We start from the raw sequence: 56283 nt of genomic DNA, 5'->3' as shown, positions 1-56283 counted from the left end.
CTCCGAACAGACCTGTCTGGCGACGGCGATCTATTTCGAAGCGCGCGGCGAAACCGAGAAGGGGCAGGCCGCCGTTGCGCAGGTTGTACTCAACCGGGTCCGCAATCCGGCCTATCCCAAGACGATCTGCGGCGTCGTGTATCAGAATCAGGACTGGTTCGGTCGCTGCCAGTTTTCCTTCGCCTGCGATGGGGTGAAGGACATCATCTGGAACAAGCCCGCCTACGCGCTGGCCGAGCGAATCGCTCGCCAGACGACGAACGGCGAAATCTGGCTCCCCGAAGTGGGCTCGGCCACGCATTACCACGCAACCTACGTCCACCCGCGCTGGGCAAAGACGATGGAGAAGGTCGACAAGATCGGCCTTCACATCTTCTACCGGACCTTCGGTGGGGGCTGGCGCTAGCCAGCCCTCTTCGTTTCAGCGTGAGAATGCTTATGTTCGAGAGACGCGCGCCGGGAAGCTCGGCGAACACGCAAACTTGAACCGCCTTCGTTTCGCCACTTCCGGGAGGAAACGATGCGCCCTGTGGAACCGATGTCGATGAGCGATCCCCATTCCCGAAGCGACGCGGAACTGGCCGCAGATCACCGCAAGCTGCAGGAGCGGATCGCCAAGCTAAAGGCGGCGACCGCTGAAGAGCCCGTGCCCGAACAGGGCCAGGCGAGCATGCAGGGCATGGCGAAAGGCCTGAAGATCGCCAGCGAATTCATTGCCGGCATCATGGTCGGCGGGGCGATCGGATACGGGATCGATCGATTTTTCGGCACCACGCCGTTTGGGCTCATCATCTTCCTGATGCTGGGCTTTGCGGCCGGTGTTCTCAACGTGGTTCGCTCGGCACAGGGCGAAACAGGGCCTCGTCCCGGAGCCTGAACGAGAGATCGTTCGGAAAGGACGGGTGCAATTCGACGTCAGGGAGTTGCGAAGCGCGGAACGGGACGCTATGGCAGTGGCGCTCTCAAAGGGCTCCGCATTAAGAGGACCAGACGTTTTGGCGAACGATCCGCTTCACCAGTTCCAGATTTCTCGGCTCGTTCCGATCGAGATCGGCGGCCTTGATCTGTCGTTCACCAACTCGTCGCTGTTCATGGTGGCGACCGTCGCCGTCGCGACCGGCTTCCTGTATTGGTCGACGCGTGGTCGCGGTCTCGTTCCGAACCGGGCCCAGTCGGTCTCCGAACTCTCCTACGAGTTCATCGCGAAGATGCTGCGCGACGCCACCGGCTCGCACGGAATGCAGTTCTTCCCCTTCGTGTTCTCGCTGTTCCTGTTCATCCTGACGGCCAACCTGATCGGGATGTTCCCCTATTTCTTCACCGTCACCAGCCATCTGATCGTGACCTTCGCCCTGGCGTTGCTCGTGATCGGAACTGTCGTCGTCTACGGCATTCGCCATAACGGCCTCGGCTGGTTCAAGGTCTTCGTGCCGTCGGGCGTTCCGGGCGCCGTTTTGCCCTTCGTGGTGCTGATCGAGGTCATCTCGTTCCTGTCGCGCCCGATCTCGCTCTCGGTTCGTCTCTTCGCCAACATGCTGGCGGGGCACATCACGCTCAAGGTCTTCGCCGGTTTCGTGGTTTCCATGGGAAGCCTCGGTGCGGTCGGCGTCGTCGGCGCACTTCTGCCGATGCTGATGACGGTCGGCATCACCGCGCTCGAATTCCTTGTCGCCTTCCTGCAGGCTTACGTCTTCGCGATCCTGACCTGCATGTACCTCAACGACGCGGTTCACGTTCACCACTGACCGCTCCGTCCTTTCGCGGTCGCTCAGGCCTGCGAATCCTACCCCCGCACGATCCAACCAAAGGAGTTCTCCATGGACGCGGAAGCTGCACGTTACATCGGCGCTGGTCTCGCTTGCTTCGGCATGGCCGGCACCGCTCTCGCGCTCGGCAACATCTTCTCGAGCTTCCTCTCGGGTGCCCTGCGCAACCCGTCGGCTGCTGATGGCCAGTTCGGCCGTCTCGTGTTCGGCTTCGCCGTGACGGAAGCTCTCGGCATTTTCTCGCTCCTGATCGCGCTCCTGCTGCTCTTCGTCTAAGCACGCGCTTCAAGGGATTGTGCAGCCGGCCGCCCCTGCTGGGGCGGCCGGACCCGTATCATCGGAGTCCGACATGTTCGTCACTCAGGCATTAGCCCAGGTCCAATCCCCAGATGCAGGTCCGACCCTGATGGAAACCCCCGTTCCGCCGACCGGCGAAGCGATCGCAGTCGATCCCGGCCACCACGAGGAAGCCGGCTTCCCGCCGATGAATCCCGAATTCTTCGCGTCCCAGATCCTCTGGCTCGCGATCACGTTCGGCGTGTTCTACTACGTCATCTCGAAGACGATCGTGCCGCGCATCTCCACCGTTCTGGAGAATCGCCGCGACCGGATCGCCCTGGATCTCCAGGCCGCCGAGCGTATGCAGGCCGACGCCGACGAGGCGCAGGCCGCCTATGAGCAGGAACTCGCGTCCGCTCGCAAGAATTCCACGCGCATTGCGACCGAGGCCCGCGACACGGCTCGCGCCGACGCCGATGCGCAGCGCAAGACGATCGAGGCCGATCTCGATTCCCGTTTGAGCGCGGCTCAGGCACGCATCGAAGAGGTGAAGGTCCGCGCTCTCGCCGAGGTCGATACGATCGCGGAAGACGCCGCCGAGGCGATCCTGACCGATCTGGCCGGCCTGAACGTGTCTCGCGAGGACGTCGCGCGCGCCGTCCGTTCCGTTCGTTCCTAAGAGGGCGTCGTCATGGCTTTCGACAATACGTTCTGGGCTCTTGTCGGCCTGATCCTGTTCCTCGCGCTCGTCATGTATCTGGGCGCGCCGGCGATGATGACGAAGGCGCTCGACAAGCGCGCCGCGCAGATCCGCAATGAGATCGACGAAGCACGCCAGCTCAAGGAAGAGGCCAAGCAGCAGCTTGCCGAATACCAGCGCCGCCGCCGCGAGGCCGAGGCCGAGGCGCAGGACATCCTCGCCATGGCGCAGCGCGAAGCCGACGCCATCGTCAACGAAGCCCGCGTCAAGAGCGAAGAGTATGTCGCTCGTCGCACGCAGGTCGCCGAGCAGAAGATCGCCCAGGCGGAAGCCGAAGCCGTTTCCGAGGTTCGTGCCCGCGCCGTCAACATCGCGATCGACGCCGCCACCCAGCTGATGGTGGAACGCAACGTCGCCGCCGACCCCCGCGTCATCGACCAGTCGATCGCGGAAGTCCGCCGCCGTCTCAACTGACGCTGTCCGCACAGATCGAAAGACTCCAAAGGTCGGCGCGAGCCGGCCTTTTTTATTGCGGTCACCTTGCGGCGCGGCTCGGATGGGCAAGCCGTTCCCTAAAGGCCGGATCGATATTGCAGGATGCCGCGAAGCGTTTCGTATTACAGAAGCGCTCGGACGGGGCCGAAGGTTCTACGATGATGCGGCCCTGGGCCGTGGACTTTGAGCGCTTCGACATGAGCGGCCGTGGGGTAGCCCATATGCTGGCGAAACCCGTAGCGCGGGTCGGCGGTGCAAAGCTCCGTCATGATCCGATCTCGCGTCACCTTGGCGACGATGGAGGCAGCCGCAATGGAAAGGCACAGCGCATCCCCACCGATCAGAGCTGTGGCGGGCACCGGGCAGCCCACGGGAATGTCCCGCCCGTCCACCAGAACATGGTTCGGCTTGTTGGCGAGCGCCGAGATTGCGCGGCGCATGGCGAGGAACGTCGCTTGCCGAATGTTCACGTGGTCGATCTCGGCGGCGCTGGCCGTCCCGATGCCGACTTCGGCATCCGCGAGAATGGCTTCGAACAGTTCTTCGCGCTGCCTGGCGCCGAGCTTCTTGGAATCGTCGAGACCAGCCGGGATGCGATCGGGCCTCAGAACCACGGCCGCCGCGACGACGGGGCCGGCCAGAGGGCCGCGACCGGCCTCGTCCACGCCGGCGATCCGGCCACCACCACCCTGATGCCACGCGGCTTCGCGCGAGAAGTCAGGGCCTGGCGGCTTGGTGCGCGCCGGGCGAGGGGAGGATAGGGAGGGAGAATCGGAGGAACGGCGAGCCATGGTGCGGCGAGACTCGCTCATTCTCCGATTCTCCTCAAGCTCGCGAACCAAGGTGCGGATGGTGCACGAGCGATCCGGCGTCGGGGACGTACGCCGGAAAATGGGCTCTGGCTTCAAGGCCGTTCCGGATGCACCGGCGCGCCGATGGGGATTGAAGCTCTGGCGCGGTCTGCTGTCGCCGAGCGGTTGGCGTAGGACGCCGGCCCCCGCGAATGCTCAGACGGGCCTAAGCCTTAAAGCAAGGACAGTTGAACACCGGCACCCTTCGGCGCCTTGAACAGATCGGTGCGTAGCTGGGTGCGTTCGAGATTGAGATGGAAGCGACGCGCGGCCATCTCGAACCGATGCTTGATCTGCGTGGCATAGGGACCGCCGCCGGTCATCCGCTTGCCCCATTCGGGATCGTAATCCTTACCGCCGCGCATGGAGCGCAACAGAGACAAGACGTGGCGATACCTGTCGGGATAGTGCTGAAGCAGCCAATCCTTGAAGAGGGGCGCGACCTCCAGCGGCAGGCGCAGAAGCACATAGCCGACTTCCCGCGCCCCGGCCTCCGAAGCGGCTTCCAGCAGCCGCTCGATCTCCGAATCCGTCAGGCCCGGAATAATGGGCGCGGTCATCACCATGGTGGGAATGCCGGCCTTGGTCAGCTCACGCACGGCTTCCAGCCGCTTTGTGGGTGTCGCCGCGCGAGGCTCCATGGTGCGGGCCAGACGCCGATCCAGCGTCGTGATCGATACGGCCACCTTGGCCAGTCCCTTTGCGGCCATGCGCGAGAGGATGTCGAGATCGCGCAGCACGAGCGCTGACTTGGTGACAATGCCGACCGGATGGTTGGCCGCCTCCAACACTTCCAGCATCTGCCGCATGATCCGGCGTTCGCGCTCGATCGGCTGATAAGGATCGGTGTTGGTGCCGATGGCGATCGGCCGGACCTCGTAGCCGGTCTTGGCGATCTCTTCTTCCAGAAGTTCCGCCGCGTTCGGCTTGGCGAAGAGCTTGGTCTCGAAATCAAGCCCCGGCGACAGGCCGACATAGCTGTGCGTCGGCCGCGCGAAGCAGTAGATGCAGCCGTGCTCGCAGCCGCGATAGGGGTTTACCGAGCGGTCGAAGGAGATGTCGGGCGAGGAATTGCGCGTGATGACGCTGCGCGCCATCTCGGTCTGCACTTCGGTCTTGAGGCTCGGCAACTCGTCCAGCGAGGACCAGCCGTCATCGAAGGCCGAGCGCGCGAAGGGCTCGAAACGTCCTGTCGGGTTCAGGCCCGCCGCGCGGCCGCGCCGACGCTCGAACCCGATGCGCAGACCGGACTGAGCCACCACATGCTGGGCCATGTCGATGCCGTCGCGCTGCGAGAAGGCGATGCGATCGGCGGTGTTGATCTCGTGCATGGGACAACCTTCCGTCCGGTTGTTCGCGTTGTGACCATAGTCCTATTCATCATTTGAGAACATTTCAAGAACAAACTTTGCGGCCTCTGAATCGCTGGTCACGCCCGCGCGTGTCGGCTATGGCGATGAGCCATGCTGAGCGTTCTGGTTTTCGATGCCGATGAGCCGATGGACCTGACCATCACCCTATCTTCCCTCGTGGCGGGTGTGGTGGAGGGCGTGCTGCGCGAGGTTGTCGTGGTGGAGCCGCAGGGCGAAGCCGCGCTGAAGGTGGCCGACCATGCGGGATGCTCGGTCCTCTCCCGCGCGGAGTTGGGCCATACTCCGCTGGCTCTGAAGGGGGATTGGCTGATCCTGATGCGCGCGGGCGACCGCCTGCCCGCCAACTGGCCCGAGCGGGCCGCCCGCCACGGCGAGGATCAGTCACGAGCCAAGGGGCCGCGGGGCGGACGCTTCGTTCTGCCCACGCGCGAGGCGAGGGGATGGCGTCGATGGCTAGCGCCGCGTCAAAGCGCTTATCTCGTGCCGAAAGCCCATGCGATGTCGCGCCTCTCGGCGGGCGCCCCTTGGCAGGGCGTTGCCAAAGGCATCGGCCTCGACCGTTTGGCCGATCGCGAGGGCTAAGCGGACGCGCCGCCCTTGCGCCGCAGGTGCTCGTCCAGACGCGGCATGATTTCCACGAAATTGCAGGGCTTGTGCCGATAGTCGAGCTGGGCTTTCAGAATATGGTCCCAGGCGTCGCGGCAGGCGCCGGGGGAGCCCGGCAGCACGAAGACGAACGTGGCGTTCACCACGCCGCCCGTCGCACGGGACTGGATGGTCGAGACGCCGATCTTCTCGAAGGAGACACGGTGGAACACGGCGGAGAACCCGTCCATCCGCTTTTCGAAAATAGGCTCCAGCGCCTCGGGCGTCACGTCGCGGCCGGTGAAGCCGGTTCCCCCGGTGGTGATCACCACATCCACCTGCGTGTCGCGCGACCAGCCGAGAACCGTGTCGCGGATGGCGTCGCGATCATCGGGTACGATGGCGCGGGCGGCGAGGCGATGGCCGGCCTCCTCCAGCCGGGCCACCAACGTGTCGCCCGACTTGTCGTCCGCGAGGGTTCGCGTGTCGGAGACGGTGAGAATGGCGATGCCGAGCGGAAGGAATTCTCGGTCCGGCGATGTCATCACGCCTCCCCCATCGGCTGGATTTCGGTGGCCGCGACCCACCAATGCGGCTGGCGCGTTCGCAGCCTCGTCGCCGCCGCATCCGCCTGGCTTGTATTTTCGAACAGAGCGAAGACCGTGGCCCCCGAGCCGGACATGCGCTGAAACGCCGCGCCTTCATCTGCCAGCGCGCGGGACACGGCGGCGATCTCGGGCACGATGCGCAGGGCCGGCGCTTCCAGATCGTTTCGCGTGTCTCGGAGGTAGGAGACGAGCTGCTCGAGATCGGCGAAGCCGCCCGCCGGCAGCGCGGGCAGGGGGGGATTGTCGCGCCTCTCCAAGCCGGAGAAAGCCGCCGGCGTCGAGACCGGCGCGCCGCAATTCACCAAGACCATGGCAAACCCGCCGAGGCGCGCGACCGGGGCCGAGACTTCGCCGATGCCGCGCACGCGGGCCGCACGGCCGGCCCAGCACATGGGCACATCGGCCCCGAGGCTGAGACACTCCGCCGACAGCCTGTCCGCCAGCACGGGATTGGCATCGGCGATCCAGCGCAGAAGCGCCGCCGCGTCTGCCGAGCCGCCACCGATGCCGGAGGAAAGCGGCAGGTTCTTCTGGAGATGGATGTGAACAGGGGGGAGATCGATCCCGTCGCGCGCGGCCAACGAGCGTGCCAGATCCAGCGCGCGCAGAACGAGATTGCCGCGATCGAGCGGCAGGCCGGCGGCAAAAGGGCCCTCGATCGTCAGCTGATCTTGATCGGCCGGGGTGATGGTCAGATGATCGCCGTCCCGTGCGAAGACCACGAGACTGTCGAGATCATGATAGCCGTTCTCGCGCCGCCCGGTGACATGCAGCGCGAGATTGACCTTGGCGGGGGCCGAGACCGCTCCGCCAAGAGCGGCGCGGTCAGCTGCGAGCGCGTCCACGCCCCCGCTCAGTTCGGCTGCGTGGCCGCCGGGGCCTCGTTGGCTGCGCGCTGGGCGGCGGGCGGTTCGTTGGCGGAGGCCGGCGACACGGCGTCGAGGCCCTCGGCGAGCTTGCGCTTGATCGTATCGACCTGCGCCTGCTCGGGCTTGGGCTCGCCCGTGAGGGCACGGTTCCATTGGAACTTGGCCTCGCGGGTGCGCCCGACGCGCCAATAGGCGTCGCCCAGATGGTCGTTGATGGTCGGATCGGCCGGGGTCAGGAGAATGGCCCGCTCCAGCTGCTCCACCGCGTCGGGATAGCGGCCGAGGCGGTAATAGGCCCAGCCGAGCGAGTCGATGATATAGCCGTCGTTGGGGCGCAGATCGACGGCGGTGCGGATCATGTTCAGCCCCTCGTCGAGGTTCTTGTTCATGTCCACCCAGCTATAGCCGAGATAGTTCAGCACCTGTGGCTGGTCGGGCGAAAGCTCCAGCGCCTTCTTGAAGTCCGGCTCGGCCTTGTCCCATTCCTTCAGACGCTCATAGGCGATGCCGCGCTGGTAATAGATGTTCCAGAGATTGGGTGCGTCCTTGGGGGCCAGTTCCAGCGCGCGGTCGAGAAGCTTCACCGCCTCGCCATAGGACTTGTCGGCGGCCAGCACGTCGGCAAAGGCCAGATGCGCCTGAAGGTCGTTGGGATAGTCCTTCACGGCCTTGCGCAGATGATCCTTGGCCTGATCCTTGCGGTCGGCCTGCCAGAGGTCGAGGCCCATCTGAAGCTCGGCCGTGCGGTGATAGGGCGAAGCCTTGGGGATCTGCGCGTAATAGGACAGCGCGAGGTCGATCTGCTGCGTGCGATCGGCGACGCCGGCCAGCGCCGTCAGAAGCTTGGGATTGGGCGTCGGCGACACGGCCTTGGCGAACTGGAAGTAGAGAAGCGCCACGTCCTGCCCGTCGCCCCGGTTGATGGCCTGACCGAGAATATAGAGCGTTTCAGCCGCGCCTTCCTGCGCGCTTTCGATGGGCGCGGCGATCTTCTTACCGGCCTCGACCTCGCTGCGCAGCTGCGTCAGCGGCTCGTAGCCAGGGGCGAGTTCCAAGCCCTTGTCGATGGCAGCCAGTGCGTCGGCCTTCTTGCCGGCGCGCGCTTCCAGGCGGCCGAGCGCCTCGGCGCTGGCAAGGAAGGCGTCCACCGAGGTCTGGGCGGAAGCCTGATCGGAGATGACGCTGTTCAGCGCCGTGCGCGCGGCCGGCAGGTTGCCGGCGAGGCCTGCGAGGAGACCGGCCTGATACTGGTTGAAAACGGAGAACCAGGAGGCACCCGAGAGCCCTTGAATGCGCGCCAGCGCCTCGCGCGAGCGACCGGCGCCAAGCTCGGCCCAGGCCGAGAGATGGCCGATCAGCAGCGTGTCGAGATCGCTCGTGTCTTCCAGCTTGAGCTGGCCGATGGCCGCATCGAAGCGGCTGGAGCGCAGCGCATCGAGCGCCAGCGCGATATGGGCGACCTTGCCGACATCTTCGTTGCCCGCCAGCTTGGTGGCGAGCTTTACGCCTTCTGCGAAGCGCCCGTCCGCGAGATAGGCGAACATCGCCTCCTGCTGGAGCGTTTCGGAATTGGGGTCGAGCGATAGCGCCTTGGCGTAGTAATCCGCCGCGATGTCGGGCTGGCGGTTCTCGCGCGCCTGCTTGGCGGCGAGATAGGCGCCCGAAAGGGTGTTCACCTCGATCGGCGGCTTGCCGCTGGCGGCGGCCGGAGCCGGCTCGACCTTCTTCGCCTGCGCTTCGGCCACGCCGATCGCCATCATCGAGGCCGCGAGGGCTGCCGCCAGAGCGATCCGCGAAATGCGCGATGTATCCACGTCGAATTCCTTTGCGAAGGACGAAAGCGGCCCGAAGCGGCCGTCGCAGGCGAGACCTCTAAAGATCGTCGCCGCTGAGCGGGCAGCAAGCGCCGACCCGTTCCCTTGTCAAGCCAGCTTGTTCATTTTACGGCCGGGCGCAAGTGCGGGCGCGAAACGCGCCTCACGAAATCCGGTCGATGCAGAATTCAACGACCGCCTCCAACGCGTCCCGCGCCGGGCCGGGCGGCATGGCCGACAGAGCGTCCGATGCCAGCCGGCCTTCTTCGCGGGCGCGCTGTTTGGTCGCTTCCAGCGCGCCATGGCGCTGCATGATCGCGCGCGCGCGCGCCAGCGCCGCGTCATCGTTGCGGCCTTCTTCCATGGCCTCACGCCAGAACTGGCGCTCGCTCTCGTCGCCCGCCGCATGGGCGAGGATGACGGGCAGGGTGATCTTGCCTTCTCGGAAGTCGTCGCCGACATTCTTGCCGAGATCGTCGGCCGACCCGCCATAGTCGAGAACATCGTCCACGAGCTGGAACGCCATGCCGAGATGCATGCCATAGGCGCGCATGGCGCGCTCGGCCGCATCGCCCGACTTGGCGATCACGGGGCCGACTTCGGCAGCGGCCGCGAAAAGCTCGGCCGTCTTGGCGGCGATCACGGCGCGATAATCGGCCTCGCTGGTGGTCATCTTCTTGGCGGCGGAGAGCTGCCAGACCTCGCCTTCGGCGATCACGGCCGAGGCGTTGGACAGGATCGCGAGGGCACGCATGGAGCCGACCTCGACCATCATCTTGAAGGCCTGGCCGAGCAGAAAGTCGCCGACCAGCACGCTCGCCTGATTGCCCCAGATGGTGCGCGCGGTCTTGCGCCCCCGGCGCAGGTCACTTTCGTCCACCACGTCATCATGCAGGAGTGTCGCGGTATGGAGAAACTCGACGCTGGCGGCGAGCTTCACATGACCTTCGCCCTCGTAGCCGAAGAGCAGCGCCGAGGCGATCGTCAGCATGGGGCGCAGCCGCTTGCCGCCGGACGAGATCAGATGGTCGGCGATCTCAGGGATCAGTTCGACATTCGACCCGGCCATGGCCAGGATCATGTCGTTGACGCGGTTCATATCGGCGCGCGTCAAACCGAGGATCGGATCGATCGAGGCGATGGGCCTGACGGTACCCACGGGGCTGGCTAGGCTCACGATATCCTCCATTCGGTTGCCGGGGCAATAGCGGGGCGGGCGGCGGGCGGCAAGAGCGAATGGCATGACAAGATCGGTCATGGAGGGTGAAAGGGCGCGAACGCGGCCCTTGCGGTGTAGCCGCGTTTCACGCCAAGTCAGCCCATGATCGAACTTGTGCGTTCCAACGACCCCGTTCTCCTGTCCTTTCTCTCCGTGCTCCTGAAGGATGCCGGGATCGCGCATTTCGTCGCGGACGGCCATATGAGCATTCTCGACGGCTCGATCGGCGCCATCCCGCGCCGGCTTCTGGTGGACGAAGGCGAAATCGACACGGCGCGCCGGCTGCTGCACGACGCGGAACTCGGCCATGAACTCTCCGACCCCTCCTGAGGTCGCTCCGCCAGCAGCGGAGGACATCTCGAAGGACGCCTTTCTCGGCGGGGCCTTCCACCTGCTCCAGCCTCGACGCGGCGGGTTTCGCGCCGGGCATGACGCGCTGCTTCTGGCGGCCACCGTGCCAAGAAACGCTACGGGCCACGCGCTCGACATGGGAAGCGGGGCGGGGGCCGTTGCGCTGGCGGCGGCTGTGCACGCGCCCGGTCTGTCGCTCGTGCTCGCCGAGCGCGAGCCGAGCATGGCGGCGCTGGCGCGCGCCTCCATCGCGTTGCCTGAGAACGCCGCGCTCGCCCCCCGCCTCGACGTGGTGGAACTCGACCTTCTGGCCCCGCGCCCGGTGCGGGAGGCGGCGGGACTGGCAGATGCCCGCTTCGATCTCGTCCTCTCCAATCCGCCCTTTCATCCCGCCGGTGGGCGCCTGTCGCCCGATGCACGGCGCGGTGCGGCGAAATCCCTGCCGGAGCCGGGATTCCTCGTGCGCTGGCTGGCGGTGGCGGGCGCGCTGTCGAGGCACGGGGCGCGGATCACCATGATCCTTCGGCCGGACAATTTGCCCGAACTTCTGGAGGGCATGGAGGGGCGCTTCGGCGCTTTGCATCTCTACGCGGTCCATTCCGCGCCGGGCGATCCGGCGATCCGGCTTCTCGCCTCGGCGGTGCGAGGCTCGCGCGCGCCGCTTCTCATCCGCCCGCCGCTCGTTCTGGACGAAGCGCTTCGGCGCGCTGTGTCATCGGGCGAGGCGGAGATTTCGGTTTCGTAACGGGGGCGCTTTCTTCCGCGCCCGGCTCTTCCTACATGAAGGCCACGATTCGCGACCCCGAGGTTTTGCCCGTGCCCAACCGCCTGAAGAAGCTCCTGCCCAAGCGCTTTCGCTCCGAGGCGACCGTCATTCCGGTCGTGCGGCTTCAGGGTGTCATCATGGCCGGCGCGTCGGGGCCGTTCCGCCAGTCCATCTCGCTGGCTTCGGTCGCCCCGCTTTTGGAGCGCGCCTTCGCGATGAAGGACGCGCCGGCTGTCGCGATCTCGATCAACTCGCCGGGTGGCTCGCCCGTCCAGTCCCGGCTGGTGTTTCAGCGCATTCGTGATCTCGCCGAGGAAAAGCGCAAGCATGTGATCGTTGCCTGCGAGGATGTCGCGGCGTCGGGCGGTTACATGATCGCCTGCGCGGGCGACGAGATCGTGGCCGATCCCTCCAGCGTCGTCGGCTCGATCGGCGTCGTGTCGGGCGGCTTCGGCTTCGTGGAGCTGATCCGCAAGATCGGCGTCGAGCGTCGCGTGCACACGGCCGGTCAGAACAAGGCGACGCTCGATCCGTTCCGCCCCGAGCGGGCCGAAGATGTCGAGCATCTGAAATCGCTCCAGCTCGACGTCCACAAGACCTTCATCGACCTCGTGCAGTCCCGGCGAGGAGCGAAGCTCGCCGATCATCCCGATCTCTTCACGGGCCTTTTCTGGTCGGGCGTGCGCGGGCTGGAACTTGGCCTCGTGGATCGCCTGGGCGATCTGCGCACCGTCCTGCGCGGCCATTACGGCGACAAGGTCAAGCTGCAGGTGATCGGCCCCAAGCGCGGCTTGTTTTCGCTTCGCGGCTCGGGCGGCGGGGCGAGCCGGCTGGCGGGCAGCCTCGACCTGTCGCAGGCCGGCGCGGGCTTGGGCGGCGCTCTGGTGGAGGCAGCCGAGGAGCGCGCGCTCTGGGCGCGCTACGGCTTGTGATCGGCGGCTTATGCCTTGCCTTTGCCGGGTTTGACGACGAAACTTGAGGCGGACGAACCATGGCGGATCTGATGCCCATCTTTCTCTTCGGCCTCGTCGGTGCGGCGGCCTATTTCGGATACCAGCAGATGCAGCGGGACGCCGCGCGCGTCTCGGAGCGCAACCGCCGCTCGGAAGCGGAAATGCGCACCGGCGCGCAAGGCACGCTCGTGCGCGGCGAGGACGGGGTCTTCCGTCTTCAGGAGGACTGAGGGCGGGCGAGACGCGGCAAGGCTTGACCCTTCCCGCGCCGGCGTGGCAACTCCCGCGCCAAAGAGCGGCTTCGCCTTCGGGCGGGCCGCGACGCTGCTTGGCCGGAAAGGCACGACATGTCCGAACTCGCCCCCCATATGCGGCCCGAACGCTCGTTTCAGGGCCTGATCCTGGCGCTGCATCGCTACTGGGCCGATTATGGCTGCGTCGTGCTCCAGCCCTATGACATGGAAGTCGGCGCGGGCACGTTCCACCCCGCCACCACGCTGCGCGCGCTCGGCCCCAAGCCTTGGAACGCGGCCTATGTTCAGCCCTCGCGCCGTCCCAAGGACGGGCGCTATGGCGAGAACCCGAACCGGCTCCAGCACTATTACCAGTATCAGGTCATCCTGAAGCCGAACCCGCCCAACCTCCAGGAACTCTATCTCGGCTCCCTGAAGGCGATCGGCATCGACACGGGCCTGCACGACATCCGCTTTGTGGAGGACGACTGGGAGTCGCCGACGCTGGGCGCCTGGGGCCTCGGCTGGGAATGCTGGTGCGATGGGATGGAAGTCTCGCAGTTCACCTATTTCCAGCAGGTCTGCGGCATCGAATGCGCGCCGGTGGCGGGCGAGCTGACCTATGGTCTCGAACGCCTTGCCATGTATGTCCAGAACGTCGACAATGTCTACGACCTGAACTTCAACGGCCGCGAGGGCGACGAGAAGGTCACCTATGGCGACGTCTTCCTGCAAGCCGAGCAGGAATATTCGAGGCATAATTTCGAGTTCGCCAACACGGCGATGCTGCTGAAGCATTTCGAGGATGCGGAAGCGGAGTGCCGGGCGCTGCTCCAGGCCGGCGCGCCGGTGTCGGGCGGCAATCAGACCCTGCACAAATGCGTGCTGCCGGCCTACGATCAGGCGATCAAGGCCAGCCATGTCTTCAACCTGCTCGACGCGCGCGGCGTGATCTCCGTGACGGAGCGCCAGAGCTATATCCTGCGCGTGCGCACGCTCGCCAAGGCCTGCGGCGAGGCTTTCCTGCAGACGGACGCGGGCGGGCTGAACTGGAAGGCCGTCGCCTGAGGCTGCGGAACTGAAATTCTGATCGACATGAAAAGGGCGGCTCCGAGGCCGCCCTTTTTTCGTATCAGCCGAGCTTCGCGAGAAGCTCGGTCGTGGGCCAGCCGTCCGGCGCCATGCCGTGCTTCTGCTGCTCGGTCGCGACGGCCGCGCGCGTGTTGGCGCCCAGAATCCCGTCCACCTTGCCGACATCGTAGCCGAGCGAGACGAGGCGCTGCTGAAGGCGCTTCATCTGCTCGCCGTCGAGGCCCGGCTGCGGATTGCCGACCGCGACTTCCGGCCCGCCCGCCAGCCGCGTGCCGAAATAGCCGGCGGTCAGCGAATAGGTCAGCGAATTGTTCCACTTGAGATAGACGTCGAAATTCGGGAAGGCGAGGAAGGCCGGGCCGCCCTTGCCCTGCGGCAGGATGATCGAGGCCATCATGCCGTCGCGCTCCAACGGCGAGCCGTCCGACTTGGTGACGCCGAGCTTGGCGAATTCCGAGCGCGGCTCCTTGTTGACGAGCGCGGCGCGATCATAGGGGAAATCGGCTGGCATACGGATGGCTTCCAGCCAGGGCTCGCCCTTGCGCCAGCCCATGGACTGGATGAACTTGCCGGTCGTCATCAGAACGTCGGGCACGTCGGTCAGGAGATTGATCGTGCCGTTGCCGTCCTGGTCCGTGCCGAAGGCGATATAGTCCTCGGGCAGGATCTGCGTCTGGCCAAGTTCGCCGGCCCAGGCGCCCTTCATCTGCTCGGGCGTCAGGTAGCCGCGATCCACCAGCTCGATCGCGCCGATGAGATGGGGGCGGAAGATTTCCGGGCGGCGGCAGTCATGAGCGAGCGTCGCCAGCGCCGACAGCGTGTCGAAATCGCCGAGCACCGCGCCGTAATCGGTCTCAAGGCCCCAGAAGCTTGCGATCACCGGGCCGGGAACGCCGGTCTTGGCCTCCACCTCGCGGAAGGTCGAGGCGTATTTCTGAAGGTTCGCCTTGCCGCGCGCGAGCCGGTCCTTGTTGACCATGCGGCCCTGGAAGCGCAGCCATTCCTGCTGGAACACGGCCTGGCCGCGATCGCGCGCCAGCACCTTCTCATCCTGCCGGACATGGGCCAGCGCCCGGTCCACGCCGTTCTGCGACAGGCCCTTGGCCAGAGCCTCCGCGCGAACGCCTTTCAGGAAGCTGTTCCAGTCGCCGCCGCACTGCGCGCCCTGCGCGGCGGCCGCGCCGACGCCCACTAGCAGCAGCGTGGAAGCAAGAAGCAGAGGTTTCAGCGAAAGGGTCATGGCCGGTCCGTCATAGAAAAGGAATACGCCGCCCTAACAGGCAAAGTGCGGCGCTTTGAAGAAGAGGTGGTCAAGAAGCCGGTCGATGCGCCTTCAGCCAGGCGTCCCAATCGGCTTTCGTGCCGGAAAAGGCATTGCGATCGACCCCGCCCGGGACGCCCGGCACGGTGCCCGTGGCCGTCCATTGCCAGAAGCGCCAGTCGCGGCCGGGATAGTTCTCGCTCGGATGATCCTTCACGCCGCGCAGCCAGAACTGGTGCTTGGGGAAGGTGCCGATCAGCCGGTCGCGGTGAATGTCGATCGGCGCGTAGATGATCGGGCGCACGCCGTAATAGCGCTCCACCGCGTTCAGGAAGGCGCTCATCTCGCGCACCATCTCCTCGCGCGGCGGGCGGCGGGTGCAGGTCGGCGAATCCGGCGTCCATTCGACGTCGAGCACCGGGGGGAGGGCGTCGGGGTCGCGCGGCACGTTCTCGATGAACCAGCGCGCCTGCTCGAGGCCCGGCCGGCACCAGTAGAAGAAATGATAGGCCCCGCGCGGCACGCCGGCGGCCTTGGCGTATTTCCAGTTGCGCGCGAAGGCGCTGTCGATCCGGTCTCCGCCCTCGGTGGACTTGATGTAGGCGAAGGCGACCCCGCCCGCGCGCGCCGCCTCCCAATCCACCTCGCCCTGGTATTTGGAGACGTCGATACCGTGGACCGGGTAATGCTCGGGCTTCGATCCCTTGATGCCGACAAGGCCCAGCTCGGTCGCATCCAGCGAAACGGACCGGCAGCTGGTGAGAGCGAGGCAGGCGAACAGCGCGAGGGCCAGCGCCCGGCCGGCCGAGGCGAGCGGCGCGCGATCCGTGTTCGGTGATGATCGCATCGGTTCCGTATCCCTGCCATGGCGTCCCATGCGGCGGCAAAGTGCGCACGGGACCTTACGCCGGGCTGGCGTTGCCCTTCGCATCGCCGGAGCGTGATCTGGCGCAGATGTGACCGATGAAATGCAGCGTGAACAGGAAATAGGCGAACCGAACCCCATTTGGCTCGTTGTAGGGGCAGCAGACCAACAACAGGACCGTATCTCATGAAGACGATCTCTCTTGCTCTTAGCGCCGTCGCCCTCCTGGCGCTGACGGCCTGCTCGGACAACAAAAGCAATTCGAACACGACCACGCCGGCCGCCAGCACCACGACCGCTCCGGCGACGGGAACCACCACGACCACGCCGGCCACCGGCACCACGGGAACGACTGGCATGACCGCGACGCCGGGTGCCACGGGTACGACGGGCACGACGACCACCACGCCGTAAAGGCAGGGGCGGCCCACAGCGCCACTGACCGGGCCCGCGCCACCAGCGCGGGCCTTTTTCGTCGAGAGAGGGGCTGGCGGCCGCCTGCTTTCGCTGTCGCGGCAGAGCGCGCTGCGATAAAGTGCCGAGTCGGGCGCCCTTGGCGGCGCGGCGGAAACGAAAGAAACCATGTCGATCTTTTCGAGCCTCGCGCAACTCGTGCGGGATCTCGCGGCCAGTGGCGCGGCCACCGTCGAAGCTCTGGTAGAGCGCATTCGCTCGGCCTTCGAGGCCGATCGCGAAACGCGAAAGCGCGTCGCATTCTCCGTGGCGATGATCGCGCTCTCGGCCAAGATGGCAAAGGCCGATGGCGTGGTGAGTCAGAACGAAATCAACGCGTTCCGCCGTATCTTCGACATTCCGCCCGAGGAAGTGCGCAACGTCTTTCGGCTCTATGACCTCGCCAAGCAGGACACGGCCGGCTTCGAAGCCTATGCGCTGCGGATGCGCGGATTGTGTGGCAGCGGCGAGCGCGACTGCGCGCTCCTGACCGACGTTCTCGACGGCCTGTTCTTCATCGCAGGGGCGGACGGGTTCGTTCATGACCGCGAACTCGCCTTTCTCGAGCGCGTGGCCGAACTCTTCGAGATCAGCGAGGCGCAGTTCGAGCGCCTGAAGGCGCGCCACATCATCGGCGGCGAGGCTGGGGCCTATGCGGTTCTGGGCGTCGAGCCGAGCGACAGTCCCGAGACGATCCGGCGGCGCTATCTCGAACTCGTCAAGGAAAACCACCCGGACCGGCTCGTGGCGCGCGGCGTGCCGCAGGAGTTTCTGGCGATCGCGACCGAGCGCATGAAGGCGATCAACGCCGCCTGGGCGACGCTCGGCAAGATGGCCCCCGCCGAGTGAGTCCCGACAGTTCGCTCGTGTCGCGCTGCGTGCCATCGCCCAGCCATAACGAGCGGCGGGGGCAGGCGGGGCCGGACATGCTTCTCCTGCATTACACGGGGATGCGTACGGGCGCGGCCGCGCTTGCGCGCCTGACCGACCCGGTGAGCGAAGTCTCGGCTCATTATGTCGTCGAGGAAGACGGCGAGATTATTCAGCTTGTGTCCGAAGCGCGCCGCGCCTGGCACGCAGGGCGGGGCTCTTGGCAGGGGAGGGAGGACGTGAACTCCCGCGCCATCGGCATCGAGATCGTCAATCCCGGCCATGAGCATGGCTACCGACCATTTCCGCAACGGCAGATCGATGCGGTCATCGAATTGTGCAAAGATTGTGGCAATCGCTGGTCGATCTTGCCACAATTGGTCTTGGCGCATTCCGATATAGCGCCTGCGAGGAAGGAAGATCCGGGCGAGTTGTTTCCTTGGGATCAACTTTTTTCAGCCGGTGTCGGCCTTTGGTTTGCCAGCAAACATAAGCAAAACAAAGCTTTGCTAGCCGAGGGGGATCGAGGCGGGGCGGTCGCCGCCTATCAGAGTCAGCTCGCGGCCTATGGTTATGGCATCCGAAACGACGGAATCTTCGGGCCTGAGACGGCCTCAGTGACCCGCGCCTTCCAGCGTCATTTTCGGCCTGTTCGCGTCGATGGACGTGTCGATCAGGAAACGGGTGAGGTGCTGACGCAACTCCTCCAAACGGTGCAAACTGGAGGCTGAAAACGCGCGGACCAGAGGTTTGTTCAAGCGCGTTTTGTTTCAGTCATTAATATTCCGTTACTGAAGTGCCGCTTTCCGGTTCGATTTTTCGGGCAAAAGGAGGGGGTACCGCCGCTGCGCATCTGCGGCCGAGAGGGGACGACGGAACCGGATTGTTAGGCCGGGAGCGTCGAAGACCACAGGACCGAAATGAGACGACTGCCTGCCATGGCCACCGCCGTGACGCTTCTGCTTGCGCCTATGACCGCCGCCGACGCCGACACCGCCTCTTCGACTTCCACTGCGCCTATCGAGAAGACCTCGACCGATCAGGATTTGACAGACCCCGCCGCCAGCCAGATCGATGCGGTCGATGACGAGGCGGCCCGCCTCGCCCAGAAACCCTTCGCCGACATCATCGAGCGGGAAGCCAAGGCCAATGGCGTGCCGGTGGAACTCGCCCATGCCATCGTCTCCGTCGAAAGCCACTACCGCGTCGACGTCACCGGCCGGGCCGGTGAGATCGGCCTGATGCAGATCAAGCCCGCCACGGCCCGCGACATGGGCTTCACCGGCGATGCGACCGATCTCTACAATCCGATCGTCAACATCAAATACGGCATGAAATATCTCGCCGGCGCCGAGCGCCGGGGCGGCGGCACGCTGTGCGGCACGATTCTCAAATACAATGCCGGCCATTATTCCAAACGCATGAACCCGACTTCGGCCCGCTATTGCGAGAAGGTGAAGCTGGTTCTGGCTTCGCTCTGAGCCGACCGACGCTTGACAGCGGACCCCCGGCGCGCGAGACCACGCACGCCAGCCGGCCGGGCGGCCGCTCCCGTCCTATGTCGAAAGGCGGCGGGGGAGGAAAGTCCGGGCTCCACGGAGAAACGGTGCCGGGTAACGCCCGGCGGGGGCGACCCCAGGGAAAGTGCCACAGAAAACAAACCGCCTTCGGCTTCGGCCGAAGGTAAGGGTGAAACGGTGGGGTAAGAGCCCACCGCGTTTCCAGCAATGGCGACGGCAGGGCAAACCCCACCGGGAGCAAGACCGAATAGGAACGACGCGGCGGGAAACCGCCAGGCCTCTCCGGCCCTGTCGTTCGGGTGGGTTGCTTGAGGCGTCGCGCGAGCGGCGTCCCAGAGGAATGGTCGCCGGGCGGCGAAAGCCGCCGCACAGAACCCGGCTTATAGGCCGGCTGGCCTTCGACCGTCACACGCCCCATCATGATCGGCGCCCGCCGAGGCGTTCGGCACTCAAGCCGAGACTGTCCCCCGACATCGGACGCGGGATGGGATGAAGCTCCACCACGCACTCCCCGATTCTCCGTCGATCCACTCGCCTGCCTTCGGGTGCAGCACGACTCGAGCCGGTCGCCCTTAAATTTCCTGTTTTACCAAAAGTTCAAGAGCGGATTTCGCGCATTTTACGCCGGCCTTGGGCAGGTCTAAGAAAATGGAGACCCTTAGCAGTTTGGGTCGGTCGTCTGCCGTTTACCCTTTGTAAATGCTGGATTCAAAGACCCGCGCGCCGGGCTGCGATGGCCCTTCGAGCCACGTTGAGCGCGTTCAACCGAGCGCAGAACCGATCGTCTTAATATACTGTTAAATCATATTAAAATCATGTCGTGCTGCAAGCCTGCAACAGGCTGCCCGCTCCCGCTCGGCCGGGCCGTTCCCATTGACCCCCATGGGAGCCCATGATATCCCAAATCTCATCCTGAAGGCCCGGTTTTGGGTCGAATTCGAACATTGGCGAGCATCCGTTTCAGCGTGTTTTGGCTGGGGCGACGTCGGCTGTTGTGCTGCCGGCGGGTGAGTTTGTGTGCTGAAATTCGGCGTTGAGCATGGGCGAGGGTGTCGTGGCAAAGCGAGGGATCAGAGGGGCGGTCGGCGGCGACGATGGACCGGTTTCTCTCCAACTCGGTCAACAATATCGACGCCAAAGGCCGGGTGTCGGTGCCGGCCCTGTTTCGTCAGGTCTTGGCGGCGCGCGGGTTTCGCGAGCTTTATGCCCTTCAGGCGATCGGGCAGCCGGCCATCGATGTCGGCGGCATGGATCTTCTGGAGCGCTACGAGGCCCGCATGGCGGATGCGGACCCTTTCAGCGAGGACTATTCGGACATGTCGCTCTTTGCCTATGGCGATGGCGCCTTTCTGAAATTCGATGCCGAGGGGCGCATCATGGTGTCGGACTTCATTCGCTCTCACACGGGCATCACCGATCGCGTAACCTTCGTGGGGCGCAATCATTTCTTCCAACTCTGGGAGCCATCCCGGTTCGAGGCCTATCGAGCGGAGGCGCGCGCGCGTTTGACGGCGCGTCGATCCAGCCGAGGCATGTCCGAGGGTGCGCCGGAATGATGACGGATCACGGCATGGTTGAGGAACCTGCCGATGGCGGACCGGTTCGTCACATTCCGGTGCTCCTCCGGCCTGTGCTGGAGGCGCTCGACCCTGGCTCCGGCGATGTGATCGTCGATGGGACGTTCGGGGCGGGCGGCTATTCGGCCGCCCTTCTCATGTCGGGCGCCAGCGTTCTGGGTATCGACCGCGACCCGACCGCCATCGCCGCCGCCGCGCCCATGTTGGCGGCGCAGCCGAACCTGCGTCTCGTCCACGGTCGCTTCGGCGATCTGGAGGAGATCGTCGCGCGTGAGGCGGGTGGCTCGGTCGATGGCGTGGTGCTCGATATCGGCGTCTCCTCCATGCAGATCGACGAGGCGGAGCGGGGCTTCTCCTTCCAGAAGGACGGCCCGCTCGACATGCGCATGAGCCGCTCGGGGCCGAGCGCGGCCGATGTGGTCAACCGACTGAAGATCGGCGATCTCGCGCGCGTCCTGAATTTCCTGGGCGAGGAGCGACAGGCCGGGCGCATCGCGCGCGCCATCGAGGCGCGCCGGGCCGAGCGTCCGTTCGAGCGCACGCTGGATCTGGCGCAGGTCGTCGGCCGCGTCGTCGGCCGGGCCCCCAAGGATCGCATCGATCCGGCCACGCGCACCTTTCAGGCGCTGCGCATCTACGTGAACGACGAGTTGGGCGAACTGGCGCGCGCGCTGGTCGCGGCCGAGCGCGTCCTGAAGCCCGGCGGCCGGCTGGCGATCGTCACGTTTCATTCGCTGGAGGATCGGATCGTCAAGCGCTTCCTGCGCGATCGATCGGAAGCGGGTTCGACCTCGCGCCATTTACCAGATGTTCAGCATAAGGACCGCACATTCGAATCTCGTAACCGGCCGGTGACGGGTGATGAGGACGAAATCTCGTCCAACCCTCGCGCTCGTTCCGCCAAGTTGCGTTCCGCCGTCCGCACCGACGCGCCCCCGCGCCCGGAAAGCGAGGCGACGGATTTCATCGATCTGCCGTCGCTGGCAGACCTGCCGTCCGGAGCTTGAACCGTCCCATGTCGAAGACGCTCGACGTTCTCCTCGTCATCCTCATGCTTGGCGCCGCCGCCTGGACCTTCGGACAGAAGTATCAGGCCGAATCGGTGGAGCATCAGATCGCGCTTCTCGACCGCAAGATTGCTTTGGAAAAGGAGACGATCCAGCTGCTCGACGCGGACTGGAGTCTTCTCAACCAGCCCAATCGTCTGGAGCAACTCGCGAAATCCTTCCAAGACACGCTGAAGCTCAACCCGACCGCTCCCGAGCAGATCGTGGAGCCGAACCAGCTGCCTTCGCCTCCGCTGCCGGTCGTGCCCGAAACCGACCAGAAGAACCGCGAACGGTTCGCCGCCGTGGACGGGAGCAAGTCGCGATGATCGATTTTCGCCGTAACCTGAACTTCCTGCGGCGTCGCGGTGCATCCGAGACATCGGCCGCCGGATCGCTGCGCCCGCGCCGCAGCGAAGCGCCGCGCAACAAGGCGCGCTTTATCATCGCCACGGGCCTCTTCTGCTCGATCTATGGCGTCATCGGCGCGCGCCTTCTGATGTGGGGCGCGATGGCGGACCCCAACGACGCCTATCGCGCGATGGCCAATGCCGGCCCCGTGACGCGGCCCGATATCGTGGATCGCAACGGCGAAGTGCTGGCGACCGACATCAAGACCGCCTCGCTCTTTGCCGAGCCGCGCCGCATTCTCGACGCCGACGAGGCGACCGAGGCGCTGCTGACCGTCTTGCCAGATCTCAACCCGAAGGTCCTGCACGATCGCCTGTCGTCCAAGGCGGGCTTTGCCTGGCTCAAGCGCGAGCTGACGCCGCGCCAGCAGCAGGAAATCCTGGCGCTCGGCATTCCCGGTATCGGCTTCCGCACCGAGAAGCGTCGTTTCTACCCCGGCGGCCCGACGGCGGCTCACATTGTCGGCTTCACCAATGTCGACAATCAGGGCATTGCCGGCATGGAGAAATATGTCGACGACAGCGGCTTCCGGGCGCTGCAGTCGAGCGGCTTCGCCTCGAACGACAGCCTGGAGCCGGTGAAGCTTTCGATCGACCTGCGCGTCCAGCACATCGTGCGCGACGAGCTGGTGCTCGCCATGCAGAAATACCGCGCCGTTGCCATCGGCGCGCTGGTGCTCGATGTGAACACGGGCGAAGTCATCGCCATGGCCTCCATGCCCGACTTCGACCCCAACAGCCCCGGCGACGCGCTGAAGAAGGAAAATCTCAACCGCTTCTCGGCCGGCACGTTCGAGATGGGATCGACCTTCAAGATCTTCACCACCGCAATGGCGCTCGACTTCGGCAAGGTGAACATCAATTCGATGGTCGACACCCGGCCGTTCTTCGTGGCCGGCCATACGATCAAGGAATTCCACAACAAGGGCGCTTCGCTCTCGGTGCCCGACATCTTCAAATATTCGTCCAACGTCGGCTCGGCCCGCGAGGCGGATATGGTGGGTCTTGAAAACCACCAGGAATTTCTGACGCGGCTGGGTGTTCTCGGCCGCCTCAAGACCGAGCTGCCGGAGGTCGCCATGCCGACGCAGCCGAGGACCTGGAAGAAGATCAATTCCATGACCATCGCCTTCGGCCATGGCGTGTCCACGACGCCGCTGAACACGGCGGTCGCGGCGGCGGCCGTGATCAATGGTGGCTTCCTTATTCCGCCGACCTTCCTGCCGCGCACCCAGGCGCAGGCTGACGAGGTCAAGCATCGCGTCCTGCAGGAAAAGACCTCGCTCGACATGCGCACGATCTTCCGCATCAACGGCGAGGAAGGCTCGGGCCGCGCGGCCAACGTTCCCGGCTACCATGTGGGCGGCAAGACGGGCACGGCCGAAAAGGTCATCAACGGCCATTACGCCAAGGACCGCCGCTTCAACGCTTATGTCGGCGCCTTCCCGATCGAGAAGCCGCGCTACATCGTCATGTCGATCGTGGACGATCCGCAGATCGAGCCGGGCAAGCCCAACGCGCAGGCCGGCTGGAACGCCGCGCCGCTGGTGGGCAACATCATTCGCCGAGCCGCGACTTTCCTCAACGTGAAGCCTGATTTCGGCGACGCGGGCAAGCAGCTCCTCGTATCGTACTGACGCCAAAAGGCTTCAATCGTCGGGCAGGGTGCTCTAAGAAGCCCGCCGAGACGACCCAATTCGAAAGCCGGCGGCGCGCCGCCGGCTTTTTTCTGCGACGTGGAAGATGGTGAATGAAGCTTTGCGACCTCGCCGGTGAGTTCGAAACCGGACCAGACGGAGCCCATATCGACATCACGGGCCTGACCTCGGATTCCCGGCGCGTGGAGCCCGGCTTCCTGTTTGCCGCCCTCGCCGGCACCAAGGCCAATGGCGAAAGCTTCCTCGCGGACGCCGAGCGGCGGGGTGCCGCCGCGCTTCTCGTCTCGAAAGATGCCACCGTAGACAGTCGCCTGCCTCTGGTGCGGGTGGACGATCCGCGCCGCGCCCTCTCCCTGATGGCGACGCGCTTTTATGGCCGGCAGCCGGGCTGGGTGGTGGCCGTCACGGGAACCAGCGGCAAGACCTCGATCGCCGCCTTCACGCGCCAGATCTGGGCCGCCGCCGGCCTCGCCGCCGCTTCGATCGGCACGACCGGCGTCGTCTCGCCCAAGCGCAACGATTACGGCACGCTGACGACACCCGAGCCCGTCGCGCTCGCCAAGCTCATGGCGGAACTCGCCGACGAGGGCGTCACGCACGCTTCCATGGAAGCATCCAGCCACGGGCTGGACCAGCGCCGGCTCGATGGCATCAAGCTTTCGGCGGCGGGCTTCATCAATCTCGGCCGCGACCACATGGATTATCATCCGACGGTCGAGGATTATTTCCGCGCCAAGATGCGCCTGTTCGACACGCTGCTGCCGAAGGGCGCGCCAGCCGTGATCTTCGCGGACGACGAATGGTCCGCGCGCGCGGCCGATGCGGCGCGGCAGGCCGGCGCCGACGTTCGCTTCGTCGGGCGGGCAGGGGACTTTCTGGTTCTCAAGCGCCTGGAGCATGAGCGTCATCGCCAGATCGCCGAGATCGAGGCGGCCGGGCAGATCCATCGCATCGTCCTGCCGCTGGCGGGCGAGTTTCAGATGGCGAACGCGCTGGTCGCCGCTGGTCTTGCCATCTCGACGGGCGTCGAGCCCGCTGTCGCCCTGCGCGCGCTGGAAGGGCTTCGCGGCGCGCCGGGCCGGCTGGAACTCGCAGGCACCACGCGCGAGGGCGTGCCGGTCTTCGTGGATTACGCGCACAAGCCCGAGGCGCTGGAAAACGTGCTTCAGTCCGTGCGCCCCTTCACCACGGGCCGGGTCATCGCCGTGTTCGGCTGCGGCGGCGACCGGGATACGGGCAAACGCCCGATCATGGGCGAAATCGCGTCGCGTCTTGCCGATGTCGTGATCGTCACGGACGACAACCCGCGCTCCGAGGTTCCGGCGACGATCCGCGCCGCCATCCTGGCCGCGGCACCCGGCGCGCGTGAGATCGCCGACCGGCGCGAGGCTATTGCGACGGCCATCGCCATGGCCGAGGCGGGGGATACGGTGATCGTGGCCGGCAAGGGGCACGAGAACGGCCAGACGATCGCGGGCGAGACCTTCCCCTTCAGCGACCATGAGGAAGTTCGGCGCGCCATCGCCGACAAGGAGAGCGCATGACCACGGTGCTCTGGACCCCGCAGGAGATCGTCCAGGCGACGGGCGGGCGGCCGATCGGCACCATGCCCACTGGCATTTCCGGTCTTTCGATCGATACGCGCACGCTTCAGCCGGGCGACGCCTTCTTCGCCATCAAGGGCGAAAGCTTCGACGGCCACGCCTTTCTGCGCCAAGCCATCGCGGCGGGCGCGGCGCTGCTGGTCGTCGCCGAAAAGAAACTGCCGGCGCTCGGCAGCGTCACGGTTCCGCTGCTCGTGGTGGATGACGTGTTGAAGGCGCTGGAGCGCCTGGCGCTTGCGGCGCGCGCCCGGTCGAAGGCGCGCATCGTCGCGGTGACGGGCAGCGTCGGCAAGACCACCACCAAGGACGCGCTGCGCCATATCCTGGAACGCCAGGGCGAGGTGCACGCTTCAATCGCCTCCTTCAACAATCACTGGGGCGTACCGCTGACGCTGGCGCGCCTGCCGGCCGACGCGCGTTTCGCCGTGTTCGAGATCGGGATGAATCACCCGAACGAGATCCGGCCGCTGGTCAAGATGGTGCAGCCGCATGTGGCTGTGATCACGCTGATCGCGCCGGCCCATCTCGGTTTCTTCCGCGACATCGACGAGATCGCCGACGCCAAGGCCGAGATTTTCGAGGGACTGGTGCCCGGCGGCACGGCGGTTCTGAACGCCGACGATCCGCAGCTGCCTCGCCTGACGGCGCGCGCCCGCGCCGTCGGCGTCACGCGCATCACCACCTTCGGCGAAGCGCCGGAAGCCGATTATCGCCTGACGGCCCTGCGCTCCACCGGAGCCGGGCAGCGCCTGGCCGCGCGCATCGACGGCACGGACGTGATGACGGAGATCGGGGCGGGCGGGCGCCATATCGCGCAGAACGCGCTGGCCGTTCTCGGCGCGGCCGACCTGATGGGCGCCGATGTCGAAGCCGCCGCAGCAGCGCTCGCCGACTGGCGCGCCAGCAAGGGGCGCGGGGCGCGCCATGTCCTGCCGCTGCCGGGCGGTGGCAGCTGGACCTTGATCGATGAAAGCTACAACGCCAACCCCGCCTCCATGCGCGCCTCGCTCTCGCTTCTGGCGCAATGCGCGCCGGGGCCGGAAGCGCGCCGCATCGCGGTTCTAGGCGACATGCTGGAACTCGGCGCCTTTTCGCGCGCCATGCATGTGGAACTCGCCGCCGCCGTTCTCGACGCCCATCCCGACCTCGTGCTTCTGGCCGGAACCGAGATGACCGCGCTCGACGCGGCGCTGGAGCGCTTGGTGCGCCACGAGTGGCATTCTTCGACCGGCGAGCTTCGCGCAAGCTTGGTACGCCACCTTCGGCCGGGTGACGTCGTGATGATCAAAGCGTCCAAGAGCATCGGCTTCTCGAAAATGGTGGACGATCTCGTCGCCGAGTTTGCGCCGCCCGCCCCATCCATGGGCGAACCTGCCCCATCCCAGTCCTGGCAGGGAGCCTGACGCACCATGTTCACCTATCTGGCCGCGCTGACCGAAGACGCGCAGGTCTTCAACGTCTTTCGCTACATCACCTTCCGCACCGGCGGCGCGATGATCACCTCGTTCATCGTGGTGTTTCTGTTCGGCCCCGCCATCATCGCCAATCTGCGCATCCGGCAGGGGCGGGGGCAGCCGATCCGCGCCGACGGGCCGCAGACCCATTTCAAGAAGGCCGGCACGCCTACCATGGGCGGGCTGATGATCCTGGCGGGCTTTCTGGCCGCGACGCTGCTCTGGGCCGATCTCAGCAATCTTTATGTCTGGACGGTGCTGCTCGTCACGATGGGCTTCGGCGCCATCGGCTTCTATGACGATTATCTGAAGGTCACCAAGCAGAGCCACAAGGGCTTCTCGGGCAAGGCGCGCCTTGCCATCGAGTTCGCGATCGCCTTGGTGGCGGGCGTCCTCATCATCATGGCGCAGTCGGGCAGCTTCGCGACCTCGCTGTCGGTGCCCTTCATCAAGTCGCTTCTGATCGATCTCGGCTGGTTCTACGCGGCCTTCGCGGCGGTGGTCGTGGTCGGCGCGGCCAATGCCGTGAACCTGACGGACGGTCTCGACGGGCTCGCCATCATGCCCATCATGATCGCCTCGGCGGCCTTCGCGCTCATCGCCTATCTCGCGGGCAATACGAATTTCGCCAACTACCTTCAGATCCACTATGTCGTCGGCACGGGCGAACTGGCCGTGGTCTGCGGCGCGGTGATCGGAGCGGGGCTCGGCTTTCTCTGGTTCAACGCGCCGCCCGCCGCCATCTTCATGGGCGACACCGGCTCGCTGGCGCTGGGTGGCCTCGTCGGCACCGTCGCCGTCGCCACCAAGCACGAGTTGGTTCTGGTCGTGATCGGCGGCCTCTTCGTCATGGAGGCGCTGTCGGTCATTATCCAGGTCGCGTCCTTCAAGCTCACCGGCAAGCGCGTCTTCCTCATGGCGCCGATCCACCACCATTTCGAGAAGCTCGGCTGGACCGAGAGTCAGGTCGTCGTCCGCTTCTGGATCATCGCCCTGATGCTGGCTTTCGTCGGCCTCTCGACGCTCAAGCTGCGCTGAGGAGAGAGCCATGATCCCGGCGATGAGTTTTGCGGGCCAGCGGGTCGCGCTGTTCGGTCTCGGAGGCTCGGGCCTTGCCACCGCCCATGCGCTCCAGGCGGGCGGTGTCGAGCTGACGGCCTTCGACGACAACCCGAAGAGCGTGGAACTTGCCGCCTCGCAAGGCTTGCCGACCGGCGATCTGCATGGGCTCGACTGGTCCGGGCTGGACGCGCTCGTGCTGTCGCCCGGCGTGCCGCTGACCCATCCCAAACCCCATTGGGCGGCGGAGCTGGCGCGTGAGGCGGGCGTGCCCGTGATCGGCGACATCGAAATCTTCGTGCGCGAGCGCGCCGCGCTGTGCCCGCGTGCACCCTTCGTCGCCATCACCGGCACCAACGGCAAGTCCACCACCACGGCGCTGATCGCCCATTGTCTGCGCCATGCCGGGCGCGACACGCAGCTCGGCGGCAATATCGGCGTCGCCGTTCTGACGCTGGAGCCGCCCGCCCCCGAGCGGCACTATGTCGTGGAATGCTCCTCCTACCAGATCGATCTGGCGCCCTCGCTGGCGCCCACCGTCGGCATCCTTCTCAACCTCACGCCGGATCATCTCGACCGGCACGGGACGATGGAGAACTATGCCGCGATCAAGGCCCGCCTCCTGAAGGACGCCGGAACGGCCGTGATCGGCGTCGATGACGATTATGGTGTCGGCATCGCCGACTGGCACGAAAGCGAAGGCAATGTCGTGGTGCGCATCTCCAAGGAGAAGGCGCTGGACGACGGGATCGTCTATCGTGACGGCACGCTGCTTTCGATGCGGGATGGGCGCATTGAGGCCGAGTTTCCGCTGGCCGGCATCGGCTCGCTGCGTGGCCGGCACAACGGCCAGAACGCTGCCGCCGCCGTCGCCGCGCTGACGGCGCTGGGTCTGGGCGCGGCCGAAATCCAGGCCGGCCTCGAAAGTTTCCCCGGCCTCGTGCATCGCATGGAGCAGGTTGGGCGCGCCGGCCCGGTCCTCTTCGTCAACGATTCCAAGGCCACCAATGCCGACGCCGCAGCCCCCGCACTGGCGAGCTTCGAGCGCATTCACTGGATCGCGGGCGGCCTGCCCAAGGAGGGTGGAATCGCCTCGCTGGAATCCCTGTTCCCCCGCGTCGCCAAGGCCTATCTGATCGGCGAGGCCGCGCCGGCTTTTGCCGCGACTCTTGGTGAACGAATTCCTTACGAAATATCAGGTACACTGGACGTCGCGGTCGAGAATGCGGCGCGCGACGCCGCCCGCTCGGGGGCCGAGGAGGTCGTTCTCCTGTCGCCCGCCTGTGCGAGCTTCGACCAGTTTCGCAATTTCGAGGTCCGGGGCGACAGCTTCCGCCAGCTGGTGGAAGCGCTGCCCGGAATCGACGTCTTCCGCAAGGGATAGAGCATGGTCAGTCGCGCTCAGAAGGGCCTCATCACCGACTGGTGGCGGTCGATCGACCGCTGGTTCCTTGCCGCCTTCCTGATCCTGATGATCGGCGGCATGGTCCTGTCCTTCGCCGCCAGCCCACCCGTGGCCGAGCGCATCGGGCTGGAGCCCTTCCACTTCGTCAAGCGCCACGCCCTCTTCCTGTTTCCGAGCATTGCGGTGATGCTCGCGACCTCGCTGCTCAGCCCGCGCGGCATCCGCCGCATGTCCGTGGTCATGCTCTGCGGCGCGCTCGGGCTCATGCTGCTCGCGCTGTTCTTCGGAACCGAGGTGAAGGGCGCGCGGCGCTGGGTCGATATCGGCCCGCTCAGCATTCAGCCCTCCGAATTCATGAAGCCGGCCTTCGTGGTCGTCTGCGCCTGGCTCTTTGCCGAGCATTCGCGGCGCAAGGACATTCCGGGCAATCTCTTCTCCATCCTGATCCTGATGGTGGTCTGCGCGCTGCTGGTCGCCCAGCCCGATCTCGGCCAGACCATCCTGTCCAGCTCCGTCTGGGGCGCGCTGTTCTTCATGGCGGGCCTGCCCTGGATCTGGATCGTCATGCTCGGCAGCATCGCGGTTTTCGGCTTCTGCTCGGCCTATTTCGTCTTCCCGCACGTCGCCTCGCGTATCGACCGCTTCATGACGGGCGAGGGCGACACGTTCCAGGTGGACACGGCCCGCGAGGCCATCATGCGCGGCGGCTGGCTCGGCCAGGGGCCGGGCGAGGGGACGGTCAAGCGCATCCTGCCCGACAGCCACACCGACTTCGCCTATTCGGTGATCGCGGAAGAGTTCGGCATCATCTCCTGCATGGCGCTGACCTCGATCTTCGCCTTCATCGTGATCCGGGGCCTTTCGGTCGGCTTCCGCCAGCGCGACACGTTCAACCGTCTGGCGATCTCCGGCTTGGTCATGCTGTTCGGCCTCCAGTCGATCATCAACATGGCGGTGAACCTCCATCTCATGCCCGCCAAGGGCATGACGCTGCCCTTCATCTCCTATGGCGGCTCGTCCATGATGGCCGTCGCCATTACGGCCGGCTTCGTTCTGGCGCTGACGCGCAAGCGCGCCGAGAACGTCTCGCAGACCGACCGTCTGGTGGACCGCACGCTGTTCTTCCAGAACGCCGTGAACGCGCGGTGACACGTATGGCAGGACCGATCCTTCTGTGCGCCGGTGGCACGGGCGGCCATCTCTTCCCGGCCGAGGCCCTGGCGCACGAGCTTCGCGCGCGGGGCTTCACCGTCCATCTGGCGACCGACGAGCGGGCCGGGCGCTACGCCGGCAGCTTCCCGGCGGATGCGACGCATGTGATCCCGTCGGCCACCTTCGGCTCGAAGAACCCGATTGCTGTCCTGCGCTCCGGGCTGAAACTCCTCAACGGCTACCGGCAGGCGCTGCGCCTGATGCGCGAGATCAAGCCGGCCGCCGTGATCGGCTTTGGCGGCTATCCGACCGTGCCGCCGATGCTCGCGGCCGTGAAGGCGGGCCGCACGACGCTGATCCACGAGCAGAACGCCGTGATGGGCCGTGCCAACCGCTTTCTGGCGGGCCGCGTGAAAGCGATCGCCGCCGGCATTCCGCAGAGCCATGCCGACCCCGCCATCGCGTCGAAGATCACCGTGACGGGCAATCCGGTGCGCCCGGCCGTGCTCAAGGCGGCCGAGCAGCCCTATGCGGCGAGCCGAGGCGCGGAGCCCTTCAACCTCGTCGTCTTCGGCGGGAGCCAAGGTGCGCAATTCTTCTCCAAGGCGGTTCCCGCCGCGATCGAGCTTCTGCCCGCACCGCTTCAGGCCCGGCTGCGTGTGACGCAGCAGGCGCGGCGCGAGGACGAGGCGGAGGTGCGCGCCTTCTATCAGCGCATGAGCATTCCGGCCGATGTCTCGCCCTTCTTCGGCGACATGGCGGATCGGATCGGGCACGCGCATCTCGTGGTCAGCCGCTCGGGCGCGTCCACCGTTTCGGAAATCTGCGTGATCGGCCGCCCGTCCGTTCTCGTGCCGTATCCTTACGCCCTCGATCACGATCAGGCGGCCAACGCGGCGCGCCTGACCGAAGGCGGCGGCGCGGTTCTGGCGAAGCAATCCGAGCTTTCGCCCGAGCGTCTCGCCCAGCATATTCGCGACGTGGCCGAAGACGCGGCCTCGGCGGAAGCCATGGCCACCGTCGCGCGCTCGGTCGGCATTCCCGATGCCGCCGCGCAGCTCGCCGATCTCCTCGCGCGCCTCACCGGCGCTGCCTCCACACGATGACAACCAACGACAAGAAGGAGCGTCTCATGAAGATGCCGCCCAATATCGGCCCTGTGCATTTCATCGGGATCGGGGGCATCGGCATGAGCGGCATCGCCGAGGTGCTCGTCAATCTCGGCTATACCGTGCAGGGATCGGACGCGGCCGAGAACGCCAATGTCCAGCGCCTGCGCGAAAAGGGCGTCACCGTCCATATCGGCCATGCCGCCGAGAATCTGGGTCTGGCCGAAGTGGTGGTCGTCTCCACGGCGATCAAGCGCACCAATCCAGAGCTCTCTGCCGCCCGCGCCCGGCTTCTGCCGATCGTGCGCCGCGCCGAGATGCTGGCCGAGCTGATGCGCTTCCGCCAGGCCATCGCCATCGGCGGCACGCATGGCAAGACGACCACCACCTCCATGGTCGCGACCCTGCTCGATGCCGGCGGCATGGACCCAACCGTCGTCAATGGCGGCATCATCAACGCCTATGGCACCAATGCCCGCATGGGTGCGGGCGACTGGATGGTGGTGGAGGCCGACGAGTCCGATGGCACCTTCCTGAAGCTGCCGGCCGATGTCGCCGTCGTCACCAATATCGACCCCGAGCATCTCGACCATTACGGCACGTTCGACAAGGTGCGCGCGGCCTTCCGCGCCTTTGTCGAGAATGTGCCCTTCTATGGCTTCGCCGTCATGTGCCTCGACCATCCCGAGGTGCAGACGCTGGTGGCCGAGATCGAGGACCGGCGCATCATCACCTATGGCGAGAACCTGCAGGCCGATGTGCGCTTCCAGAACCTGCGCATGGAAGGTGCACGCTCGACCTTCGACGTGACGATCCGCGACCGCGTAACCGGCCGGGTCGAGGAGCTTCCCAATCTCGTCCTGCCCATGCCGGGCCGGCACAATGTGTCGAACGCGACGGCGGCCGTGGCCGTCGCCCATCGCATCGGCCTTTCGGCGGAGGCGATTCGCAAGGGGCTCGGGGCCTTCGGCGGCGTGAAGCGGCGCTTCACCCATACGGGCCAGAGCCATGGCATCGACGTGTACGACGATTACGGCCACCATCCTGTCGAAATCCGCGCCGTGCTGTCGGCCGCGCGCTCGGCCGCCTCTGGGCGGGTCATCGCCGTCGTCCAGCCGCATCGCTATTCGCGCCTCCAAAGCCTGTTTGCCGATTTCGCCGCCTGCTTCAACGATGCCGATACGGTGATCCTCGCGCCGGTCTATGCGGCGGGCGAAGAGCCGATCGAGCTGGTGAATTCGGAAATGCTGGCGGAGCGCCTGCGCCTCGGCGGTCACCGCGACGCGCAGCTGATCGACGGGCCGCAGGATCTCGCTCCGCTGGTGCATCGCATCGCGCAGCCGGGCGATATGGTCGTGTGCCTCGGCGCCGGCTCCATCACGCAATGGGCCTATGCGCTGCCCAAGGAGCTGGATGCGCTGGGCGCGCGCGCGTGAGCGATCTCGCCCATCATCTGTCCGATCCGGCTTTCGCCCTGCGCGGCAAGCTGATGGAGCGGGCGGATCTGTCCAAGATCACCTGGTTCCGCACAGGCGGCCCGGCCGATCTCGTCTACCAGCCGGCGGACGAGGCTGATCTCGAGGCCTTTCTGCAGGCGTTGCCGACGGACGTTCCTCTGACGGTCGTCGGCATCGGCTCCAACCTTCTGATCCGCGACGGCGGCGTCCCTGGTGTGACGCTGCGCCTGCCGGCCAAAGGGTTCGGCGAGGTGGAGCCGATCGGCGAGGGGCGCATTCGGGCGGGTGCGGCGGCAAGCGACAAGCGCCTGGCGGCCGTCGCGCTGGAGGCCGGGCTCGGCGGCTTTCACTTCTTTCATGGCATTCCCGGCTCGGTCGGTGGGGCGATCCGCATGAATGGCGGTGCCAACGGCGTCGAGACGGCCGAGCGGCTGGTTGAGGCCGTGGCCTACGACCGCGCGGGGAACCGGCACATAATGACCCGCGCCGACATGGGCTACAGCTACCGCCATGCGGACGCGCCGGAAGACCTGATCTTCGTCTCCGCCCTCTTCGAAGGACCGGCGGCCGGGCGCGAGGCGATCCGAGCGGCGATGGACGAAGTGCAGCATCACCGCGAAACGGTGCAGCCGGTGCGCGAGAAGACGGGCGGCTCCACCTTCAAGAACCCGCCCGGCACCTCGGCCTGGAAGGAGATCGACCGCGCGGGCTGCCGGGGCCTTCGCATCGGCGGGGCCGAGATGTCGGCGCTCCACTGCAATTTCATGATCAATGCCGGCGACGCAAGCGGGCACGATCTGGAGCTTCTGGGCGAGACCGTGCGCCGGCGCGTCTTCGAGACATCCGGCATTCTTCTGGAATGGGAGATCAAGCGCCTCGGCCGCTTCGAGCCGGGGCGGGAGGTCGAGCCGTTCCGAACTCCGTTGGCGAGCTGACACAAAAGGGCGCCCTCTCGGCGCCCTTTTTTCATGGTCGTTTGGGGGTGAGGGCCATGAGAATCCATCGCGCGGAAGCCACAGCGCGCAAAGGTTAATCCCCGGTTCGGAAACGCCCTTACGATTTTCTTTCAATGCGGCGATTCGATTAACCAACGTTTAACCAAACCGGCCGCAAGAATGGTCCCTGAAATTCGGTTGATGGGATCGTGGGTCTATGACCTTGCATGTGGCGGTGCTGTTGGGTGGCTTCTCGTCGGAACGGCCCGTGAGCCTGAAGTCCGGCGCGGCCTGCGCCGATACGCTGGAGGCCGAGGGCTTCCGTGTCAGCCGCGTCGATGTCGGCCGGGATGTGGCGCAGGTCTTGTCCGAGCTTCGCCCGGATGTCGCCTTCAACGCGCTGCACGGGCCTTTCGGCGAGGACGGCGCCATTCAGGGCGTGCTCGAATTCTTGGAAATTCCCTACACGCATTCGGGCGTTCTGGCCTCGGCCCTCGCCATGAACAAGGTGAAGGCGAAGGCCATCGCGCGCGCGGCCGGCGTGCCGGTTCTGGAAACTCTGGTGGTGGAGCGTCGGCGCGCGGCCGAGGCTCATGTCATCGCGCCGCCCTATGTCGTGAAGCCGATTGCGGAGGGCTCGTCCTTCGGCGTCTTGATCGTGCGCGAGGATCAGGCCCATCCCCCGCAGCAGCTCCATGGCGCGGACTGGAGCTTCGGCGAAGAGGTCATGATCGAGCGTTTCGTGCATGGGCGCGAGCTGACCTGCGCCGTCATGGGCGACGTGGCGCTGCCGGTCTGCGAGATCACGACCGAAGGCCACGCCTTCTACGATTACGATTCCAAATATCTGCCGGGTGGCTCGCAGCACATCATCCCGGCCAACCTGCCCCCGCAGGTGACGAAGCGCGTGCAGGAAGCGGCGCTCGCCGCGCACCGCGCGCTCGGCTGCCGGGGCGTGACGCGCTCGGATTTCCGCTATGACGACCGGTTCGGCGAGGGCGGCGAGTTGATCTGGCTGGAGATCAACACCCAGCCCGGCATGACGGCCACCTCGCTCGTGCCCGATATCGCGCGCGCGGCCGGCCATTCCTTCGGCGAGCTGTTGAGCTGGATGGTGAGGGACGCCTCATGCAAGCGCTGAACCACCGTCTGTCGCTGACCGATTTCGAGCGGATGCATCCGATCGTCCTGCGCGCGCAACGTCTGGCGCGCAAGCTGATCGTCTGGATCAAGAACCTGCGCGAATTGTCGCTGCCGCGCTTTCGCACGCTCTCGATCGGGCTACTGGGCTCGACCGCGCTCTACGGCATGGTTCTCGGCGGCCATACGGTGAAGGTGATCGACACGATCTCCGAGCCGCTCGGCCTGTCGATCGATCGGGTGGATGTCGCCGGCTATAGCGAGACCAGCGAGATCGACATTCTCCAGGAGCTTTGGGCGACGGGGGCGACGACGCTCCCCGCGCTCGACGCCGAGGCCGCCCGCAAAGCGATCGAGGCCATGCCCTGGATCGAAAGCGCCAAGATCGAGAAGGAATATCCCAACCACGTGAAGATCACGCTGGTGGAGAAAAAGCCCTTCGCCCTCTGGCAGCGCGACAAGGATCTCTGGATCGTCGATCGCGACGGCAAGGAAATCGTGCCCTACGCCACGACGCGCTTTACCGATCTGCCCTTCGTGGTGGGGCCGGGCGCGGCGCGCGAGGCGACCGACATCCTCGACAAGATGGCGCTGGTTCCCGAACTCGACCAGCGCATCAAGGCCTATGTGCGCGTCGGCGACCGGCGCTGGGACCTGCGCCTCGACAATGGCGTGGTGATCCGCCTGCCCGAACTCGACCCGATCGAGGCGGCGGCGGCGGTGATGCGGCTCGACCGCGACAACGGTCTCCTGTCGCGCGACATCGAGTCGGTGGACATGCGGCTCGAGGATCGCATCGTGATCAAACTGACGCCGGCAGCGCAGGAACGCCGCCTCAAGGCGCTCAAGGAACGGGACAAGATCGTGAAGCAGGCCCGCAAGGAGAAGCCGGTATGACGCTGTTCTCCAAACCCGTGGACCAGCTTCCGCGCATGAAGAAGCCCTCGGACCGCCGCCCGCGCACCATTTCGGTGCTCGATATCGGCTCCTCCAAGGTGACCTGCCTCATCGCCAAGCTGAAGCCGCGCCCCGAAAGCGAGGTTCTGCCGGGCCGCACCCATGTGGTGGAGGTCATCGGCATCGGCCACCAGCGCTCGCGCGGCGTGAAGTCGGGCGTGGTGGTGGATCTGGAAGCGGCCGAGAAGTCGATCCGCTACTGCGTGGACGCGGCCGAGCGCATGGCCGGGCTGACCATCGAATCCTTGATCGTCTCAGTCTGCGCCGGGCGCCTCAAGAGCCTTCGCGGCTCGGCGCGCGCACAGGTCGAAGGCACCGAAGTGTCCGAGCTGGACCTTAAGCGCGTCCTCAACCAGGCCGCCCGCACGCCGATGCGCGAAGGGCGCGTCGCGCTGCACCGGGTTCCGTTCGATCTGATGCTGGACAACGAGACCGGCCTGGAAAACCCCGTCGGGATGACCGGCGCGGAGTTGGGTGCGGAGCTGCACATCCTCTCGGCCGAGGAAACGCCTCTGCGCAATCTGGAAGCGGCGATCAACCGCGCGCATCTCGTGGTCGAAGCCTTCGTGGCGACGCCCTATGCCAGCGGCCTGTCGACCTTGGTGGACGACGAGGCCAAGATGGGCTCGGCCTGCATCGACATGGGGGCGGGGTCCACCACGATCTCGATCTTCCAGAACGGCCATTTCGCCTATGCCGATGCTGTGGCGCTCGGCGGCCATCACATCACGATGGATCTGGCGCGCGGCCTGTCGATCCGGCCCGAACAGGCCGAGCGCCTGAAGGTGATGCATGGCAACGCGCTGCCGAGCATGATGGCCGATGGCGACACGGTGTCGGTCGAGCCGCTCGGCGACGAGGGCAACGAAGCGACGATCCAGGTCTCGCGTTCGCTGATCGCGCGCATCATTCGCCCCCGCGTCGAAGAAACGCTGGAGCTGATTCGCGACCGGTTGAACCAGTCCAATCTCGGACATGTGATCGGCAAGCGCGTGGTGCTGACCGGCGGCGCCAGCCAGCTTGCGGGCCTGAACGACGCGGCCCGCCAGATTCTGAACCGCAACGTGCGCCTCGGGCGCCCGGTCGGCGTCGCCGGCCTTGCGGCCGCCAACAAGAGCCCTGCCTTCGCCACGTCCGTGGGGCTCCTGATCTACCCCCAGGTGGCCATGCTCGAACACGTTCCCGAGCATTCCGCCCTCGACTTCGCCTTCGACCGGCGCACGCGGGTCGGGCGCTTCGGCTCCTGGCTTCGGCAGAGCTTCTGACAAGGTTCGTGTGGGACACTGACCAACGACCATTTCGCAACCGGCGCCTTGCGTGCACCGGGCAGGTTTCAAAACTTCAGGCGGGCGCGGCGGCGGCCCAGCCGACCCCGAAAGGAAACGAGATGAGCATCACCTTGCAGAAGCCCGACATCACGGAGCTCAAGCCCCGGATCACCGTGTTCGGTGTCGGCGGCGGCGGCTGCAACGCCGTCAACAACATGATCAACGCCGGTCTCGAAGGCGTCGAGTTCGTGATCGCCAACACGGACGCGCAGGCCCTCCGCTCCTCGCGCGCCGAGCGCGTGATCCAGATGGGCGTTGCCGTCACCGAGGGTCTGGGCGCCGGCTCGCAGCCCGAGGTCGGCCGCGCGGCTGCCGAGGAATCGCTGGATGAAATCTGCGATCACCTTCTCGGCTCGCACATGTGCTTCGTCACCGCCGGCATGGGCGGCGGCACCGGCACGGGCGCGGCCCCCGTCGTCGCCCGCGCGGCGCGCGAAAAGGGCATCCTGACGGTCGGCGTCGTCACCAAGCCCTTCCACTTCGAAGGACAGCGCCGTCTGCGCATCGCCGAGCAGGGCATCGAAGAGCTGCAGAAGAATGTCGACACGCTGATCGTCATTCCGAACCAGAACCTCTTCCGCATCGCCAACGACAAGACGACCTTCGCCGACGCCTTCGGCATGGCCGATCAGGTTCTCTACTCGGGCGTCGCCTGCATCACCGACCTGATGGTCAAGGAAGGCCTCATCAACCTCGACTTCGCGGACGTTCGCTCCGTGATGCGCGAGATGGGGAAGGCCATGATGGGCACGGGCGAAGCGTCCGGCGAGGGGCGCGCCATGGCCGCCGCCGAGGCCGCGATCGCCAACCCGCTTCTGGACGAAACCTCGATGAAGGGCGCCAAGGGCCTCCTCATCTCCATCACCGGCGGGCGTGACCTCACGCTCTTCGAGGTGGACGAGGCCGCCACCCGCATCCGCGAGGAAGTGGACCAGGACGCCAACATCATCCTCGGCGCGACCTTCGACGAGAGCCTGGAAGGCGTGATCCGCGTATCGGTGGTCGCCACCGGTATCGACAAGGCCGCCATGGAAGTCTACGGCCGCAACGCCGAGACGCAGCTTGCCAGTGCCCGCACGCCGGCACCTGTCGCGGCTCAGCCTGCGCCGCAGCCCGCTCCGGTTCCGGTCGCGCCTGTTCTGCAGCCGGCCGCCGCCGCGCCGCAGCAGCCCGCCTACCAGGCGCCGGCCTATGCCGCCGCCCCCGCGGCCGCTTCGGCTTCGCACGACATGGAGGACGACTTCACCGCCGCCCTTCAGGCCGAGATCGCTCAGGTTCAGCCCCGCGCCGCCGCGCCGCGCCAGCAGCCGGTGACCCAGGCCGCCCAGACCCGGATGCCCCGCGTGGAGGACTTCCCGCCCGTGGTGCAGGCCGAGATCGAGCGTCGCAGCGCCGGTGGCGAGACGGCCAGCGAGGATCGCGGTCCAATGGGGCTTCTGCGCCGCCTGACGACCGGCCTGTCGCGCCGCGACGAGGACGAGGCTGTGCTGGGTGATCCCTCGCGCGTTCAGCGCCAGACCACCGAGCGCCGCCCGGCCGAGGCCAGCCCCTATGCGCCGCGCCGTCAGGCCGCCGATTCCGCAGCCCGTCCGCAGACGGCAACGCGCCCTGTCGGTGAGGAAGACCAGCTCGAAATCCCGGCCTTCCTGCGCCGCCAGTCGAACTGATCTTCACAAACCCGTCGCAAAAGTCTTAACGAGCCCGCCCCATGGGGGCGGGCTCTTTCGTTTGTGCACCAGGGATCGAGGCCTAAACCCTTTCATTAACCGGCTTTCCAGTAACATCGGGTAAGAAAGCGTGATTTGGCCACATTCGGTCCCCGACCTAGTTTGATCTCAGGTTCGATCGTCCCGCGCGACGTATCGGTCCGCCCGGCTGGAAGGCCGGGTGAACCGCTTGCGAGGGGATGTGTAGCCGAGCCTCGGCATCCTGTCCGTCCGGATGGGCCCCATCCCGAAGCCTCGGCATTGAGTAGGATTTGAGTCACGTGGTCACGAAGCAGCACACGATTGGCGCGCGGATCGGGTTCGAGGGCGTGGGGGTTCACACCGGCGCCACGGTCGAATTGTCCCTGCATCCGGCCGAGCCCGATACCGGCATCGTGTTTCATGTCTTCGAACCCTCGGGTCTCATCCACGAGATCCGCGCGGTTTCGGCCAATGTGTCCTCGACAGATCTGTCCACGATCGTGGGCGATCTCAAGGGGCCGCATGTCGCCACGATCGAGCATCTGATGGCCGCGCTTTACGCGATGGAAGTCGACAATGTCGTCGTCCAGATCGAGGGTCGCGAAATCCCGATCATGGATGGCGGCGCCGGCGCTTTCGTGCGCGCCATCGAGGCGGCCGGTCTTGTCGCCCAGCGCGCCTCGCGCCGCTTCATTCGCGTTCTCAAGACCGTGCGCGTCGAGCGCAATGGCGGCTTTGCCGAGTACCGCCCCTACGAGGGCACGCGCTTCGAGGTCGAGATCGAGTTCGCGACGGCCGCGATCGGCCGCCAGAGCTTCGCCGCCGACCTGACGCCGACCCTGTTTCGCGACGAACTCGCCAATGCCCGTACCTTCGGCTTCATGAAGGATGTGGAGCGTCTTTGGGCTTCCGGCCACGCGCTCGGCTCCTCGCTCGAGAACTCCGTCGTGATCGGCGACGACGACAAGGTCATCAATCCGGGCGGCCTGCGCTACACGGACGAGTTCGTGCGCCACAAGACGCTGGACGCGATCGGCGATCAGTCGCTGGTGGGCGCGCGGATTCTCGGCTGCTACCGCTCATTCCGCGGCGGCCATCGCCTGAACGCGATGGCGCTGGAAGCGCTGATGGCCGACCGCTCGGCCTACGAGATCGTCGAGGGCGCGCAGCGCGGCACGCCGCTGCGCCAGCCGCCGCTGGTGGCCGCCGCCGCGCCGGCCTTCGGTCCGCAGGTTCTCTGAACTGCCCATTCGGCATTCCCGATCAGGCGGCAGGGGCGCAGTTGGCGCTCCTGCCGTTTTCGTCTTGAGAGGGGAGACGGCGCTCATGGCGCTGGATGCCACAAAAAAGGCGTGTTAACCCGCCTTGAACCGTTGTATGCGCTGTCGCCCGCGCGTTAGTAGGGGCGGGGGCGGAACGCTGTGTCAGACGCGTTCGAAAGCCAGGGGGACTTGAGTTCGATGGGTATCAAGACGCCGCTGTTCGGCCGTGGTCGCGCGGCCCCAATGGTTCTGGCTCTGGCCACATCGACGGCGCTGCTCTCGGGCTGCATGTCGTCGAAGGACAAGGACATCGACGCGCTGGCGCTCGCCTCGCAGACCGAGCCGGCCGACAAGCTCTACAATCAGGGCCTCGCCAATTTGGAAGCGGGGCGTCTGGGGGAAGCCGCCAAGAAGTTCGAGGCCATCGACAAGCAGCATCCCTATTCGGAATTCGCTCGCAAGGCCCTGGTGATGCGTGCCTTCGCCAGCTACCGCAAGGGCGACTATGACGACGCGATCAGCTCCGCCCGGCGCTACCTCGCGACCTATCCCGGCTCCAGCGAGGCGGCCTACGCCCAGTACATTATCGGCCTGTCCTATTTCCGGCAGATCCCCGATGTCACGCGCGACCAGACCGACACCGCGCGCGCCGCCGCTGCCCTGCAGGAGGTGGTGGATCGCTACCCGCAGTCCGAATATGTCGAGGACGCCAAGTCCAAGATGCGCATCGCCCGCGACCAGCTCGCCGGCAAGGAGATGCAGGTCGGCCGCTATTATCTGGAGCGCCGCGAATACATCGCCGCGATCAACCGCTTCAAGAACGTGGTGGACACCTATCCGCAGACGCGCCACGTCGAAGAGGCTCTGGCGCGCCTGACGGAAGCCTATTACGCGATGGGCCTGACCCAGGAAGCGCAGGCGGCGGCCTCGGTGCTCGGGCAGAACTTCCCGGAATCGCAGTGGTACAAGGATTCCTACGCTCTGCTCCAGAGCAAGGGCCTGGAGCCGCGCGCCGGCGCCGGCACCTCCTGGTTCGGCAATGCGACCCGGCTCATCACGGGAGCCGGCCGCGATCAGGTTCCCGATGCGCAGGCCGCCAAGGGCGAGGTTCGCCCGCCCCGCGCCTGATCCCCGCGCACGAGATCGAGGCCGGCTTCGCGCCGGCCTTTTTCATGTCTGGGGCTTGAGCGCCTCTTCCAGCGCTCGGGTCTCGACCATATCTTCGCGCTTGCCTTGCGTCCCAACACGGACTAGCCCTTCGCGCGCATGCTTGTTCACCTTTCGATCCGCGACATCGTTCTTATCGATCGGCTCGACCTCGGGCTGAATCATGGCCTGTCCGTGCTCACGGGTGAGACCGGCGCGGGCAAGTCGATCCTGCTCGACGCCCTGTCGCTCGCTCTGGGCGGGCGGGGTGATGGCGGCCTCGTGCGCCATGGCTCCAAACAGGGCGAGGTTTCGGCGGTCTTCGACCTGTCGGCCACCCATCCCGCGCGCCGCATCCTGTCCGACAACGGCTTCGATGATGATGGCGATGTCATCCTGCGCCGCGTCCAGAGCGCGGACGGGCGCACCCGCGTCTTCATCAACGACCGGCCCTCCAGCGTCTCCCTGATGAAGGAGCTCGGCGCGACCCTGGTCGAAATTCACGGCCAGCATGACGACCGCGCGCTGGTGGACCCCGAAGCCCATCGCCAGCTACTGGACGAATATGGCGGGCTCGGAGCGGAGGCCGCCTCCGTCGCGGAAGCCTTCGGCGCGTGGCGCAAGGCCGAGAGCGAATTGTCCCGCCACCGCGCGCGGGTGGAAGCCGCCGCCCGCGAGGCCGATTACCTGCGCGCCTCCGTCGAAGAGCTGACCGCGCTCGCCCCTGTTGCGGGCGAAGAAGAGGAACTGGCCGAAAAGCGTCAGACGATGATGCGGTCCGAGAAGATCGCGACCGACGTCAACGACGCGCATGAGGAGCTGTCCGGCCCGCAGTCGCCCATTCCCGGCCTTGCCAGCCTCTTGCGCCGGCTCGACCGCAAGAAGGACGAACTGCCTGGGCTTCTGGACGAGGCCCTGGCGCGCGTCGAGACGGCGCTGGACGCCTTGTCGGATGCGCAGATGAGCCTTCAAGGCGCGCTGCGCACGCTGGAATTCGATCCGCGCGCGCTGGAACAATGCGAAGAGCGCTTGTTTGCGCTGCGCGCGGCGGGCCGCAAGTTCAACGTACCGGTGGATGATCTCGCCACTCTGACGGCCAAGATGGTGGCCGATCTCGCCGAGCTGGATGCGGGCGAGGAGCGGCTGGTGAAGCTCAGCGCCGACGTGGCCGAGCGGCGCGCCGTGTTCGATGAACGCGCCGAAGCCCTGTCGGTGAAGCGTGTCGAGGCCGCCAAGCTTCTGGAAGCGGCCGTCATGGCCGAGCTGCCCGACATGAAGCTGGAACGCGCCGCCTTTATCGTGGAACTGACGCGCGATCCGGACGCGCGGGCGGCGAGCGGCATCGACACCGCCGAGTTCTGGGTGCGCACCAATCCCGGCACGCGCGCCGGGCCCATGATGAAGGTCGCCTCCGGCGGCGAGCTGTCGCGCTTCCTCTTGGCGCTGAAAGTGGCCCTCGCCGACAAGGGCTCGGCGCCGACGCTGGTCTTCGACGAGATCGATACGGGCGTCGGCGGGGCCGTGGCGGATGCGATCGGCCGCCGGTTGGCGCGGCTCGCCGGCACGGTGCAGGTTCTCTCCGTCACCCACGCGCCGCAGGTGGCGGCGCGCGCGACGACGCATCTTCTGATTTCCAAGGCCGAGACGGTGCCGGGCGACGAGCGCCTGTCGACGCGCGTCGCGACCATCGACATTCCGGCCCGGCGCGAGGAGATCGCGCGGATGCTGGCCGGCGACATCGTGACCGACGAGGCGCGCGCGGCCGCCGCGCGGCTGATCGGCGTGGCCGGCTAAGGCGCGCAAAGATCGCAGGGCCGGGAAAGGGATTTTTCGGCCGGGCGCCTGCGAATCGGTGTATCGCTGCGCGTCTATTTCGTTTGCTTTGAGTGCGATCCGCCATGTCCGAATTTCCCGAACTCGACGTGATGACCGAGGCTGAGGCGGCGGCCGAGCTGGAACGGCTCGCGCTCGAAATGGCCGAGCATGACCGGCGTTATTACGAGGATGATGCGCCGGATATTACGGATGCCGAGTTCGACGCGCTGCGCCGGCGCAATGCCGAGCTGGAGCGCCGCTTTCCGGGTCTGGTGCGGGCGGACTCGCCCTCCGCCAAGGTCGGCTCTGCGCCGTCCTCGAAATTTGCCAAGATCCGCCATGCCGTGCCGATGCTCTCGCTCGACAACGCCTTTTCCGACGAGGACGTGGCGGATTTCGCCCGGCGGGTGCGCCGCTTCCTCGGTCTATCGGAGAGCGCCAAACTCGCCATCACGGCCGAGCCCAAGATCGACGGCCTGTCCCTGTCGCTGCGCTATGAGAAGGGCAAGCTCGTGTCCGCCGCGACGCGCGGCGACGGGCAGGTGGGCGAGGATGTCACCGCCAACGCGCGCACGCTGGACGATATCCCGGACGAACTGACGGGCTTCCAGCCCGAAATCTTCGAGGTGCGCGGCGAGGTCTATATGACCCATGCCGATTTCGCGGGCCTCAATGCGCGGCTTCTGGCGGAGGCCGGCGAGGGGGAGGGTGCGAAGGCCGCGCGCCAGTTCGCCAATCCACGCAACGCCGCCGCCGGCTCGCTGCGCCAGAAGGATGCCGGCGTCACGCGCCAGCGCCCCTTGCGCTTCTTCGCTTATGCCTGGGGCGAGACGAGCGAGCTGCCGGGCAAGACGCAAAGCGAAATCGTCGCCGCGCTCCAGACCATGGGCTTCCAGACCAACGCCGTGCCGCAGAACGGTCGTGCCGAGCCGCTGATGCGGCGGCTCGAGACAGTGGAAGGGTTGATCGAGCATTACCGCCGCATCGAGGCTGAGCGGGCGGGGCTCGGCTATGACATCGACGGCGTCGTCTACAAGGTGGACGATCTCGACCAGCAGCGCGAACTCGGCTTCGTCTCGCGCGCGCCGCGCTGGGCCATCGCGCACAAGTTCTCCGCCGAGCAGGCGACCACCGTGGTGGAGGATATCGTCATCAATGTCGGGCGCACCGGCAAGCTCGCGCCGCTCGCCAAGCTGACGCCGGTGACCGTCGGCGGCGTCGTCGTGTCCAACGTGACGCTGCACAACGAGGACTATGTGGCGGGGCGGGACGCGGACGGCGATCCGATCCGGGGCGGGCGCGACATCCGCATCGGCGACACCGTGGTGATCCAGCGTGCGGGCGATGTCATCCCGCAGGTCGTGGATGTCGTGATCGAGAAGCGGCCCGAAACGGCCGAGCCCTTCCGCTACCCCGACCATTGCCCGATCTGCGGTTCCAAGGCCGAGCGCGAGATCAATCCGCGCACCGGCCGACTGGACTCGGTGCGCCGCTGCACGGCGGCCATGACCTGCCCGGCGCAGGCCAAGGAAGGGCTCAAGCATTTCGTCTCGCGCAATGCCTTCGACATCGAAGGGTTGGGCGAGACCTTCGTGGAAGAGTTGTTCGACGCCGGCCTCGTGCGCCAGCCCGCCGATCTCTTCCGCATGGCCTTCGAGCCGCTGCGCGAGGTGATCGAGGCACGGCGCAAGGCGTTATCAGAAGCGCGCCGGCAGGCAGAGGGCAAGAGCGAGCCGGTGAAGCCCGCCAAGAAGGGCGAAACCACCAAGGCGATCGACAATCTTCTCGCCGCGATCGAGGCGCGCAAGAGCGTCTCGCTCGACCGTTTCATCTTCGCGCTCGGCATTCCCGAAATCGGCGAGGCTTCGGCCAAGGCGCTGGCGAAGCATTTCGACGATGTGCGCGCGCTGATCGCGGGCATCGACGCCGCGCGCGACGGCCAGCCCTCGGAGGATTGGGCGGAACTCAGCGCCCTGCACACGATCGGCGGCGTGACCTTCGAGCGGCTGATGGCGGTGGACGAGGCCAAGCTGGCAGATCCCGCCTGGAAGCCGCTGCGCGACGGCGAACTCGGCCTCAAGGCCAATCAGCGCGTGGCGTTGCGCGAGCGCTATGGCGAGGAGGCGGAAGGCTTTGCCGAGGCGCTGCGCCGCGCCAAGGCCGGCGCGCCGGGCGAGGCCTTCCTGCGTCTGACTGGAGATAGCGACATCGGCACGGTGGCGACGCTTTCGCTCATTCATTTCTTCGACGAGGCGCATAATCGCGAGGCGGTGGAAGCGCTTCTGGCCGCCGGGGTCTCCACCACCAACGAGCGCGCCGCGCCGCCGCCATCCTCCTCGCCGGTCAAGGACAAGATCGTCGTCTTCACCGGCACGCTGGAGAAGATGACGCGCTCGGAGGCGAAGGAGCGGGCGGAAGCCTTGGGCGCGAAGGTCTCGGGCTCGGTGTCGAAGAAAACCGATCTCGTGGTCGCCGGACCAGGCGCGGGCTCGAAACTGGCCGACGCGCAGAAACATGGCGTCAAGGTCATTACCGAGGACGACTGGCTGGTGCTGATCGGCTGATCGCTTTCGAGGGTTCGCCGCGCCACAGGAAGCGGTCCGCTCAGACACCGCGCGCCTTGCTCCCGCCCCGATGAGAGGGTTACGGTGCGTGCAACCCTTTGAAAGAGCTGCATGACCATCCTTGCCATCGATTTCGAGACCGCCACCAGCGAGGCGGCGAGCGCCTGTGCCGTCGGGCTCGCCTTCGTGGAGGACGGGCGCGTCACGAAGCAGGCCTATAGTCTGATCCGGCCGCGCGACCTGCGCTTCGACCCCGGCAATATCCGCGTTCACGGCATTCGCCCGCACGATGTTCTGGACGCGCCGAGCTTTGCCGACATCTTCGCCTCCTTCGCCGCCGAGATGGATGGCGCGCTCGTCGTCGCCCATAATACGAGCTTCGACCTGAAAGTGCTGCGCGAGAGCTTGGCGCTGTACGGGCTGGCGCAGCCGCGCTTTTCCGCGCTCTGCACCGTCGCACTGTCGCGCCGTCTCTGGCCGGACTCGCCCAATCACAAGCTTTCCACCATGGCCGCGCGCTTCGGCCTCGGCTTTCGCCATCACCATGCCGGCGACGACGCCTATGCCTGTGCCCATATCGCGCTGGAAGGCGTCGCGGCCTCCGGTGCGCGCGACATCGCCGACATGGCCGATCGCTTGAGCCTGCGCCGGGCGGTCGCCTCGCAGCCGGCGCGGCGGCAGGGCGGCGTAGCCGAGCGCGCCCTGAAGGCGCAGGTGCGCCCGGCCGGCGCGGGGCAGGGGAGCTTCCGCTACACCGTGCGTGGCTCGCGCGGCACGCCCTATGACGTGCTGCTCGCGCCCTTCGGCCGAGCGGGGGCTTGGCGGCTCGCCTGCTCCTGCCCCGGCGCGCGCTTCCGGGACGAATGCCGCCATGTGCGCGCCCTGCACGAGGGCGACTTCACCGATCTTCTGCCGGTCGAAGCGCAGGCCATGGCGCGGCTCGAACGCTTCGTGATGGAAAAGGCGGGGCTCGGAGAGCCTGTTTGACAAAGCCGCCGGGTTCACCCCGCAGTCTTTTCCGCTCGCGGTTTTCGCGGTGAGCGCAAGCCGGATGTTGCGTCCATCCCGCCGTGCTTTCTCTTGATGCGGGGAACCAGGGAAGCGCCTTAAGGGCCGGCCCGCTTTTGCCATCCAAGATCGTTGCGCCGTTCTGGCCCCGCCAAGCCGTTTTTTGGCTTGGGATCACGGCAGCAACGAAACGTCCTGACCGGTTCTCCGCCGCGAGGTTGGGTCCACGAGTTCTGAGTTCCGATCGGTTGCGCAAGGCAGCTCACACTGCGCGCCTCGCTATCGACAACTCCATCAGTGCCCGGCCGAGCGCGCTGGATGGGCAGCCATGAGTTTGAATCGCGCCGTCGCAGCATGAGGCTTGTCCCTGCGTCGTGACAGCCTCTAGAACGGGTGGATCACACCCGTTCCGGTTTCCCGCCTTGTCCCGTTCTTCCGAATTTCGTGCCGGCCTTGCGCATTCGGTGCCGCTGCTCCTGGCCCTCGTGCCCTTTGGCGGCGTCTATGGGGCCCTGGCCACCCGCATGGGTCTTTCGCTGCCCGAAACACTCGGCTTCTCGCTCAGCGTCTATGCCGGCTCCAGTCAGTTCCTGGCGCTTCAGATGATCGGCACGGGCGCGCCGGTCTGGGCCATTCTGATCGGCGTCTTCGCCATCAATTTCCGGCATGTCCTCTATTCCGCGTCGATCGGTCGGCATCTTGGCCGCTTCAACGGCTGGGAAAAGGCGGTGGCCTTCTTCCTGATGGTGGATCCCTCCTTCGCGGCGGCAGAAGCGCGCGCCTCGGACGGCGTGGTGCGCAAGACCTATTATTTCACCTTCGCGCTGGTCCTCTATGTCGGCTGGGCCTTGGCGACGGTGCTCGGCGCGCTGTTCGGCCGGTTGATCGAGAACCCGGAGCGTTATGCGCTCGACTTCGCGCTGCCGATCTATTTCCTCGCGCAGACCATGGCCTTTCGCCATCGCCGCCAGTTCTGGCCGGTGGCGGGGGCGAGCGCATTCGCCGCCGTCATCGCCTACGGAACGCTCGGCTCGCCCTGGCACGTCACGCTCGGCGGCCTGGCCGGCATTCTCGTCGCCGTGTTGCGCACGCCGGCAGGCGGCAAGCAGGCGAAGGGAGAGGGCGCATGAGCGAGACCTGGTTTCTGATCCTCGCCTCCGCCGTCCTCACCTATCTCACGCGCGTCGGCGGCTATCTCGTGCTGGCGCGGCTCGAGCGGGTGCCGCCCCGGCTGGAGGCCGCGCTCGACGCCGTGCCCGCCGCCGTGCTGACGGCCATCGTCATGCCGGTCTTCATCGATGGGGACATGGCGGAGAAGGTGGTGATCGTGCTTTGCGCAGTCTTTGCGCTGCGCCTGTCGCTCCTTTCGACCGTCATCGTCGGAACCGTCCTTGTGGCGCTCGCCCGCGCGGCCGGGCTGGCCTGATAGGGGTGTCACGAAAAAGGCCGCCGGAGTGATCCAGCGGCCTTTTGTGTTTCGGTGATGCGGCGAAAACTTACGCTTCCTGAATGGCCGACAGCTTCCAAGCGCCGCCGCGCTCGCGCACGAAGGTCCAGACCTCGGTGGACTCGACGCGCGTGCGCTCGTCGCCTTCCACGATGCGGCCGGACTGGCGGTCGCGCACCACGTCGATCATGCCGTAGCGCATCGCGACCGTCGCATAATCTCGCGGGCCTTCGCGCCAGCTTTCGGACACGTCGCCCTGGAGAAGCTCGACGTCGCGCGCTTCGTTGCGCACGCCGCGCGCGGCGTTCTGGGCCAGTTCCTGGCTGAGATAGGACACGACTTCCGGCGTTGCGATCTCTTCCAGCGCCTTGTAGTCCTCACGGCTATAGGCGTCCTGTAGCGCCTTCAGCCGGCTTTCGAACATGCCGAGATCCTGCTGCGTCACGCCGATCTCGTCGCGGCCGACACCGGCCTTCGGCGCGGCGGCCGAACGGCTGCCGAGGCCCGAACCATAAGCGCCGTTCCCGGCATTGGGATTCTGCCCTTGGTAGGCGCTGCGCTGCTGGTTCAAGGGCGATGCGCCGTTGGCCGAGGCCGTCTGGCCGGAGCGCGAGCGGAAGAAGCGCAGCGCCAGCATGACCAGAAGGCCGATCAGCGCGACCTGCACGAGAAGCCCGAGCATCCCGGCGATGCCGCCAAAGCCCGAGCCCATCAGAAGGCCGAACAGACCGCCGATCAGAAGGCCGCGCATCATCGCGCCGCCGAAGCCGCCGCCGAACAGGCCGGAGCGCTGGCCGGCGGCCGGGCGAGCGGCGGCCGCCGCACTGGAGGCCTGTCCGGGCGAGGTCATGGAGCGCTGAACGGGCGCTGCGGCCGGCGCGGTGTTCGTGGCGGGGGCGGACTGGTAGGTGCGGCCACCTCGGCTGCCGAAGCTGCCGCCGCGCCGCGCTTCGGCATAGTCCACGACCATCGTCGAGAAGACCAGCGTCAGCACGGCCAGAAGCGCCGTGAAACGTCCGGTTCGGGAGGGGTTCATGGAGAAGTCCTTCGGCAAGCGTTGAATATCTGCACTCTCATATAGGAAGAGGGTGACGGGCCTGAGAAGCAGCGAGCGACCACGATCCGGGGATGAGCGATCAAGATTTCGCCATCTCGCAACCGCGAAGCGCGCCGCGCCCGCTTTCGCTGCTGCAAGCGCGGCCCTATAAGCAGCCCATTGCGCAGCATGCCTGACGGATCGGGGCGCCATGACCTTGCCACATCTTGCCGAACCCAAGACGCGGCCTGCCCTTTCGGGTGCGGCGGCCTTCACCATGGCCCTGTCGGCCGGGGCGCTTGCGGCCAATCTCTATTACGCGCAGCCCATCGTCGCCCTGATCGGGGCCGATCTCGGCATGGACCCGGCGCTGGAAAGCACGATCGTCACGGCCTCGCAGATCGGCTATGCGCTGGGTCTGGTGCTGCTCGTGCCGCTGGGCGACGTCTTGGAAAATCGCCGGCTCATTCTCCTCACCATGAGCGCTGCCGTGCTCGGGCTGATCGGCTTGGCCCTGACGCCGAGCCTGCCGCTTCTCTTCGCGCTGACGCTCCTGGTCGGCATCGCCTCCACCGCCGCGCAGATGATCGTGCCGCTGGCGGCGAGCTTCGCGCGGCCCGAAGAGCGCGGGCGCATCGTCGGCAATATCATGACGGGGCTTCTGGGCGGCATCCTGCTGGCCCGGCCTCTGTCGAGCTTCGTCGCCGGGTTTCTGGGCTGGCGCGGCATCTTTCTTCTCTCGGCCGTCTTCGTTGCGCTTCTGACGCTGGCCGGGTCGCGAGCCTTTCCGAGCCGCCAGCCGGAAGGGCGCGAGCGTTATGGCGCGCTGATCCGTTCACTCGGCACGCTCTTCATCCGCGAGCCCGTGCTCCGCCGCCGCGCGCTCTACCACGCGGCGCTCTTTGCCGCCTTCGGCATCTTCTGGACCGGCGCGCCGATCCTCCTCCTGCGCGAGCCCTACAATCTTTCGCCGCAATGGGTAGCGCTGTTCACGCTGAGCGGCGCGCTGGGCGTTCTGGCCGCGCCGGTGGCCGGCCGCATGGCCGATCGCGGCCATTCCCGTCGCGGCACGCTGATCGCCATTTCGCTGGCGCTCGGAGCCATGGCGATCGCGTTTCTCGGCACGCACTCGCTCATCGCCTTGGTGCTCGCCGGCATCCTCGTGGATCTCGGCGTGCAGGCCAATCTCGTCATCGGGCAGCGCGAGATCTTTCAGCTGGATGCCGCGATCCGCAACCGGCTGAACGCCGTCTATATGACGACGTTCTTTCTCGGCGGCGCGCTCGGCTCCAGTCTGACGAGCCCGGTGCTCGAGCATTTCGGCTGGCATGGCGTGGCGCTGATGGGCTGTCTCTTCCCGGCCTTGGCGCTCGCCTATTTCCTCACGGGCGAACGGCGTCCGGGCTGACCGTTCTCTCCTCCCAGCGCAGGAGAAACGCCTCGACCGCCAATCCCTGCATGTCGGGGATGGCCTCGAACAGCCAGTCGCGCGGCCAGTCCCACCAGGCGAGCTTGAGAAGCCGCGCGGCGATCTCGGGCGAAAAGCGCATCCGAAGCGGCCTAGCGGGAACGCCGGCGACGATCGCATAGGGCTCCACATCGCGCGTCACCACCGCGCCGGCGCCTATCACCGCGCCGGTGCCCACGGTGACGCCCGGCAGGATCACCGCGCCATGGCCGATCCAGACATCGTGGCCGATCGTGACGCGCCTCGTTTCGCGCCGCTCGCGAAAGTCGTGGTCGACGCCGATGAAACGAAAATACTCGTTGGGCCGATAGGTGATCTTGTGCGTCGTGACGCGCTCGACGGGATGCTCCAGCGCGTTGATGCGGACATGGGCGGCGATCGAGCCGAATTTGCCGATATCGGCCTGCGTGGCTTCGCCGCCGCGCTCGAAATAGGTGTAGTCGCCGACGCTCACGTCCCGAAGCTTCACGCGCTGGCCGATCTCGCAGAAGCGGCCGAGCTTGACGCCCTTCAACTCGGCGCTCGGATGCTGCTTGGGCTCGTCGTCGCGAAAGCGCAGGTCCGGCGGGACGGGGTCGGTCATTTCGGTGGCCTTCGGCGGAAAGGAGAGGGGACGGCTTTGCCGCCCGGCGCGGCTGATGTATCGCAGGTGCCAGGACAGGAGCAAACATCATGGCCAATACGCCTCACAAGCCGAGCCGCCGTACCGTCGCGCTGCGCTATGCCCTGTGGTTTCTGGTCGCCGCCGTTCTGGCCTTGATGGTCCTTGTCTTCGCGCTGGGCCGGAAGGAGGCCGAGGGCGTGCTCAGCGCGGGCGCTTACGGAGGGCCGTTCCAACTGGTGAATCAGGCGGGCGCGCCGGTGACGGAGGCTGTCCTGCGCGGCCGGCCGACCGCGCTGTTCTTCGGTTTCACCCATTGCCCCGACGTCTGCCCGACGACCCTGTATGAACTGGCTGGCTACCAGAAGGCTCTTAAGGCGGAAGGAAAGGATCTCAGCATCGTCTTCGTGACCGTCGATCCCGAGCGCGACAAGCCCGACACGTTGCGCACCTATGTCGGCGCCTTGTCGGACGATGTCACGGCGCTGACCGGCGACCCGGCCTCGGTGGAATCCATGCTGAAGAGCTTCGGCATTTATGCCCGCAAGGTTCCGCAGAGCGACGATTACACGATGGATCACACAGCCTCCATCCTGCTCCTCGACCGGCAAGGCCAGTTCAAGGGCACGATCGCCTATGGCGAGGATCCAGCCGCCGCCAAGGCCAAGCTGGAGCGCCTCAGCGCCTCCTGACCTTTCGACCGTCAACATCAGGAAGGAACCGCCCTTGGGCCAGGTTCGATATTTCGCCCGCTCGCACCGGCAGGCCACGCAAGCGCTCTATGACAGGCTGGACGCCGCCTTCGCCGACGAGGGCTGCCCGATCGCCCATATCGAGATCGACGAGGCCGCCGACATCCATGAGACCTCGGTCTATTTCGAGGATGCCGACGCCGTGGACGAAGACGCCGTCGCGGCGGCCTTCGCGCCGCTGACGCCGGAGCGCGAGGACCTGCCCGAGATCGACTGGATGGCGCAGGTCCTGGCCGATCTCAAGCCCGTGCGGGCCGGGCGCTTTCTGGTGCATGGCGCGCATGACCGCGACAAGGTTCGCGCGCACGATCTCGCCATCGAGATCGAGGCGGGCCAGGCCTTCGGCACGGGCCACCATGGCACCACGGCGGGCTGCCTGTCGATGATCGAGGAAGTGGTGCGCCGCCGCCGCCCGTTGAACGCTTTGGATCTCGGCACGGGTAGCGCTGTTCTGGCCATCGCCATTGCCAAGCTCGCCCGCATCCCGGTTCTGGCGACCGATATCGACCCGGTGGCGACCAAGGTGGCGCGCGAGAATATCCGGGCCAATGGTGCGCACGCCTTCGTGCGGGCCGAAACGGCGGTCGGCTTCGGAGGGCCGGCCTTCGCCATCTATGCGCCCTTCTCGCTGATCGTTGCCAATATTCTCGCCCGGCCGCTGATGCAGCTCGCGCCCGAGATGGCGCGCCAATTGGCCGTCGGGGGCGATCTCGTTCTCTCGGGCATTCTGGCCAAACAGCGCGACGCCGTGCTCGCAGCCTATCGCCTTCAGGGCCTGTATCACCGCAAGACCTTGCGCCGCGATGAATGGGTGACGCTGCACCTCACGCGCAACGACCGGCCTCTGGCCTGATCTCGGCTGAAACGAAACGAGCCCGGACGCGGAAAGCGGCCGGGCTCGCGGAGAGGGAAGGGGTGCCCGTTCGCGGGGCGCGGGCCTCAGAAGCGCTGGGGCGCTGAGGCTTCGAACATCGAGCCGCGAGCGCCCGACAAGCTGGCCAACGGGTCAGCCTCGAGAAACACGGCTCGGCCGCTCTGGATGGAGCGGTTGGAGGGACGCGAACGGTCTGCGCCGAAAGGGCGGCGCGGGGAGTAGCCGAGATGAGCCGGCATGGCTCCAAAGCGTTCGGTAGGGGCGGTCATCATAAGAGCCTCGATACGGTCTGGGGATTTTTTCGATCTCCCACATTCCATATGATGCACTGCAGCAAGAACTGCCATGCCTCGCCTTGCATAGGTCGCCTGAGCATAATGCAAGGCTATTTCGGCAAAATCTTCATACTTCCTTCATGAAGAGACGATGCCGCCGAATGCGGCTCGATCAGTCCGCGCCGCCCAGCTTGGACAGGCAGTCGCTGACGAAATTCGTCGTCAGGCGCATGGCGTCGAGCGATTCCTCGATCTCGCGCCGCTGCTCCTCCAGAATTTCGCGCTGCTCCTCGAACCGAGATAATGCAACTTTTAACTGCTTGCGCTGGCCGTCGGGTTGGTGGTAAACGTCGATCAGCTGCTTGGCTTCCGTTAGGGAAAATCCAAGTATCTTCGCGAGCAGAACCAGTCGAAGCCGCATGCGATCCCGGCGCGAATAGATGCGCGTCGTTCCCCTCCTTTCGGGGGAAAGAAGGCCGCGGTCTTCATAGAAGCGTAGCGTACGCAGCGTGACGCCGAACTCGCGCGAGAGATCGCCGATCCGAAACTCGGCGCGCTTTTCCTCGCTGGACTCGGTGTCCAGTCGCAGGAGCTGCTCGGCCGTGATCCGGAATTCCTGCTCGCTTCCGTCCTCGTTCATATTCGTCATTCTCTTTCACGCCGAAAGCGTGCCTGCCGATTCGTGACTGCGATGGCCTTGTCGCTCGCAAGGATCGCTCGGGATTGTTCGAATATTCCCTGATGTCGCACAAGGCGACGCTCAAAGCAAAATCCAGCTTCAATCCCGCTTGTCTTTATATTCCCTTAACGATGAGGTTCGATCTTAACGGATCGCCAACCCAGCGGCAGCGCTTCTGGCCCATCGCAGGCCCTTGTCAGCCGCTCGCTTGTTGGACGAAGGGGAAGACGGCATGTCTCGCAACGATCCGCAGCTGAAGGCCAGGGCCGATGTCGACGCGCCCGCGGCGGAAGGGTCCTTCACGTCTCTATCCAAGACGCTGGAAGACCTGGAAGCCCGGCTGACGCGGCTTTCGATGGGTAAGCGTCCTACCGAGGACGCCAAGGAGGCCGTGGCCATCGAGGACCATTCGGCCCAGGACGCCGCGGCGCGCCTGCGCGCCATTTCGGCGCAGCGCCGTGCCGCGCGTCCCGCGCTCGGCGCAGGCACGTCCAGCATCGCGCTGGAGCGCCAGATGGATTCCGACCCCGCCTCCGGCCAACCCGCGCCGCGCCCCCGGCCGGCTCCGCGCGCGCCAGCGCCTTCGGTCGAGAAGCGTCTTGGCCATGTGGCCGGCGAAGTCGAGCAGCTGCAGGCGCAAGGCGCGACGCTCGCCGCCGTCAAGAGCTTGGCGAAAGACCTCAGCACGCTGCGCAGCGAGATTCACGAAAGCGTGGCCGACGCCCAGTTGTCGCTGCGCTTCGAGGACATGCGCAAGTCGCTGGGCGAGATCAAGCGTCTGGTCGGCGAGTCCAAGGGCGCCGACAAGATCGGCGCCGAAATCTTCTCCATCATGGAACAGCTCACCGAGCTGACCGCCAGCAACGCCGATCAGGCCTCGCTGATGGAGCTGCGGGCCGAGCTCGACACCGTGTCCTCGCTGGTGGCGCAGATGGCGCGCGAGGAATCGGTTCAGGCCGTGCAGCGCCGCTGGGACGAGTTCGAGGCGCGCATCGCGGCCCGGATCGAGCTCGACAGCCAGGCCCAGCGCGACCTGCGTGTCGAGCTGGAGCGCCTGCGCGGCTCGCTCCGCTCGCTCTCGACCGAGGAGCAGATCCTCGCCGTCCAGCAGCGCTGGGAAGAGTTCGAGGCGCGCTATGTCGATACGGTGCGCAGCCAGACCGAAGAAACGCTCACGCGCATTCTCAAGGGCGAGCTGGACACGCTGCGCTCCAAGCTCGACGCTCTGGCCTCCGAAGCCAGCGGAGCGGCCATCGAGGCGCGCTTTGAGGCGATGACGGCCAAGCTGCCGATCCGCGATCTGGAAGCGGGCATCAGCCGCCTGTCCGAGCGCATGGGCGAAGTCGAGCGCGCGCTGGTGGGCCTGCCCGAAATCCTCCAGCTCGACCAGATGGAAGGCCGCATCCAGGCGCTGGCGAGCAGCATCGAGACGCTGGCGGCCGAAATCCGCGAGCCCGACCTCAGCCATTTCGCGCTTCTGGAAGAGCGTCTGGACGAAATCTCGGCCGCGATCCTCAATGGCGGTCTGTCGGCGTCCGGCGAGATGGCGGCCGCCCCGCTTCAGCGCATCGAAGCGCGTGTCATGGACCTGGCGGCCCGTGTCGATCAGATCGCGGAAGCGGGCGATGCCGAGCTTCTGTCGGCGCAGATCGCCGCCATGTCGGCTCAGATCGAAGAGCTTTCGGCGCGCCCGGCCGCCGACGAACTGGGCTCGCGCATCGACCGCCTGTCGGAGCGCGTCGAGCGTCTGTTCAAGACCACCGGCGGCGAGATCGCCTCTCACGCGCTGGAGGCTCGTCTTCAGGCCCTGGCCGAGCGTCTCGAACAATCGGCCAGCGCGGTCGGTGTCGATAACGACGTCATCCGCTCGCTCGAAATGCAGATCGGCCGTCTGGCCGAAATTCTGGCGGGCGCGCCGGCGCTTCTGGAGTCGGACTCGTCCGAGGTCGCCCAGCGTCTGGAAGCCCTGGAGCAGAAGTTCGACCAGGATCGCGACAGCGTCGTGGCCGCAGCCCGCGCCGCCGCCGAAGAGGCCGTGCGCCGGATGCAGGCCGGCGAGAACGATCGCCAGAACGCCTATGTCCGCGATCTCGCCGACGATCTGCGCCGCTTGGAAGAACTCTGCCGCCGCTCCGACGAGCGCGCGGTCGGCGTATTCGACGCCGTTCACGCCACGCTGGTCAAGATCGTCGATCGGTTGACCACGATCGAGGGCGACCTGCGTCTGGAGCGCGGGCAGGCGGCTTCCAAGCCCGCCATGACCCCGAGCCCTGTCGCCTTCGTCGACACGCCGGTCGCCGCTGACCCGACGTTCGAGACGGTGGCCGAGATCGACCCGATCGAGGACGAGACCGAGCAGCAGGAGTCGCGCGGCCTGCGCGGCGCGCTTGCTCGCCGTCTGCGCCGCGCCGAGAAGCCGGTAGAAGCCAAGCCGAGCTTGGCCGACCGTATTCG

General features: G+C 66.4%; 54 protein-coding genes and 1 other RNA gene (2 of these 55 only partly in view). 44 read left to right on the top strand and 11 right to left on the bottom strand.

Features of this window, described 5'->3' with window-relative positions; genetic code table 11:
* The 6 genes from AUL36_RS01815 to AUL36_RS01790 all read left to right on the top strand — a co-directional run.
* On the top strand, nucleotides 1-406 hold the 3' end of the coding sequence (locus AUL36_RS01815; RefSeq protein ID WP_062217380.1) for a cell wall hydrolase. 731 nt of this gene lie to the left of the window's left edge; only the last 406 of its 1137 coding nucleotides appear in the window; its start codon lies beyond the left edge, outside the window; it ends in the stop codon at nucleotides 404-406.
* Nucleotides 407-538: 132 nt separating this feature from the next.
* On the top strand, nucleotides 539-877 hold the full coding sequence (locus AUL36_RS01810) for an AtpZ/AtpI family protein (RefSeq protein WP_062217444.1): 339 nt from the start codon (nucleotides 539-541) through the stop codon (nucleotides 875-877).
* Between the two features lie 118 nt (nucleotides 878-995).
* Nucleotides 996-1745, top strand: a complete 750-nt coding sequence (locus AUL36_RS01805) for a F0F1 ATP synthase subunit A (protein WP_058600890.1) — start codon at nucleotides 996-998, stop codon at nucleotides 1743-1745.
* Nucleotides 1746-1817: 72 nt separating this feature from the next.
* Nucleotides 1818-2042, top strand: coding sequence for a F0F1 ATP synthase subunit C (locus AUL36_RS01800; protein ID WP_058600889.1), 225 nt, complete (start codon nucleotides 1818-1820; stop codon nucleotides 2040-2042).
* A gap of 73 nt (nucleotides 2043-2115) precedes the next feature.
* A complete protein-coding gene (locus AUL36_RS01795; RefSeq protein ID WP_058600888.1) occupies nucleotides 2116-2724 on the top strand; it encodes a F0F1 ATP synthase subunit B in 609 nt (202 codons plus the stop codon).
* Between the two features lie 12 nt (nucleotides 2725-2736).
* Nucleotides 2737-3219, top strand: a complete 483-nt coding sequence (locus tag AUL36_RS01790; RefSeq protein ID WP_058600887.1) for a F0F1 ATP synthase subunit B family protein — start codon at nucleotides 2737-2739, stop codon at nucleotides 3217-3219.
* Nucleotides 3220-3362: 143 nt separating this feature from the next.
* Here AUL36_RS01790 and AUL36_RS01785 read toward each other — a convergent pair whose 3' ends face one another.
* Together AUL36_RS01785 and AUL36_RS01780 are read right to left on the bottom strand one after the other, a co-directional pair.
* The gene (locus AUL36_RS01785) at nucleotides 3363-4052 is read right to left on the bottom strand and encodes a ribonuclease HII (protein ID WP_082655444.1); all 690 of its coding nucleotides are present in this window, start codon (nucleotides 4050-4052) and stop codon (nucleotides 3363-3365) included.
* A gap of 212 nt (nucleotides 4053-4264) precedes the next feature.
* Nucleotides 4265-5422, bottom strand: coding sequence for a PA0069 family radical SAM protein (locus tag AUL36_RS01780; RefSeq protein ID WP_058600886.1), 1158 nt, complete (start codon nucleotides 5420-5422; stop codon nucleotides 4265-4267).
* Between the two features lie 132 nt (nucleotides 5423-5554).
* Between AUL36_RS01780 and AUL36_RS01775 the strand changes: the two genes are divergently transcribed.
* On the top strand, nucleotides 5555-6046 hold the full coding sequence (locus AUL36_RS01775; RefSeq protein ID WP_062217371.1) for a hypothetical protein: 492 nt from the start codon (nucleotides 5555-5557) through the stop codon (nucleotides 6044-6046).
* On the opposite strand, the gene moaB is transcribed toward AUL36_RS01775, so the two are convergent.
* From moaB to AUL36_RS01755, 4 genes are all read right to left on the bottom strand, one after another.
* Entirely contained in the window at nucleotides 6043-6594 is a 552-nt protein-coding gene (gene moaB / locus AUL36_RS01770) for a molybdenum cofactor biosynthesis protein B (protein ID WP_058600884.1), read from the bottom strand. The genes AUL36_RS01775 and moaB overlap by 4 nt on opposite strands.
* Nucleotides 6594-7502, bottom strand: a complete 909-nt coding sequence (locus AUL36_RS01765) for a 4-(cytidine 5'-diphospho)-2-C-methyl-D-erythritol kinase (protein ID WP_062217367.1) — start codon at nucleotides 7500-7502, stop codon at nucleotides 6594-6596. Before AUL36_RS01765 ends, moaB begins: the two co-directional genes overlap by 1 nt.
* A gap of 8 nt (nucleotides 7503-7510) precedes the next feature.
* Nucleotides 7511-9340, bottom strand: coding sequence for a tetratricopeptide repeat protein (locus AUL36_RS01760; RefSeq protein ID WP_058600882.1), 1830 nt, complete (start codon nucleotides 9338-9340; stop codon nucleotides 7511-7513).
* A 163-nt stretch (nucleotides 9341-9503) separates the two neighbouring features.
* Nucleotides 9504-10529 (bottom strand): polyprenyl synthetase family protein, encoded by a 1026-nt coding sequence (locus AUL36_RS01755; protein ID WP_062217438.1) that lies wholly within the window; start codon nucleotides 10527-10529, stop codon nucleotides 9504-9506.
* 132 nt (nucleotides 10530-10661) lie between these two features.
* On the opposite strand from AUL36_RS01755, the gene AUL36_RS01750 reads away from it, so the two are divergent.
* The 5 genes from AUL36_RS01750 to AUL36_RS01730 all read left to right on the top strand — a co-directional run bounded on the left by AUL36_RS01750 (nucleotide 10662) and on the right by AUL36_RS01730 (nucleotide 13930).
* Nucleotides 10662-10889, top strand: a complete 228-nt coding sequence (locus AUL36_RS01750; RefSeq protein ID WP_058600957.1) for a putative signal transducing protein — start codon at nucleotides 10662-10664, stop codon at nucleotides 10887-10889.
* Nucleotides 10867-11655: a tRNA1(Val) (adenine(37)-N6)-methyltransferase gene (locus AUL36_RS01745; RefSeq protein WP_062217365.1), complete on the top strand. Its 789-nt coding sequence runs from the start codon at nucleotides 10867-10869 to the stop codon at nucleotides 11653-11655. Before AUL36_RS01750 ends, AUL36_RS01745 begins: the two co-directional genes overlap by 23 nt.
* Nucleotides 11656-11726: 71 nt before the next feature.
* Complete coding sequence (locus tag AUL36_RS01740) at nucleotides 11727-12608, top strand: S49 family peptidase (RefSeq protein WP_156418229.1); 882 nt, start codon at nucleotides 11727-11729, stop codon at nucleotides 12606-12608.
* 59 nt (nucleotides 12609-12667) lie between these two features.
* Nucleotides 12668-12859, top strand: coding sequence for a hypothetical protein (locus AUL36_RS01735; RefSeq protein ID WP_058600878.1), 192 nt, complete (start codon nucleotides 12668-12670; stop codon nucleotides 12857-12859).
* A gap of 117 nt (nucleotides 12860-12976) precedes the next feature.
* Nucleotides 12977-13930: a glycine--tRNA ligase subunit alpha gene (locus AUL36_RS01730; protein WP_062217359.1), complete on the top strand. Its 954-nt coding sequence runs from the start codon at nucleotides 12977-12979 to the stop codon at nucleotides 13928-13930.
* Nucleotides 13931-13994: 64 nt separating this feature from the next.
* Here the strand turns inward: AUL36_RS01730 and AUL36_RS01725 are convergent, their stop codons facing one another.
* Entirely contained in the window at nucleotides 13995-15194 is a 1200-nt protein-coding gene (locus AUL36_RS01725) for a lytic murein transglycosylase (RefSeq protein ID WP_058635602.1), read from the bottom strand.
* Between the two features lie 70 nt (nucleotides 15195-15264).
* Nucleotides 15265-16062, bottom strand: coding sequence for a glycoside hydrolase family 25 protein (locus AUL36_RS01720; RefSeq protein WP_062217357.1), 798 nt, complete (start codon nucleotides 16060-16062; stop codon nucleotides 15265-15267).
* A 204-nt stretch (nucleotides 16063-16266) separates the two neighbouring features.
* Here AUL36_RS01720 and AUL36_RS24125 point away from each other — a divergent pair, with 204 nt between their 5' ends.
* From AUL36_RS24125 to AUL36_RS01580, 28 genes are all read left to right on the top strand, one after another.
* Nucleotides 16267-16494, top strand: coding sequence for a hypothetical protein (locus AUL36_RS24125; protein WP_058600874.1), 228 nt, complete (start codon nucleotides 16267-16269; stop codon nucleotides 16492-16494).
* Nucleotides 16495-16662: 168 nt separating this feature from the next.
* Nucleotides 16663-17382 (top strand): J domain-containing protein, encoded by a 720-nt coding sequence (locus AUL36_RS01710; RefSeq protein WP_062217354.1) that lies wholly within the window; start codon nucleotides 16663-16665, stop codon nucleotides 17380-17382.
* A gap of 77 nt (nucleotides 17383-17459) precedes the next feature.
* A complete protein-coding gene (locus AUL36_RS01705; protein WP_082655442.1) occupies nucleotides 17460-18134 on the top strand; it encodes a peptidoglycan recognition protein family protein in 675 nt (224 codons plus the stop codon).
* A gap of 189 nt (nucleotides 18135-18323) precedes the next feature.
* Entirely contained in the window at nucleotides 18324-18884 is a 561-nt protein-coding gene (locus AUL36_RS01700; protein WP_153005440.1) for a lytic transglycosylase domain-containing protein, read from the top strand.
* A gap of 48 nt (nucleotides 18885-18932) precedes the next feature.
* Nucleotides 18933-19322: RNase P RNA component class A (gene rnpB / locus AUL36_RS01695), an RNA gene on the top strand.
* Nucleotides 19323-20017: 695 nt separating this feature from the next.
* Nucleotides 20018-20479 (top strand): division/cell wall cluster transcriptional repressor MraZ, encoded by a 462-nt coding sequence (gene mraZ, locus AUL36_RS01690; RefSeq protein WP_058600870.1) that lies wholly within the window; start codon nucleotides 20018-20020, stop codon nucleotides 20477-20479.
* Complete coding sequence (rsmH, locus tag AUL36_RS01685; protein ID WP_062217348.1) at nucleotides 20476-21507, top strand: 16S rRNA (cytosine(1402)-N(4))-methyltransferase RsmH; 1032 nt, start codon at nucleotides 20476-20478, stop codon at nucleotides 21505-21507. Before mraZ ends, rsmH begins: the two co-directional genes overlap by 4 nt.
* Before the next feature lie 8 nt (nucleotides 21508-21515).
* Entirely contained in the window at nucleotides 21516-21875 is a 360-nt protein-coding gene (gene ftsL, locus AUL36_RS01680; protein ID WP_058600868.1) for a cell division protein FtsL, read from the top strand.
* A gap of 17 nt (nucleotides 21876-21892) precedes the next feature.
* Entirely contained in the window at nucleotides 21893-23593 is a 1701-nt protein-coding gene (locus tag AUL36_RS01675; RefSeq protein ID WP_374700729.1) for a peptidoglycan D,D-transpeptidase FtsI family protein, read from the top strand.
* Nucleotides 23594-23706: 113 nt separating this feature from the next.
* Nucleotides 23707-25158, top strand: coding sequence for a UDP-N-acetylmuramoyl-L-alanyl-D-glutamate--2,6-diaminopimelate ligase (locus AUL36_RS01670; RefSeq protein WP_062217342.1), 1452 nt, complete (start codon nucleotides 23707-23709; stop codon nucleotides 25156-25158).
* The gene (locus tag AUL36_RS01665; protein ID WP_062217340.1) at nucleotides 25155-26621 is read left to right on the top strand and encodes a UDP-N-acetylmuramoylalanyl-D-glutamyl-2,6-diaminopimelate--D-alanyl-D-alanine ligase; all 1467 of its coding nucleotides are present in this window, start codon (nucleotides 25155-25157) and stop codon (nucleotides 26619-26621) included. Before AUL36_RS01670 ends, AUL36_RS01665 begins: the two co-directional genes overlap by 4 nt.
* A gap of 6 nt (nucleotides 26622-26627) precedes the next feature.
* Nucleotides 26628-27710: a phospho-N-acetylmuramoyl-pentapeptide-transferase gene (gene mraY, locus AUL36_RS01660; protein ID WP_058600864.1), complete on the top strand. Its 1083-nt coding sequence runs from the start codon at nucleotides 26628-26630 to the stop codon at nucleotides 27708-27710.
* Nucleotides 27711-27720: 10 nt separating this feature from the next.
* Nucleotides 27721-29115, top strand: coding sequence for a UDP-N-acetylmuramoyl-L-alanine--D-glutamate ligase (gene murD, locus AUL36_RS01655; RefSeq protein ID WP_062217337.1), 1395 nt, complete (start codon nucleotides 27721-27723; stop codon nucleotides 29113-29115).
* A gap of 3 nt (nucleotides 29116-29118) precedes the next feature.
* Nucleotides 29119-30285 carry a putative lipid II flippase FtsW gene (gene ftsW, locus AUL36_RS01650; protein ID WP_062217334.1) on the top strand — a complete coding sequence of 389 codons (1167 nt, stop codon included), beginning with the start codon at nucleotides 29119-29121 and terminating at the stop codon, nucleotides 30283-30285.
* A 5-nt stretch (nucleotides 30286-30290) separates the two neighbouring features.
* Entirely contained in the window at nucleotides 30291-31394 is a 1104-nt protein-coding gene (murG, locus tag AUL36_RS01645; RefSeq protein ID WP_062217331.1) for an undecaprenyldiphospho-muramoylpentapeptide beta-N-acetylglucosaminyltransferase, read from the top strand.
* Between the two features lie 26 nt (nucleotides 31395-31420).
* Entirely contained in the window at nucleotides 31421-32833 is a 1413-nt protein-coding gene (gene murC / locus AUL36_RS01640) for a UDP-N-acetylmuramate--L-alanine ligase (RefSeq protein ID WP_062217435.1), read from the top strand.
* Nucleotides 32782-33789, top strand: coding sequence for a UDP-N-acetylmuramate dehydrogenase (gene murB / locus AUL36_RS01635; protein WP_082655440.1), 1008 nt, complete (start codon nucleotides 32782-32784; stop codon nucleotides 33787-33789). The genes murC and murB overlap by 52 nt, the downstream gene beginning before the upstream one ends.
* Before the next feature lie 217 nt (nucleotides 33790-34006).
* Nucleotides 34007-34930, top strand: coding sequence for a D-alanine--D-alanine ligase (locus AUL36_RS01630; RefSeq protein WP_062217325.1), 924 nt, complete (start codon nucleotides 34007-34009; stop codon nucleotides 34928-34930).
* Entirely contained in the window at nucleotides 34918-35826 is a 909-nt protein-coding gene (locus AUL36_RS01625) for a cell division protein FtsQ/DivIB (RefSeq protein WP_058635588.1), read from the top strand. Before AUL36_RS01630 ends, AUL36_RS01625 begins: the two co-directional genes overlap by 13 nt.
* Nucleotides 35823-37151 carry a cell division protein FtsA gene (gene ftsA, locus AUL36_RS01620; RefSeq protein ID WP_058600857.1) on the top strand — a complete coding sequence of 443 codons (1329 nt, stop codon included), beginning with the start codon at nucleotides 35823-35825 and terminating at the stop codon, nucleotides 37149-37151. Before AUL36_RS01625 ends, ftsA begins: the two co-directional genes overlap by 4 nt.
* A 122-nt stretch (nucleotides 37152-37273) precedes the next feature.
* Nucleotides 37274-38881 (top strand): cell division protein FtsZ, encoded by a 1608-nt coding sequence (ftsZ, locus tag AUL36_RS01615; RefSeq protein ID WP_062217322.1) that lies wholly within the window; start codon nucleotides 37274-37276, stop codon nucleotides 38879-38881.
* 320 nt (nucleotides 38882-39201) lie between these two features.
* Nucleotides 39202-40143, top strand: coding sequence for a UDP-3-O-acyl-N-acetylglucosamine deacetylase (gene lpxC / locus AUL36_RS01610; RefSeq protein ID WP_058635585.1), 942 nt, complete (start codon nucleotides 39202-39204; stop codon nucleotides 40141-40143).
* A 264-nt stretch (nucleotides 40144-40407) separates the two neighbouring features.
* The gene (locus AUL36_RS01605) at nucleotides 40408-41292 is read left to right on the top strand and encodes an outer membrane protein assembly factor BamD (protein WP_244493418.1); all 885 of its coding nucleotides are present in this window, start codon (nucleotides 40408-40410) and stop codon (nucleotides 41290-41292) included.
* Between the two features lie 138 nt (nucleotides 41293-41430).
* Nucleotides 41431-43104 carry a DNA repair protein RecN gene (recN, locus tag AUL36_RS01600; RefSeq protein WP_062217319.1) on the top strand — a complete coding sequence of 558 codons (1674 nt, stop codon included), beginning with the start codon at nucleotides 41431-41433 and terminating at the stop codon, nucleotides 43102-43104.
* A gap of 104 nt (nucleotides 43105-43208) precedes the next feature.
* Nucleotides 43209-45689 (top strand): NAD-dependent DNA ligase LigA, encoded by a 2481-nt coding sequence (gene ligA, locus AUL36_RS01595; protein WP_062217316.1) that lies wholly within the window; start codon nucleotides 43209-43211, stop codon nucleotides 45687-45689.
* A gap of 111 nt (nucleotides 45690-45800) precedes the next feature.
* Nucleotides 45801-46676: a 3'-5' exonuclease gene (locus tag AUL36_RS23090; protein ID WP_082655438.1), complete on the top strand. Its 876-nt coding sequence runs from the start codon at nucleotides 45801-45803 to the stop codon at nucleotides 46674-46676.
* Between the two features lie 443 nt (nucleotides 46677-47119).
* A complete protein-coding gene (locus AUL36_RS01585; RefSeq protein WP_062217314.1) occupies nucleotides 47120-47827 on the top strand; it encodes an AzlC family ABC transporter permease in 708 nt (235 codons plus the stop codon).
* Nucleotides 47824-48123 (top strand): AzlD family protein, encoded by a 300-nt coding sequence (locus tag AUL36_RS01580; RefSeq protein WP_062217311.1) that lies wholly within the window; start codon nucleotides 47824-47826, stop codon nucleotides 48121-48123. Before AUL36_RS01585 ends, AUL36_RS01580 begins: the two co-directional genes overlap by 4 nt.
* A gap of 70 nt (nucleotides 48124-48193) precedes the next feature.
* Here AUL36_RS01580 and AUL36_RS01575 read toward each other — a convergent pair whose 3' ends face one another.
* Entirely contained in the window at nucleotides 48194-49180 is a 987-nt protein-coding gene (locus AUL36_RS01575) for a Tim44 domain-containing protein (protein WP_062217308.1), read from the bottom strand.
* Between the two features lie 211 nt (nucleotides 49181-49391).
* Between AUL36_RS01575 and AUL36_RS01570 the strand changes: the two genes are divergently transcribed.
* On the top strand, nucleotides 49392-50588 hold the full coding sequence (locus AUL36_RS01570) for an MFS transporter (RefSeq protein ID WP_082655436.1): 1197 nt from the start codon (nucleotides 49392-49394) through the stop codon (nucleotides 50586-50588).
* Here the strand turns inward: AUL36_RS01570 and AUL36_RS01565 are convergent.
* Entirely contained in the window at nucleotides 50563-51231 is a 669-nt protein-coding gene (locus AUL36_RS01565) for a DapH/DapD/GlmU-related protein (protein WP_062217306.1), read from the bottom strand. The genes AUL36_RS01570 and AUL36_RS01565 overlap by 26 nt on opposite strands.
* 89 nt (nucleotides 51232-51320) lie before the next feature.
* Here AUL36_RS01565 and AUL36_RS01560 point away from each other — a divergent pair, with 89 nt between their 5' ends.
* Nucleotides 51321-51941, top strand: a complete 621-nt coding sequence (locus tag AUL36_RS01560) for an SCO family protein (RefSeq protein ID WP_082655434.1) — start codon at nucleotides 51321-51323, stop codon at nucleotides 51939-51941.
* Between the two features lie 34 nt (nucleotides 51942-51975).
* A complete protein-coding gene (locus AUL36_RS01555; protein WP_062217303.1) occupies nucleotides 51976-52854 on the top strand; it encodes a 50S ribosomal protein L11 methyltransferase in 879 nt (292 codons plus the stop codon).
* 468 nt (nucleotides 52855-53322) lie between these two features.
* Here the strand turns inward: AUL36_RS01555 and AUL36_RS01550 are convergent, their stop codons facing one another.
* Nucleotides 53323-53790: a MerR family transcriptional regulator gene (locus tag AUL36_RS01550; protein WP_244497002.1), complete on the bottom strand. Its 468-nt coding sequence runs from the start codon at nucleotides 53788-53790 to the stop codon at nucleotides 53323-53325.
* Between the two features lie 271 nt (nucleotides 53791-54061).
* On the opposite strand from AUL36_RS01550, the gene AUL36_RS01545 reads away from it, so the two are divergent.
* Nucleotides 54062-56283 carry the 5' portion of a peptidoglycan-binding protein gene (locus AUL36_RS01545; RefSeq protein ID WP_062217300.1) on the top strand. The gene runs 1741 nt beyond the window's last position, so the window shows 2222 of its 3963 coding nt (coding positions 1-2222); the start codon lies at nucleotides 54062-54064; the stop codon falls past the right edge of the window.

The sequence above is a fragment of the Aureimonas sp. D3 genome (genome assembly GCF_001463805.1).
Taxonomy (GTDB): domain Bacteria; phylum Pseudomonadota; class Alphaproteobacteria; order Rhizobiales; family Rhizobiaceae; genus Aureimonas; species Aureimonas ureilytica_A.
Note: the sequence above shows the minus strand (reverse complement) of the source record. Positions and strands in the feature narration are given on the sequence as shown.

Excerpts from the sequence above, each read along its gene's own strand:
- murC (WP_062217435.1), top strand. The coding sequence starts at position 31,421 with ATGAAGATGCCGCCCAATATCGGCCCTGTGCATTTCATCGGGATCGGG.
- AUL36_RS01565 (WP_062217306.1), bottom strand. The coding sequence starts at position 51,231 with ATGACCGACCCCGTCCCGCCGGACCTGCGCTTTCGCGACGACGAGCCC.
- ftsA (WP_058600857.1), top strand. The coding sequence starts at position 35,823 with ATGACGCTGTTCTCCAAACCCGTGGACCAGCTTCCGCGCATGAAGAAG.
- AUL36_RS01775 (WP_062217371.1), top strand. The coding sequence starts at position 5,555 with ATGCTGAGCGTTCTGGTTTTCGATGCCGATGAGCCGATGGACCTGACC.
- recN (WP_062217319.1), top strand. The coding sequence starts at position 41,431 with ATGCTTGTTCACCTTTCGATCCGCGACATCGTTCTTATCGATCGGCTC.
- murG (WP_062217331.1), top strand. The coding sequence starts at position 30,291 with ATGGCAGGACCGATCCTTCTGTGCGCCGGTGGCACGGGCGGCCATCTC.
- moaB (WP_058600884.1), bottom strand. The coding sequence starts at position 6,594 with ATGACATCGCCGGACCGAGAATTCCTTCCGCTCGGCATCGCCATTCTC.
- AUL36_RS01700 (WP_153005440.1), top strand. The coding sequence starts at position 18,324 with ATGAGACGACTGCCTGCCATGGCCACCGCCGTGACGCTTCTGCTTGCG.
- mraZ (WP_058600870.1), top strand. The coding sequence starts at position 20,018 with ATGGACCGGTTTCTCTCCAACTCGGTCAACAATATCGACGCCAAAGGC.
- rsmH (WP_062217348.1), top strand. The coding sequence starts at position 20,476 with ATGATGACGGATCACGGCATGGTTGAGGAACCTGCCGATGGCGGACCG.
- murD (WP_062217337.1), top strand. The coding sequence starts at position 27,721 with ATGATCCCGGCGATGAGTTTTGCGGGCCAGCGGGTCGCGCTGTTCGGT.
- AUL36_RS01780 (WP_058600886.1), bottom strand. The coding sequence starts at position 5,422 with ATGCACGAGATCAACACCGCCGATCGCATCGCCTTCTCGCAGCGCGAC.
- AUL36_RS01720 (WP_062217357.1), bottom strand. The coding sequence starts at position 16,062 with ATGCGATCATCACCGAACACGGATCGCGCGCCGCTCGCCTCGGCCGGC.
- AUL36_RS01730 (WP_062217359.1), top strand. The coding sequence starts at position 12,977 with ATGTCCGAACTCGCCCCCCATATGCGGCCCGAACGCTCGTTTCAGGGC.
- AUL36_RS01755 (WP_062217438.1), bottom strand. The coding sequence starts at position 10,529 with ATGGAGGATATCGTGAGCCTAGCCAGCCCCGTGGGTACCGTCAGGCCC.
- AUL36_RS01785 (WP_082655444.1), bottom strand. The coding sequence starts at position 4,052 with ATGAGCGAGTCTCGCCGCACCATGGCTCGCCGTTCCTCCGATTCTCCC.
- ftsZ (WP_062217322.1), top strand. The coding sequence starts at position 37,274 with ATGAGCATCACCTTGCAGAAGCCCGACATCACGGAGCTCAAGCCCCGG.
- AUL36_RS01735 (WP_058600878.1), top strand. The coding sequence starts at position 12,668 with ATGGCGGATCTGATGCCCATCTTTCTCTTCGGCCTCGTCGGTGCGGCG.
- AUL36_RS01790 (WP_058600887.1), top strand. The coding sequence starts at position 2,737 with ATGGCTTTCGACAATACGTTCTGGGCTCTTGTCGGCCTGATCCTGTTC.
- AUL36_RS01560 (WP_082655434.1), top strand. The coding sequence starts at position 51,321 with ATGGCCAATACGCCTCACAAGCCGAGCCGCCGTACCGTCGCGCTGCGC.
- mraY (WP_058600864.1), top strand. The coding sequence starts at position 26,628 with ATGTTCACCTATCTGGCCGCGCTGACCGAAGACGCGCAGGTCTTCAAC.
- AUL36_RS01580 (WP_062217311.1), top strand. The coding sequence starts at position 47,824 with ATGAGCGAGACCTGGTTTCTGATCCTCGCCTCCGCCGTCCTCACCTAT.
- AUL36_RS01570 (WP_082655436.1), top strand. The coding sequence starts at position 49,392 with ATGACCTTGCCACATCTTGCCGAACCCAAGACGCGGCCTGCCCTTTCG.
- AUL36_RS01630 (WP_062217325.1), top strand. The coding sequence starts at position 34,007 with ATGACCTTGCATGTGGCGGTGCTGTTGGGTGGCTTCTCGTCGGAACGG.
- AUL36_RS01810 (WP_062217444.1), top strand. The coding sequence starts at position 539 with ATGTCGATGAGCGATCCCCATTCCCGAAGCGACGCGGAACTGGCCGCA.
- murB (WP_082655440.1), top strand. The coding sequence starts at position 32,782 with ATGGGCCTATGCGCTGCCCAAGGAGCTGGATGCGCTGGGCGCGCGCGC.
- AUL36_RS01625 (WP_058635588.1), top strand. The coding sequence starts at position 34,918 with ATGCAAGCGCTGAACCACCGTCTGTCGCTGACCGATTTCGAGCGGATG.
- AUL36_RS01800 (WP_058600889.1), top strand. The coding sequence starts at position 1,818 with ATGGACGCGGAAGCTGCACGTTACATCGGCGCTGGTCTCGCTTGCTTC.
- AUL36_RS01670 (WP_062217342.1), top strand. The coding sequence starts at position 23,707 with ATGAAGCTTTGCGACCTCGCCGGTGAGTTCGAAACCGGACCAGACGGA.
- AUL36_RS23090 (WP_082655438.1), top strand. The coding sequence starts at position 45,801 with ATGACCATCCTTGCCATCGATTTCGAGACCGCCACCAGCGAGGCGGCG.
- ligA (WP_062217316.1), top strand. The coding sequence starts at position 43,209 with ATGTCCGAATTTCCCGAACTCGACGTGATGACCGAGGCTGAGGCGGCG.
- AUL36_RS01665 (WP_062217340.1), top strand. The coding sequence starts at position 25,155 with ATGACCACGGTGCTCTGGACCCCGCAGGAGATCGTCCAGGCGACGGGC.
- AUL36_RS01575 (WP_062217308.1), bottom strand. The coding sequence starts at position 49,180 with ATGAACCCCTCCCGAACCGGACGTTTCACGGCGCTTCTGGCCGTGCTG.
- AUL36_RS01605 (WP_244493418.1), top strand. The coding sequence starts at position 40,408 with ATGGTTCTGGCTCTGGCCACATCGACGGCGCTGCTCTCGGGCTGCATG.
- AUL36_RS01795 (WP_058600888.1), top strand. The coding sequence starts at position 2,116 with ATGTTCGTCACTCAGGCATTAGCCCAGGTCCAATCCCCAGATGCAGGT.
- AUL36_RS01705 (WP_082655442.1), top strand. The coding sequence starts at position 17,460 with ATGCTTCTCCTGCATTACACGGGGATGCGTACGGGCGCGGCCGCGCTT.
- ftsL (WP_058600868.1), top strand. The coding sequence starts at position 21,516 with ATGTCGAAGACGCTCGACGTTCTCCTCGTCATCCTCATGCTTGGCGCC.
- AUL36_RS01710 (WP_062217354.1), top strand. The coding sequence starts at position 16,663 with ATGTCGATCTTTTCGAGCCTCGCGCAACTCGTGCGGGATCTCGCGGCC.
- AUL36_RS01725 (WP_058635602.1), bottom strand. The coding sequence starts at position 15,194 with ATGACCCTTTCGCTGAAACCTCTGCTTCTTGCTTCCACGCTGCTGCTA.
- AUL36_RS01745 (WP_062217365.1), top strand. The coding sequence starts at position 10,867 with ATGAACTCTCCGACCCCTCCTGAGGTCGCTCCGCCAGCAGCGGAGGAC.
- AUL36_RS01750 (WP_058600957.1), top strand. The coding sequence starts at position 10,662 with ATGATCGAACTTGTGCGTTCCAACGACCCCGTTCTCCTGTCCTTTCTC.
- AUL36_RS01550 (WP_244497002.1), bottom strand. The coding sequence starts at position 53,790 with ATGAACGAGGACGGAAGCGAGCAGGAATTCCGGATCACGGCCGAGCAG.
- ftsW (WP_062217334.1), top strand. The coding sequence starts at position 29,119 with ATGGTCAGTCGCGCTCAGAAGGGCCTCATCACCGACTGGTGGCGGTCG.
- AUL36_RS24125 (WP_058600874.1), top strand. The coding sequence starts at position 16,267 with ATGAAGACGATCTCTCTTGCTCTTAGCGCCGTCGCCCTCCTGGCGCTG.